General features: G+C 69.6%; 42 protein-coding genes, 1 pseudogene and 1 riboswitch (2 of these 44 cut by a window edge). Of the genes and pseudogenes, 29 read left to right on the top strand and 14 right to left on the bottom strand.

What is annotated here, in order from left to right; genetic code table 11:
• Positions 1-652: the 3' end of a glycerol-3-phosphate dehydrogenase/oxidase gene (locus IE325_RS26375; protein ID WP_190072538.1), read on the top strand. 1055 nt of this gene lie to the left of the window's left edge; only the last 652 of its 1707 coding nucleotides appear in the window; its start codon lies off the left edge, out of view; its stop codon occupies positions 650-652.
• 139 nt (positions 653-791) lie between these two features.
• Here IE325_RS26375 and IE325_RS26370 read toward each other — a convergent pair whose 3' ends face one another.
• A complete protein-coding gene (locus tag IE325_RS26370) occupies positions 792-1880 on the bottom strand; it encodes a serine hydrolase domain-containing protein (RefSeq protein WP_190072611.1) in 1089 nt (362 codons plus the stop codon).
• 208 nt (positions 1881-2088) lie between these two features.
• Between IE325_RS26370 and IE325_RS26365 the strand changes: the two genes are divergently transcribed.
• The 8 genes from IE325_RS26365 (at position 2089) to IE325_RS26330 (ending at position 17244) form a co-directional block, all read left to right on the top strand.
• Positions 2089-4212 (top strand): serine/threonine-protein kinase, encoded by a 2124-nt coding sequence (locus IE325_RS26365; RefSeq protein WP_190072537.1) that lies wholly within the window; start codon positions 2089-2091, stop codon positions 4210-4212.
• A gap of 184 nt (positions 4213-4396) precedes the next feature.
• Positions 4397-7060 (top strand): serine/threonine kinase C-terminal domain-containing protein, encoded by a 2664-nt coding sequence (locus tag IE325_RS26360; RefSeq protein ID WP_190072536.1) that lies wholly within the window; start codon positions 4397-4399, stop codon positions 7058-7060.
• Positions 7061-7212: 152 nt separating this feature from the next.
• Entirely contained in the window at positions 7213-8970 is a 1758-nt protein-coding gene (locus IE325_RS26355; protein WP_190072535.1) for a serine/threonine-protein kinase, read from the top strand.
• A gap of 120 nt (positions 8971-9090) precedes the next feature.
• Positions 9091-10254: a serine/threonine-protein kinase gene (locus IE325_RS26350; protein ID WP_229912043.1), complete on the top strand. Its 1164-nt coding sequence runs from the start codon at positions 9091-9093 to the stop codon at positions 10252-10254.
• A gap of 92 nt (positions 10255-10346) precedes the next feature.
• Positions 10347-12011 carry a serine/threonine-protein kinase gene (locus tag IE325_RS26345; RefSeq protein ID WP_190072534.1) on the top strand — a complete coding sequence of 555 codons (1665 nt, stop codon included), beginning with the start codon at positions 10347-10349 and terminating at the stop codon, positions 12009-12011.
• A gap of 38 nt (positions 12012-12049) precedes the next feature.
• Positions 12050-13681 carry a serine/threonine-protein kinase gene (locus IE325_RS26340; RefSeq protein ID WP_190072533.1) on the top strand — a complete coding sequence of 544 codons (1632 nt, stop codon included), beginning with the start codon at positions 12050-12052 and terminating at the stop codon, positions 13679-13681.
• Positions 13682-13812: 131 nt separating this feature from the next.
• On the top strand, positions 13813-15426 hold the full coding sequence (locus IE325_RS26335) for a succinic semialdehyde dehydrogenase (RefSeq protein WP_190072532.1): 1614 nt from the start codon (positions 13813-13815) through the stop codon (positions 15424-15426).
• A 39-nt stretch (positions 15427-15465) separates the two neighbouring features.
• On the top strand, positions 15466-17244 hold the full coding sequence (locus IE325_RS26330; protein WP_190072531.1) for a GMC family oxidoreductase N-terminal domain-containing protein: 1779 nt from the start codon (positions 15466-15468) through the stop codon (positions 17242-17244).
• Between the two features lie 102 nt (positions 17245-17346).
• On the opposite strand, the gene IE325_RS26325 is transcribed toward IE325_RS26330, so the two are convergent.
• On the bottom strand, positions 17347-18357 hold the full coding sequence (locus tag IE325_RS26325; RefSeq protein WP_190072530.1) for an LPXTG cell wall anchor domain-containing protein: 1011 nt from the start codon (positions 18355-18357) through the stop codon (positions 17347-17349).
• Positions 18358-18609: 252 nt separating this feature from the next.
• On the opposite strand from IE325_RS26325, the gene IE325_RS26320 reads away from it, so the two are divergent.
• Complete coding sequence (locus tag IE325_RS26320) at positions 18610-19752, top strand: hypothetical protein (protein WP_190072529.1); 1143 nt, start codon at positions 18610-18612, stop codon at positions 19750-19752.
• A gap of 461 nt (positions 19753-20213) precedes the next feature.
• Here the strand turns inward: IE325_RS26320 and IE325_RS26315 are convergent, their stop codons facing one another.
• Positions 20214-20495, bottom strand: coding sequence for a chorismate mutase (locus IE325_RS26315; protein ID WP_190072528.1), 282 nt, complete (start codon positions 20493-20495; stop codon positions 20214-20216).
• Positions 20496-20815: 320 nt separating this feature from the next.
• Here IE325_RS26315 and guaA point away from each other — a divergent pair, with 320 nt between their 5' ends.
• A complete protein-coding gene (gene guaA, locus IE325_RS26310; RefSeq protein WP_190072527.1) occupies positions 20816-22393 on the top strand; it encodes a glutamine-hydrolyzing GMP synthase in 1578 nt (525 codons plus the stop codon).
• Positions 22394-22396: 3 nt separating this feature from the next.
• Here guaA and IE325_RS26305 read toward each other — a convergent pair whose 3' ends face one another.
• The gene (locus IE325_RS26305) at positions 22397-22879 is read right to left on the bottom strand and encodes a pyridoxamine 5'-phosphate oxidase family protein (protein ID WP_190072526.1); all 483 of its coding nucleotides are present in this window, start codon (positions 22877-22879) and stop codon (positions 22397-22399) included.
• 154 nt (positions 22880-23033) lie between these two features.
• Between IE325_RS26305 and IE325_RS26300 the strand changes: the two genes are divergently transcribed.
• Positions 23034-23840 carry a class II aldolase/adducin family protein gene (locus IE325_RS26300; RefSeq protein WP_190072525.1) on the top strand — a complete coding sequence of 269 codons (807 nt, stop codon included), beginning with the start codon at positions 23034-23036 and terminating at the stop codon, positions 23838-23840.
• Between the two features lie 44 nt (positions 23841-23884).
• Here the strand turns inward: IE325_RS26300 and IE325_RS26295 are convergent, their stop codons facing one another.
• The gene (locus IE325_RS26295; protein WP_190072524.1) at positions 23885-24772 is read right to left on the bottom strand and encodes a DUF4429 domain-containing protein; all 888 of its coding nucleotides are present in this window, start codon (positions 24770-24772) and stop codon (positions 23885-23887) included.
• 329 nt (positions 24773-25101) lie between these two features.
• On the opposite strand from IE325_RS26295, the gene IE325_RS26290 reads away from it, so the two are divergent.
• Positions 25102-26382 (top strand): hypothetical protein, encoded by a 1281-nt coding sequence (locus IE325_RS26290; protein WP_190072523.1) that lies wholly within the window; start codon positions 25102-25104, stop codon positions 26380-26382.
• A gap of 25 nt (positions 26383-26407) precedes the next feature.
• Here the strand turns inward: IE325_RS26290 and IE325_RS26285 are convergent, their stop codons facing one another.
• Positions 26408-26788, bottom strand: coding sequence for a VOC family protein (locus tag IE325_RS26285; RefSeq protein ID WP_190072522.1), 381 nt, complete (start codon positions 26786-26788; stop codon positions 26408-26410).
• A gap of 213 nt (positions 26789-27001) precedes the next feature.
• Between IE325_RS26285 and IE325_RS26280 the strand changes: the two genes are divergently transcribed.
• Complete coding sequence (locus IE325_RS26280) at positions 27002-27532, top strand: DoxX family protein (protein ID WP_190072521.1); 531 nt, start codon at positions 27002-27004, stop codon at positions 27530-27532.
• 46 nt (positions 27533-27578) lie between these two features.
• Here IE325_RS26280 and IE325_RS26275 read toward each other — a convergent pair whose 3' ends face one another.
• Together IE325_RS26275 and IE325_RS26270 are read right to left on the bottom strand one after the other, a co-directional pair.
• Entirely contained in the window at positions 27579-27809 is a 231-nt protein-coding gene (locus IE325_RS26275) for a hypothetical protein (RefSeq protein ID WP_190072520.1), read from the bottom strand.
• Positions 27796-29289: a PspC domain-containing protein gene (locus tag IE325_RS26270; RefSeq protein ID WP_190072519.1), complete on the bottom strand. Its 1494-nt coding sequence runs from the start codon at positions 29287-29289 to the stop codon at positions 27796-27798. The genes IE325_RS26275 and IE325_RS26270 overlap by 14 nt, the downstream gene beginning before the upstream one ends.
• A 143-nt stretch (positions 29290-29432) precedes the next feature.
• Between IE325_RS26270 and IE325_RS26265 the strand changes: the two genes are divergently transcribed.
• The 7 genes and pseudogenes from IE325_RS26265 (at position 29433) to IE325_RS26235 (ending at position 40518) form a co-directional block, all read left to right on the top strand.
• A complete protein-coding gene (locus IE325_RS26265) occupies positions 29433-30758 on the top strand; it encodes an ATP-binding protein (protein WP_190072518.1) in 1326 nt (441 codons plus the stop codon).
• Positions 30755-31474, top strand: coding sequence for a LuxR C-terminal-related transcriptional regulator (locus IE325_RS26260; protein WP_190072517.1), 720 nt, complete (start codon positions 30755-30757; stop codon positions 31472-31474). The genes IE325_RS26265 and IE325_RS26260 overlap by 4 nt, the downstream gene beginning before the upstream one ends.
• A gap of 61 nt (positions 31475-31535) precedes the next feature.
• On the top strand, positions 31536-32789 hold the full coding sequence (locus IE325_RS26255; protein ID WP_190072516.1) for an AAA family ATPase: 1254 nt from the start codon (positions 31536-31538) through the stop codon (positions 32787-32789).
• Positions 32789-33505 carry an RloB family protein gene (locus tag IE325_RS26250; protein WP_190072515.1) on the top strand — a complete coding sequence of 239 codons (717 nt, stop codon included), beginning with the start codon at positions 32789-32791 and terminating at the stop codon, positions 33503-33505. The genes IE325_RS26255 and IE325_RS26250 overlap by 1 nt, the downstream gene beginning before the upstream one ends.
• 65 nt (positions 33506-33570) lie before the next feature.
• Positions 33571-36363, top strand: a complete 2793-nt coding sequence (locus IE325_RS26245) for an N-6 DNA methylase (protein WP_190072514.1) — start codon at positions 33571-33573, stop codon at positions 36361-36363.
• A 230-nt stretch (positions 36364-36593) separates the two neighbouring features.
• A pseudogene (locus IE325_RS46230) lies at positions 36594-39321 on the top strand (N-6 DNA methylase).
• Positions 39322-39603: 282 nt separating this feature from the next.
• The gene (locus IE325_RS26235) at positions 39604-40518 is read left to right on the top strand and encodes a restriction endonuclease subunit S (RefSeq protein ID WP_190072513.1); all 915 of its coding nucleotides are present in this window, start codon (positions 39604-39606) and stop codon (positions 40516-40518) included.
• A 59-nt stretch (positions 40519-40577) separates the two neighbouring features.
• Here the strand turns inward: IE325_RS26235 and IE325_RS26230 are convergent, their stop codons facing one another.
• Positions 40578-41048 (bottom strand): ATP-binding protein, encoded by a 471-nt coding sequence (locus IE325_RS26230; RefSeq protein WP_190072512.1) that lies wholly within the window; start codon positions 41046-41048, stop codon positions 40578-40580.
• A 136-nt stretch (positions 41049-41184) separates the two neighbouring features.
• Here IE325_RS26230 and IE325_RS46850 point away from each other — a divergent pair, with 136 nt between their 5' ends.
• The 6 genes from IE325_RS46850 to IE325_RS26205 all read left to right on the top strand — a co-directional run bounded on the left by IE325_RS46850 (position 41185) and on the right by IE325_RS26205 (position 48327).
• Positions 41185-41511 (top strand): helix-turn-helix domain-containing protein, encoded by a 327-nt coding sequence (locus IE325_RS46850; protein ID WP_308437680.1) that lies wholly within the window; start codon positions 41185-41187, stop codon positions 41509-41511.
• Positions 41487-42002: a DUF5753 domain-containing protein gene (locus IE325_RS46845; RefSeq protein ID WP_308437679.1), complete on the top strand. Its 516-nt coding sequence runs from the start codon at positions 41487-41489 to the stop codon at positions 42000-42002. The genes IE325_RS46850 and IE325_RS46845 overlap by 25 nt, the downstream gene beginning before the upstream one ends.
• Positions 41999-42247, top strand: coding sequence for a DUF397 domain-containing protein (locus IE325_RS26220; protein ID WP_190072511.1), 249 nt, complete (start codon positions 41999-42001; stop codon positions 42245-42247). The genes IE325_RS46845 and IE325_RS26220 overlap by 4 nt, the downstream gene beginning before the upstream one ends.
• 289 nt (positions 42248-42536) lie before the next feature.
• The gene (locus IE325_RS26215; protein WP_190072510.1) at positions 42537-43637 is read left to right on the top strand and encodes a hypothetical protein; all 1101 of its coding nucleotides are present in this window, start codon (positions 42537-42539) and stop codon (positions 43635-43637) included.
• 126 nt (positions 43638-43763) lie between these two features.
• Positions 43764-47489 (top strand): type I restriction endonuclease subunit R, encoded by a 3726-nt coding sequence (locus IE325_RS26210; protein WP_190072509.1) that lies wholly within the window; start codon positions 43764-43766, stop codon positions 47487-47489.
• A 28-nt stretch (positions 47490-47517) separates the two neighbouring features.
• Entirely contained in the window at positions 47518-48327 is an 810-nt protein-coding gene (locus tag IE325_RS26205; RefSeq protein WP_190072508.1) for a M48 family metallopeptidase, read from the top strand.
• A 2-nt stretch (positions 48328-48329) separates the two neighbouring features.
• Here the strand turns inward: IE325_RS26205 and IE325_RS26200 are convergent, their stop codons facing one another.
• Positions 48330-49382 carry a C40 family peptidase gene (locus IE325_RS26200; RefSeq protein WP_190072507.1) on the bottom strand — a complete coding sequence of 351 codons (1053 nt, stop codon included), beginning with the start codon at positions 49380-49382 and terminating at the stop codon, positions 48330-48332.
• A 531-nt stretch (positions 49383-49913) separates the two neighbouring features.
• Between IE325_RS26200 and IE325_RS26195 the strand changes: the two genes are divergently transcribed.
• Entirely contained in the window at positions 49914-50267 is a 354-nt protein-coding gene (locus IE325_RS26195; protein WP_190072506.1) for a hypothetical protein, read from the top strand.
• Here IE325_RS26195 and IE325_RS26190 read toward each other — a convergent pair.
• Positions 50245-51258, bottom strand: a complete 1014-nt coding sequence (locus IE325_RS26190) for a tellurite resistance/C4-dicarboxylate transporter family protein (protein ID WP_190072505.1) — start codon at positions 51256-51258, stop codon at positions 50245-50247. The two genes, IE325_RS26195 and IE325_RS26190, sit on opposite strands and share 23 nt — an antisense overlap.
• Before the next feature lie 204 nt (positions 51259-51462).
• Positions 51463-52632, bottom strand: a complete 1170-nt coding sequence (locus IE325_RS26185; RefSeq protein WP_190072504.1) for a C40 family peptidase — start codon at positions 52630-52632, stop codon at positions 51463-51465.
• A gap of 8 nt (positions 52633-52640) precedes the next feature.
• Positions 52641-52807: riboswitch (cyclic di-AMP (ydaO/yuaA leader) on the bottom strand.
• 363 nt (positions 52808-53170) lie between these two features.
• Between IE325_RS26185 and pcrA the strand changes: the two genes are divergently transcribed.
• Positions 53171-55672: a DNA helicase PcrA gene (pcrA, locus tag IE325_RS26180; RefSeq protein WP_190072503.1), complete on the top strand. Its 2502-nt coding sequence runs from the start codon at positions 53171-53173 to the stop codon at positions 55670-55672.
• 67 nt (positions 55673-55739) lie between these two features.
• On the opposite strand, the gene IE325_RS26175 is transcribed toward pcrA, so the two are convergent.
• Both IE325_RS26175 and IE325_RS26170 read right to left on the bottom strand, forming a co-directional pair.
• Positions 55740-57275, bottom strand: a complete 1536-nt coding sequence (locus IE325_RS26175; RefSeq protein ID WP_229912040.1) for a M23 family metallopeptidase — start codon at positions 57273-57275, stop codon at positions 55740-55742.
• A gap of 282 nt (positions 57276-57557) precedes the next feature.
• Positions 57558-57671: the 3' portion of a lipase family alpha/beta hydrolase gene (locus tag IE325_RS26170; RefSeq protein WP_190072501.1), read on the bottom strand. The gene runs 759 nt beyond the window's last position; 114 of the gene's 873 nt are visible here — the last part of the coding sequence; the start codon falls outside the window, past its right edge; it ends in the stop codon at positions 57558-57560.

Below are 57671 nucleotides of genomic sequence, written 5' to 3'. Positions count from 1 at the left end.
GGACGCCACCAGCAAGCTGTCCCGCGAGCACACCGTGGCGCATCCCGTGCCGGGGCTCGTCGTGGTCGCGGGCGGCAAGTACACGACGTACCGGGTGATGGCCAAGGACGCGGTGGACGCGGCGGTGCACGCGCTCGACATGCGGGTCGCCGAATGCGTGACGGAGGACATCCCGCTGGTGGGCGCGGAGGGATACCGGGCGCTGTGGAACGCGCGAGCGCGGATCGCGGCGCGGACCGGGCTTCATGTGGTCCGTGTCGAGCACCTGTTGAACCGGTTCGGCGCGCTCGCGGAGGAGGTGCTCGAACTCATCACCGCGGACCCCGCGCTGGGCGAGCCCCTGCAGTCCGCCGACGACTATCTGCGTGCCGAGATCGTGTACGCCGCCTCGCACGAGGGGGCACGGCATCTGGACGACGCGCTGACCCGGCGGACCCGCATCTCCATCGAGACGTTCGACCGCGGCACGGGGTGTGCGCGTGAGGCGGCCGAGCTGATGGCGCCGGTGCTGGGCTGGGACAAGGACCACATCGAGCGCGAGATCGAGCACTACCAGAAGCGGGTGGAGGCCGAACGGGAGTCGCAGCGCCAGCCGGACGACCTGACGGCGGACGCGGCGCGGTTGGGGGCGCCGGACATCGTGCCGTTGTAGGAGCCGGGGGGGCCGGGAGCCAGGGGCCAAGGACCAAGGACCAAGGGCCAGGGGTCAGGCGCGCCGGCCGCGTCACGGGCGGAGAACGTCACCCGAACGGGTGGTCGAGGTCGGGATCTCTGCTCGAACCCCGGCCGTTCTACCGGGTGCGAGGGCAGAACTCGGCGGCGAGCAGCCGGGGTTCGAGGCCGGGATCTGCGATCGCCGTCGTGTTCACCCGGAAGGTCAGGACACGACGACCGCCGACGGTGGCCGCGGAGCGCACGTAGCTGCCGGAGATGCGCCCGTTGTGCCCCCATACGACGGTGCCGCAGCGCAGTTTCACGGGGATGAGCCCCATGCCGTACGAGCCGTGTGCGGCACGGGTGTCGAGCATCTCGCGCAGCCAGTGCGAGGGCAGCAACCGGCCGCCCAGCAGCGCGGCGTAGAAGCGGTCGAGGTCGGCGAGCGTGGTCACCAGCTCGCCGGCCGCGCCCGCCACCCGGGGGTCGAGTTCGGTGACATCAGTCCCGTCGGTGGCGTAGGCGCGGCCGTGCGGGGTGGGCAGCGAGGTGCGGGATCCAGGGAAGGAGGTGCCGGTCAGACCCAGCGGAGCGATGATGCGCCGCTCGGCCTCCACGGCGTACGAGCGGCCGGTGACCCGCTCGATGACCAGGCCGAGCAGCACGTAGTTGGTGTTCGAGTAGGAGAAGCCGCCGATGTCGGCAGGAGGGTGGGTGAGCGCGATGCGTACGGCCTGAAGCGGGGTGACGGGGACGGTGCCCCCGGTCGTCGCGGTGAAGTCGTACAGGCCGCTGGTGTGGGTCAGCAGGGAACGAAGGGTCAGCGCGCGCCCGTCGTTGCCCGCCCCGCGCACCAGGCCCGGCAGGTGCCGCTCCACCGTGTCCGACAGGGACAGCCGTCGCTCGGCGGCCAGTTGGAGCACGACCGTCGCGATGAAGGTCTTCGTCATGCTGCCGGCGCGGAAGTGGTCGGCGCGGGCGATGCCCTGGCCGGCCCGGACGTAACGGGTGCCTGTTCTCTCGCGGGTCAGCAAGGCCGCTGCGGGGGCCTTGCCCCGGGTGACGAGCCGTGCGAGGAGGGCGTTTGTCGCGGGGGGCTGCCTGGAGGGCGACGAGGCGGTGAGGGCCGACCAGTCGGTGAGGGACACGCCGAGGACCGCCGGGGACACGAGGCCGAGAATCGTCAGGAGCACAGGAACGGCCAGTAGGGTCCGAAGCGGTGGCATCGACGGTCGGGCCATACGGGTTCCTCCCTTGTCGCGGCTCATCATGCCGGGTGGCGGAAGGCGCGATGCGACGGGCCCCGGGTGCTTCGGGAGCGAGATGCCCGGGTCGTGCGGTCGGGTGGCGGTGCCAGGGGCACCCTGGGCGCCGGGCACTTGTCGGGTGAGAGACAATGGAGGCTCTGTCAGGGCGGGTTGTATGAGGGGACGCATGTCGGAGGCGGAGCGGGCGGGGACATCCCGTCAGGACACTCGTCAGGACGACCGTGAGCGTCTCCTCGCGGGTCGGTACCGGCTCGGAGGAGTGCTCGGCCGGGGCGGCATGGGCACGGTCTGGCGTGCCATCGACGAGACGCTGGGGCGGACCGTCGCCGTCAAGGAGCTTCGATTCCCGTCGAACATCGACGAGGAGGAGAAGCGGCGGCTGATCACGCGCACCCTGCGTGAGGCCAAGGCGATCGCGCGGATCCGCAACAACAGCGCGGTGACCGTGTTCGACGTGGTCGACGAGGACGACCGGCCGTGGATCGTGATGGAACTCGTCGAGGGCAAGTCGCTCGCCGAGGTCATCCGGGAGGACGGCCTGCTGGAGCCCAAGCGGGCGGCGCAGGTGGGTCTGGCCGTGCTGGACGTGCTGCGTTCCGCGCACCGTGAGGGCATCCTGCACCGCGACGTGAAACCGTCGAACGTCCTGCTGGAGTCCGACACCGACCGGGTCGTGCTCACCGACTTCGGCATCGCCCAGGTCGAGGGCGACCCGTCCATCACCTCGACCGGCATGCTCGTCGGCGCGCCCTCCTACATCTCCCCGGAGCGGGCCCGCGGTCACAAGCCGGGTCGCGCGGCCGATCTGTGGTCGCTCGGCGGGTTGTTGTACGCGTCGGTCGAGGGTGTGCCGCCGTACGACAAGGGCTCCGCGATCGCCACGCTCACCGCGGTGATGACCGAGCCGCTGGAGGAGCCGAAGAACGCCGGACCGCTGAAGGACGTCATCTACGGCCTGCTCACCAAGGACCCCGAGAAGCGGCTGGACGACGCCGGTGCGCGGGCGATGCTCAACGCCGTCATCCATGCGCCCGAGCCGAAGGACGAGCCGGAGCCGGTGGACGCGACCAAGGTCGTGCCGTTGCCGCCGCAGCCGGACAGGACCAAGGGCAAGGGGCGTTCGGGCTCGGATGCCGGGTCCGGGGCTGGGTCCGGGGAAGCGGGGAAGCGGGGCGAGGAGGCCGGGGAGCGGTTGCGCGGGGCGTTGCGTTCCGTGCGGAAGGCCGCGGTGAGTGCGGGGGCGGCCGGGGCTGCCGTGCGTGGCAGGTCCGGGAGTGAGAAGGCGGTTTCCCAGTCCCAATCCCAGTCCGAGTCCGACGGTGGCGCGGCCGCTGGGGCGTCCACGGGGGCCGGGAGTTCGGAGCCGGGTTCCGGGGCTTCCGGTTCCGCCGTGGGTGCCGAGGCCGGTGCCGGAGCCGGTTCTGGTGAGCGGGAGGCGAAGGCGGGGAACGGGCAGAGCGGGGGGCGGAGTTCGGGATGGCCCGTGATGCCGCCACCGGATCTGCCGCCGCGGCCCGCGCCGAGAGCGCCGCTGACCGATGTGGTGCCCAGGCGGACCCTGGTGATCATCGCGGTGGTCGTGGCGCTCGCCGTGATCGGTGTGGTGCTGGCCATCGCGCTGCGCGACGGCGGTGACTCCACCGGGGCTTCCGGCGGGGGCGGGGCCAAGGCCTCCGCCAAGGCGAGCGCGAGTGCGGACACCAAGAAGGACCAGGACGACGGTACGCGTACGGACGGCGACAAGTCCGGTAGCGATGGCTCCGGGTCGGGTTCCGACGCGGACGCCGGGAAGACGCCGAGTGCCGAGGCCAGCGCGACCGGTGGCAGCGGCGCCGAGGCGGGGTCCGGTGGGGACAGCGGGGCCGCCTCGACGCACAAGGGCGGTCAGGGGTACTCGATCGGGCTGCCCGAGGCATGGAAGTTCCAGTCCTCGGGGTCGGCGGGCGACCGGTTCACCGGGCCCGACGGGCAGAAGCTGCTCATCGCCTGGACGTCCACGCCGCAGGACGACCCGGTGGCGGATTGGAAGAACCAGGAGCAGTACATGGGCCGCTCGCAGTACGACAGGATCCGTATAGAGGCGGTGGAGTACCGCGGCTGGAACACCGCCGACTGGGAGTTCACCTATGCCGAGGGCGGTACGAAGTACCGGACGATCGACCGTGGGTTCGTCGTGAACGACCATCAGGGCTATGCGCTGATGTACAGCGCGAAGGCCGCCGACTGGGACAGCGAGCTGCGCAAGGACACATGGAACACCCTGACCGGTTCGTTCAAGCCGAAATCGTGAGGTGAGCGGTAGGCGTTTCGGCTTGTGAAGTTGGGGTTTGAACGGTGAGATCCGGCAACCCCTCTTTGTGGGTTGCCTCCGGCACGTATCGTGAAAGCTTGCGGACCGTGCGCATTCAGTCGGGCGTCCGGAACGCGACGCAAGGCGAACGGAATTGACCAACCGGGCGGCCGGGGGAGGCAACGTGGAGGACTACGCGGGTCGCGTACTCGCCGACCGCTACCGCCTGCCGCTGCCGCCCTCCGACGAGTACGAACTCACCGAGACCCGGGCCTTCGACACCTACAGCGGGCAGGAAGTCCTGGTCCGGCAGGTGCCGTTGCCCGAAGTCGTCGAGGCTGAGGTGCTCGACGCCGAGGGGCTGCCCGACGGCTTCACCCCTCGGGACACCAGGGAGCGCGGGGCGGGGCGACGGCCCTCGGCGCCTTCGAGTCCGCGCCGGCCCAGCGACCCCGCCGTACGGCGGGCGGTCGAGGCCGCGCAGGCCACGGCGCGGATCCCCGACCATCCGCGGCTCGACCAGGTCTTCGACGTGTTCGCCGAGGGCGGCTCGTTGTGGATAGTGAGTGAGTTGGTGGCCGCCCGTCCGCTGGCCGCGCTGCTCGCCGAGAAGCCCCTGACTCCGTATCGGGCGGCCGAGGTCGCCTCCGATGTGCTCATGGCGCTGCGGGTACTGCATGCGCATGGCTGGGTCCACCGCAACATCACCGCCCGCACGGTGCTCGTCTGCGACGACGGCCGGGTCATGCTGACCGGGCTCGCGGTCGGGGCCGCGGAGGAGGCACTGTGCGGGTATGACCCGGTGCCGGCCGAGGACGGGGGCGGGGGCGAGACCGGGGGCGGTACCGCACCGGGTGCCGGGCCGGTTCCGGGCGGTGGACCGGCTACCGGCGGGGGCTTCGGTGCCCCTGGGCCTTCCGGTGCCACGGATCCCGAGGCCGCTCGGCGAGCTGCCATCGAGGCGCGGGCGGCCGGTGGGCTGCCGGTGCCCGGAGCCGACGCGAGCGCCGACGCGGATGGTTCGGCGGAGTCGCGCGGTGCGCTGGAGGCCGGTGGGGACATCAGGGCCGCGCGTGCCGGGGCGATCGCCGCGTATCGGGCCGGCGCCCGTGCCGCTGCCCGGGTGCAGGAGGGCGGGCAGAACGGACGCGTCGCGTTGCCCGGGGCCCGCACGATGCCCGAAGTGGGCCCGTCACCCCAGACCAACGGCGCGGCGCAGCAGCCGTACCCCTCCGGCAACGGCGCGACGACGCCCCCGGGGCAGATCGCCGACCCGTACGGTGTACAGGCCACGCCCTGGCACGGCGCCGCGCCGCGCATAGGCGCCGGTGGCACACCGACCGACGACAGCACCGGGCGGGTGGCCCTGCCCTCGGCGGGCCCGGACACCGGCGCTTTCCCGGCCCAGGGCCTCCCGACTCCCGCTAACCCCTCCGGGCCAGGTCTCCCGGCCCCCGGCACCCCCACCCCACTCACCAAGCCCGGCACCCCCGCGCCCACCCCCACCTCCACGCCCACTCCACCCCCCACCCGCTGGAACGACCTCGTCACCCCCACCCCCACCCCCCGCGGCACCCGAGGTCCCGCCACCGCGCTCGCCGCGGAGCGGGCGCGGCAGGCTCGGATGGCTGTCGTGGGGCCCGTGACCGAGCGATGGGCGCCGGAGCAGGCGGGGCCGGTGCATGAGAACTGGCAGTTGGCCGCGCCGATCGGGCCCGCGACGGATCTCTGGGCTTTGGGGGCGTTGCTGTTCCGGGCGGTGCAGGGGCATGCGCCGTATCCGGAGGAGTCGACGGCCGAGTTGGTGCAGATGGTGTGCGCGGAGCCGCCCGCGTACGCCGAGGAGTGCGGTTCGCTCAGGCCCGTCGTGGAGTCGCTGCTGCGTCAGGACCCCACCGAGCGCCTGGACTTCGAGGAGTTGCGGGGCTGGCTGCGTTCGCTGGTGCGGTCCGCGCCGGAGCCGGAGGCCGGTGCGCATGTCGTCGCCGCGCCGCCGGTCGATCCGAACCGGCTGCCCATCGTGCGGCGCCGCGGTGAGCTGGTGCGCAGGCGCCGGGCCGGGCTGCCCGCGCATCACGGGCGGCACAAGCGGGCCAAGCGGGAGGCGGAGCATTCGCCCCGCAGGCTCGGGCGGACGCTGCTGGTGCTGGTGCTGCTCGGCATGGCCGCGGCGATCGCGTACGCCATGATGTTCATGCCGAAGGCCGATCAGGGCGAAGGCGCCACGGCCGACGCCGGTCGCACCGGCGCCGCGGGCCAGGTCGGCGACGCGGAGCCCGACGGTTCGGCCGACGCCAGCAGCGAGCCGCGGCCCGACCAGACCACTCCGGAGTCCGGCAACGGCCCCTCGGAGTCGGCCGGTTCCGACGAGACGCAGAGCAACGACCCCGACGTCCCCGATGGCTTCACGCTGCGTAAGGACGACGCGGGATTCCAGGTCGCGGTGGCCAATGGATGGAACCGCGCGCCGAAGAACGGAAGCGGGCAGATCGTGTACTCGCACGGCGACTTCGACCTCGTCCTCGTGCCGGGGCGGGACACCGCGGAGCAGTACGGCAGCGACCCGATGGTCTACCAGCGGGAGCACGAGCGGGAGTTGCAGCCCTACCGTGACTCCAGCTGGGCCTCCTCCGGTGGGCTGAAGACCATTCAGGTCGGCGAGCGGATCATGGCCGAGGGGCAGTTCACCTGGACCGATGGCCAGGGGCGCGAGCTGTTCGTGCGCAATCTCGCGATACTGGTCGACGGGCGGTACCACGTGGTGCAGCTGCGTGGCCCGGACGCCGAGCGGGACGAAGTGACGCGGCTGTTCGAGCAGGCCTCGGCGACGTATCAGGTCACCGGATGACGTGGTGCGCGGACGCAGGGTGATGGTTGCTTCCAGATGTCGAAAGCGACAACCATCACAGTGCGGTCTCCTTGGCACCCCCGTGGTTCCGGTCGCGTCGGCCGGTCCTTAACCTGACCCTGTCAAGAGCAATGCGGGGCAACGTGAATCAGATGCAGGGCCAGCTCGTTTCGGGTCGCTACCGGCTCGCCGACGCGATCGGCAGCGGCGGTATGGGCCGGGTCTGGCGTGCGCACGATGAGGTGCTGCATCGGGCCGTCGCCATCAAGGAGCTGACCGCCGCGCTCTACGTCTCCGAGAGTGACCAGGAGCGCTTGCTGGCCCGTACCCGGGCCGAGGCGCGGGCCGCCGCGCGGATCAATCACTCGGCCGTCGTCACCGTGCACGATGTGCTGGAGCACGACGGTCGGCCGTGGATCGTGATGGAGCTGGTCGAGGGCCACTCGCTGGCCGACGCCGTCAAGGAGCAGGGACGCGTCGAGCCGGCCGAGGCCGCCCGGATCGGCCTGTGGGTGCTGCGGGCGCTGCGCGCCGCGCACTCCGCCGGGGTGCTGCACCGCGACGTCAAGCCCGGCAACGTACTGCTCTCCGCCGACGACGGCCGCGTCCTGCTGACCGACTTCGGTATCGCCCAGATCGAGGGCGACACCACCATCACCCGCACCGGAGAGGTGGTCGGCTCGGTCGACTACCTCGCCCCCGAGCGGGTCCGCGGCCATGACCCCGGCCCCTCCTCTGACCTGTGGGCGCTCGGCGCGACGCTGTACACGGCCGTCGAGGGCCGCTCGCCGTTCCGCCGTACCTCTCCGCTGGGCACCATGCAGGCGGTCGTCGAGGAGGAGGCGGCCGATCCGCAGTACGCGGGACCGCTCGCGCCCGTGATCACCGCCCTGCTGCGCAAGGATCCGGCCACCCGCCCCGACGCGGCAGAGGCCGAGCAGATGCTGGCCGAGGCGGCGGAGGGGCGCCGGCCGCATGCGGCGCAGGTGTATGTGCCGACCCAGCACAACCGGTACGAGCCGGAGGCGCACAGCGGCGGATACCACAGCGCGGGGTACCCGCCGGAGGCGCACACGGGCTCCCCGCACGCCGGGACGCCCTCGCACGCCGGGATGCCCCCGCACGCTCCCACCGGGCCCGCGACCCCGGCCACCAGCACGCCGTACCCCCCGATGGGCCGGCCGACGACGATCGGACGGCCGTACGACACCTCGGGCACCGGAGCCCCGCACGGTCCGTCCGCCCACCCGCCCCGCAAGCGCCGCCGGCTGCGCACGCTCGCCCTCGTCATCGCGCTCGCCGCGATCATCGGCGGCGGTACCGCGGTGGTGCTCCAGAAGTGGGGGCTGCCGGGCGGCGGCGGTACGCCGGCCTCGTCATCGTCCACTCAGGGTCCCACCGAGGGTGAGTCGGTGGGGCCGGAGGGCGGCGTTCCGTCGTCCTGGGTCCAGTACAAGGACCCCCTCGGCTTCAGCCTCTATCTGCCCAAGGGCTGGGAGCGGGAGGTCGTCGGCAAGGAGTACGAGGGCCTCCAGCAGGTCGACTACACGCCGGACGGCGGTGAGCACTTCGTGCGGATCGCCGTGGACACCTCGCCCGACTTCGCGAAGGCCTACGACCACATGGCCGACCTGGAGCAGCAGGTGAGCCGGCGGCTGGTCGGCTATCAGCGGGTGTCCCTGAAGGAGAACCTCTACCGCGACCGCGACGGCGCCCTGTGGGACTACACCTGGACCGCGCAGCCCAAGGACACGCCCTTCCCGGGGCCGCGCCGCGCCATCGACCAGGCGTACATCGACCGGGACGGCACGGAGTACGCGATCTACATCTCCTCGCCGGTGAAGGACTGGGAGCCGACTCGGAAGCAGTTCTCGGCGGTCCTCAAGGGCTGGCAGGCGAGCAGTTCCTGAGACCCCCGGCGGGGTGGCCGATCCGGGTCGCAGGGCGGCTTTTGAAGTCGTTTGCTCCTTTGCATAGTTGGCCGATCGGCACCCCGGAGTCGATCCGTCCGGTGCGGCATGATGGGGCGCATGGGGACCGAGTGGGCCAACTTCCGTGTGATCGCGGGGCGTTACCGCCTGGAGGCGAGGCTCGGTAGCGGCGGCATGGGCGTCGTATGGCGGGCCACCGACCAGTTGCTCGGGCGCAGGGTGGCCGTCAAGGAGCTGCCCCTCGACGAGACGCTCTCCGCGGCCGACGCCCGGCGGCAGCGTGAGCGCACCTTGCGCGAGGCCCAGGCGCTGGCCCAGCTGAGCCATCCGCATGTCATCGTCGTCCATGACGTGGTCCAGGATGTCGTGGAGGGCGACGAACGGCCGTACATCGTCATGGAGTTGATCGACGGCCGCACCCTCGCCGACCGGATCGCCGCCGCCGGGCCCGTCGACCCTCGGGAGGCCGCCCGGATCGGCGCCGATCTGCTGAGCGCGTTGCGCGCGGCGCACGAGGCCGGGGTGCTGCACCGGGACATCAAACCGGCCAACGTCCTCATCGAGAACGGTACCGACCGTGTCGTGCTGAGCGACTTCGGCATCGCCCAGGTGCCGGGCGCTTCGTCCACGCTCACCGAGTCCGGCTCGTTCGTCGGCTCGCCCGAGTACACCGCACCCGAGCGGATGTCCGGGGGCGGCACCGGTCCCGCCTCCGATCTGTGGTCGGTGGGTGCGCTGCTGTGCGCGGCGCTCAGCGGTGAGTCACCGTTCCGGCGGGACTCGCTGAGCGGCGTCGTGCTCGCCGTGGTGTCCGACGAGATACGTCCGCCCGCGCAGGCGGCGCCGATCCTGCCGGTCGTGCAAGGGCTGCTGGAGCGGGATCCGGGGCTGCGGCTGGACGCCGTGGGCGCGGAGCGGATGCTGCGGGAGTTCCTGGATACGGGGCTCACCGCTTTGCCGAAACGGTTCAGCAGTGTGGGGCGCCCGTACTCGCCGCGCAGCGTTCTGGCCACCGTCATGCTGGTCGCCGCGATGGCGGTGGCAGGGGTGTCGGCGGCGGCGCTGCTGGTGAACGGGGGTGGTGGGGACGGGGGCGTCGTGCCGAGCGGTTCGACGCCGGGTACGTCCGTGTCGACGGGGCACTCCAGCTCGCCCGGGAGGTCGCCTTCGCCGAGCCCGACCCCCTCGTCGAGTACGTCGACTCCCGTACCCACCAGATCCCCCGTCCCCACCAAGTCCCCCGTCCCCACCAAATCCGAATAAAGGCGAGATAAGTGACGCGCTGAGTCACGGCTCTGTGACTGGAAAGCATTCCAACTGGCTACCTGCGAGCCGGCCGCGATACGAATGGAGCCATGAGCAGCAACGGGGGAGCCCCTTACCGGTCCGACGAGCCGACGAGTTTTGAACTGCAACCGCCGAGGGCGCCGCAGTCGAACCCGTCCGCGCCCGTCCCGCACCCGGACAACCCGTACGCGGCGCCCGCTCAGGCCGCCGCCCCTGCCGCCCCCGCTGCCACCCCCGACCCCGACCCCGGCACCGGACGTCTGATAGCCGGTCGTTACCGGCTGCTCGCCAAGCTCGGGCACGGCGGCATGGGGACGGTCTGGCGGGCCAAGGACGAGACGGTGGACCGCGAGGTCGCCGTCAAGGAGCCCCGCGTACCGGATCACCTTCCCGAACGCGAACGCGCCAACGCGTATGAGCGGATGCGCCGCGAGGCACGCGCCGCGGCCAGGCTCGATCACCCCGCGGTCGTGAACGTGCATGACGTGGCCGTCGTGGACGGCAGGCCGTGGATCGTGATGGAGCTGGTGCAGGGCCGTTCGCTGGGCGCCGCGCTGCAGGAGGGCACGCTCGGCGCCCGGGACGCGGCGAGGATCGGCCTCGAAGTGCTCGGCGCGCTGGAGGCCGCGCACGCGGCGGGCATCCTGCACCGCGACGTCAAGCCGGACAATGTCCTCCTCGGCCGCCATGACCGCGTCGTGCTCACCGACTTCGGCATCGCCCAGATCGAGGGCGAGACCAACCTCACCGACACCGGCGGCTTCGTCGGCTCGCCCGAGTACATCGCGCCCGAGCGGGTGCTGGGCCAGCGGCCCGGACCGGCCAGCGACCTCTGGTCCCTCGGCGTCGTCCTCTACGCGGCGACGGAGGGCGTCTCGCCGTTCCGGCGCAGCAACACCCCCGCGACCCTCCAGTCCGTCCTCAACGCCGTGCCCGCGGCGCCCGCCTCCGCGCAGGGCCCGCTCGCCGAGGCCATCAACGGCCTCCTCCAGAAGGACGCGGCACGCCGCCCCAACGCCGCGCAGACGCGTGCGTTGCTGGAGCAGGCGGCCAATCCGCCGGTGCAGGCCGCCACCCAGGTCGTACGGATCCCGGAGAGCGTCAAGCGCGGCATCCGGCTCGGCCCCAAGGCGCTGCTCGGTATCGCCGCGGCGGTGGTCGCGGGCGCGGTGGCGGCGTATCTGGTGATCGCCGATCCGTTCGCGGGGCCGTTGCCGGACCACTGGAAGGTGCGTGAGGAGAAGGCCCTCGGCGCCTCCGTCGCGGTGCCCGACGGCTACAAGCGGACCGTGCCCGACAAGACGGAAGACGACCACTGGGTCACGTACACCGACGAGAGCGGCGCCATCTGGATCGGCCTGAGGCTCGACAAGAAGGCCGAGGACACCGGCAGCAGCATCGCCGACTCCGCCGCCGCCGAGATGTACGACGACAACAGCGACTTCAAGGACGGCAGCGCCTACGACCTCGGCATCTCCAGCGCGGGCGCGAAGACCAAGCCCGAGGGCGAGATCACGTACCAGGGCAAGAAGGCCGCCGAGAACACCGTCGTCTACACCACCAGCGACAGCCAGAACCCGCGCCCGCGCGAGATGAGGGTCTTCTACTACAAGACCTCCGCGGGAGACATGTACAAACTCACCGTCAACTACCCCGGCAGGGGCGACTTCACCGACCGCGGACGTGAAGTCGCGCGGACGACCATCGCGAACCTGGACATCGAGCAGCACTGAACTGGCGAACCGCCCACCCCGCAAGGTAGGCATGGGACATGAGCGATGACGGTGGCCGCACCGGACCCAACGGGCGTGTGATCGGCGGGCGTTACCGCCTCGTCGAGCGCATCGGCTCGGGCGGCATGGGCACCGTCTGGCGGGCGCTGGACGAACTGGTGGACCGTGAAGTCGCCGTCAAGCAGCCGAGGTTGCCCGGCGATCCGGAGGACGCCGCGCATCAGCGCGCCGCCAACCGGTTGTACCGCGAGGCCCGCGCCGCCGCCCGCGTCGACCATCCGGCCGCCGTCTCCATCCATGACGTGGTCGTGGACGAGGACGGACTGCCCTGGATCGTCATGGAGCTGGTCCGCGGCGAGTCCCTGCACGAGGTCCTCCAGCGCGGCCCCGTCGAGGCGACCGAGGCCGCCCGTATCGGCATCGCCGTCCTCGGCGCCCTGCGTGCCGCGCACACCGTCGGCATCGTCCACCGCGACGTCAAGCCCGCCAACGTGCTGCTGGGCGCGCACCGCCGCGTCGTCCTCACCGACTTCGGCATCGCGCACATCCAGGGCGAGGAATCCCTCACCGTCAGCGGCGAGTTCGTCGGCTCCCTGGAGTTCATCGCGCCCGAGCGGATGTCCGGCCGTGGCGCGGGACCCGCCTCCGACCTGTGGTCGCTCGGCGTCCTCCTCTACGCCGCCGTGGAGGGCTGGTCGCCCTTTCGCCGTACGACCCTGGAGTCCACGCTCGCCGCGATCCTCGCCGCCGATCCGCCCGAGCCGAAACAGGCGGGCCCGCTCGGGTCGCTGATCGTGCGGCTGCTGGTGAAGGACCCCGAGCAGCGGCCCGACGCGGACGAGGTCGGGGCGGCGCTGGAAGCGGTCGTCAAGGGCTGGCCGGTGCCGGGGCCCGCGGCCTCGGGACCTCAGGACGCCTCCGGTTTACGGGAGTTCGCGGAGGACGCCGGGACCGTACGGCTGGTGGGTGAGCCGGTGTCCGGGCCCGCACCCGAACCGGCGACGGCCCCCGCACCCGAGCCGGCGACCGCCACCGCCTCGAAACCCCCGCGCCGCCCGCGCCTGCTGCGCCCCCTCCCCGTGACCCTCCTCGCTCTGCTCCTCGTCGCCGGCACCTGGTTCACGGCCTCCGTCCTCGCCGACAAGGACAAGGGGAAGGGAAGGGACGACCAGGCCAAGGAGCTGACCCCCACCCACAGCTCGCCCCCGACGAACACCCCCGGTACGTGGACCGAGCACCGGGAGAAGGACATGGGCGCCGTCCTCTACCTCCCCGCCGAGTACAAGGAGATGGCGCGCGAGGGCAGTGCCAACGACCAGCCCCGCCTCGTCGTCTACGACATCGGCCTGGTCCAGGTCCGCCTCACCAAGTGGGACAAGTCGCCCCGCCCTCTCCTCGACCAGGCGCAGGAGGCGCACGACACCTGGGACAGCTACAACCACGACGCCAGCACCCAGTCCACCCGCACCACCTTCAAGGGCTACGACGCCGTCCTCTCCGACACCACCTACGACATGGAGGAGTCCCCTAGCCGCGTCATGCAGCTGATCGTCGTCACCGGCGACGACCGCATGTACGAGCTGCGCGTCGACATGCCCAAGGGCACGCCCACGGAGAAGAAGGGCACCGCGGTCTTCAAGGGCGCCCGTGACCGACTCGTCATCGAGTGATCCGGCACCGACTCGGCAACGCCCTGATCAGCGCGTTTGTTGCCAGTGGACACTGGCGTCATGTGAGCACTCGGTGAATCCCCGTTACCGACGGGTACACAAAGGCTCCGTGCCGGAATACCCTGCGCCTCATGACGGACGCGCAGGCCCCGGCCAAGACCGGCACCAACCCTCTCGCCCCCGCCCCGCAGGGCGCCCGTACCGCCGCCGACGTGGTGACGCCGGAGCTGGTGGCCCAGCTCACCAAGGGCGTGGTCGGCTCAGGACGTACCGCGAACCACACGCCGTTCACCGGCGAGAAGCTGGCCGACCTGCCGGAATCCACGCCGGAGGATGTGGAGAAGGCCTTCGAGGCGGCCCGCGCGGCGCAGGCCGTCTGGGCGCAGGTCCCGGTGCGGCAGCGTGCCGCCGTCCTGCTCCGCTTCCATGACCTGATGCTGGAGCGCCAGGCGGAGGTCCTCGACCTCGTCCAGCTGGAGACCGGCAAGGCCCGTCTGCACGCCCACGAGGAGGTGCAGGCCGTCGCCGTCGCGGCCCGCCATTACGGCCGTAAGGCACCCGCGTACCTCAAGCCCAAGCGGCACGCGGGCGCCATGCCGACGCTGACGAAGGTCACCGAACTGCGTCACCCGCGCGGTGTCGTAGGCCAGATCGCCCCCTGGAACTACCCCCTGGAGCTGTCCGTCGGCGACGCGCTCCCGGCGTTCGTGGCGGGCAACGCGGTCGTCATGAAGCCGGACACCGAGACCTGCCTCACCGCCCTCTGGGCCCGTGACCTGCTCATCGAGGCCGGTCTGCCCGCCGACGTCTTCCAGGTCGTCCTCGGCGAGGGCCCCGTCGTCGGCCCCGAGGTCGTCAAGCACGCCGACTATGTCTCCTTCACCGGCTCCACCCGCACCGGCCGCGAGGTCGCCCAGGGCGCCGCGGCCCGTCTGGTCGGCGTCTCCCTCGAACTCGGCGGCAAGAACGCGATGCTGGTCCTGGCGGACGCGGATGTGGAGAAGGCCGCCGCGGGCGCCGTCCGCGCCTGCTTCTCCTCCGCCGGGCAGCTGTGCATCTCCATCGAGCGGCTCTACGTCCACGAGTCCATCGCCGACGCCTTCGTCGAGCGCTTCGCCGCCCGCACCAAGGCGATGCGGCTCGGCACGTCCCTCGCCTACGGCGCCGACATGGGCTCCCTGGTCGGCGAACGCCAGCTGGAGACGGTCACCCGGCACGTCGAGGAGGCCGTGGCCAAGGGCGCGAAGCTGGTCGCGGGCGGCGTGGCCCGTCCCGACGTCGGCCCGTACTTCTTCGAGCCGACGATCCTCGACGGCGTCGTACCGGACATGACCGTCTGCTCCGAGGAGACCTTCGGCCCGGTCGTCTCCATCTACCGCTTCAAGACCGAGGACGAGGCGGTCGAGCACGCCAACTCCACCCCGTACGGCCTCAACTCGTCGGTCTGGACGAAGGACGGCGGCCGGGGCCGCGCCGTCGCCGCCCGCCTGCGCACCGGCACCGTCAACGTCAACGACGGCTACGCCCCCGCCTACGGCAGCGTCCAGTCGCCCATGGGCGGCATGAAGGACTCCGGCCTCGGCCGCCGCCACGGCTCCGAGGGCATCCTCAAGTACACGGAGGCCCAGACGGTGGCCCAGCAGAGGCTGCTGCCGATGGCGCCGTCGCTGGGGATGGACGACGAGAAGTACGCGCAGTTCATGAGCCGCAGCCTGCGCCTGATGAAGGCCCTGCGCTTCAAATAGCAACCCGTTCAAGAGCCCCGTTCTCAACGAGGAGAGCACGTGCCACAGGACACCTACGACTACGACGTGATCGTCGTCGGCTCCGGCTTCGGCGGCTCCGTCACCGCCCTTCGCCTCACCGAGAAGGGCTACCGCGTAGGAGTCCTGGAGGCCGGCCGCCGCTGGACCCGAGAGGCCCTGCCCAGGAACTCCTGGGACCTCAAGAACTACCTCTGGGCCCCGAAACTCGGCATGTACGGCATCCAGCGCATCCACCTGCTGGGCAACGTCATGGTCCTGGCCGGCGCGGGCGTCGGCGGCGGCTCCCTCAACTACGCCAACACCCTCTACGTACCGCCGAAGGCGTTCTTCGACGACCCCCAGTGGCGGGACATCACGGACTGGCAGGAGGAGCTGAAGCCGTACTACGACCAGGCGCAGCGCATGCTCGGCGTACGGCTCAACCCGACGATGACCCCCTCCGACGTCCATCTGAAGGCGGCCGCCGAGAAGATGGGCGTCGGCGACAGCTTCCACATGGCGCCGGTCGGCGTGTTCTTCGGGGACGGCGAGGACGCCGAGGGCGAGTCCCGGGTGAAGCCGGGGCAGGAGGCAGCCGACCCGTACTTCGGCGGGGCGGGCCCGGCGCGCAAGGCGTGCACCGAGTGCGGCGAGTGCATGACGGGCTGCCGGCACGGCGCGAAGAACACCCTCAACGAGAACTACCTCTACCTCGCCGAGAAGGCGGGCGCGGTCGTCCACCCCATGACGACGGTCGTCTCGATCACCGACGACTCACAGGGCGGCTACGCCGTGGCGACCCTGCCGACCGACGGCAAGAAGAAGGGCGAGGGCAGACTGTTCAAGGCCCGCCGCGTGGTGATCGCGGCCGGTACCTACGGCACCCAGACCCTCCTGCACCGTATGAAGGCGGGCGGCCAGCTCCCGTACCTCTCCCCGAAGCTGGGCGAGCTGACCCGCACCAACTCCGAGGCCCTCGTCGGCGCGCAGACCGACAACCGGCGCTACCGCAAGGCGACGGGCGAGCAGAAGGTCGACTTCACCCGAGGAGTCGCCATCACGTCCTCGATCCACCCGGACGACAACACCCACATCGAGCCGGTGCGCTACGGCAAGGGCTCCAACTCGATGGGCGGCCTGTCGATCCTCCAGGTCCCCTACGCGGAGGGCTCCTCGCGGGTGGCGGCCTGGCTGGCGAACGCGGCCCGCCATCCCCTCCTGGTCCTGCGTTCCCTCTCCAACCGCCGCTGGTCGGAGCGGACCATCATCGGCCTGGTCATGCAGTCGCTGGACAACTCCCTGACGACGTATCTGAAGCCGGACGGCGTCGGCAAGGGCCTGCTGACCGCACGCCAGGGCCATGGCGCCCCCAACCCCAAGCAGATCAAGGCCGCTTCCCAGGCCGCGTCCGCGATTGCCACCGACATCAACGGCTTCGCCGGCTCCAACGTCGGCGAGCTGATGGGCACCCCCCTCACCGCACACTTCCTCGGCGGCTGCCCGATCGGCGACTCGCCGGAGACCGGTGTCATCGACCCGTACCACCGCCTCTACGGCCACCCCGGCATCTCGGTCGTGGACGGGGCGGCGGTGTCCGCCAACCTCGGGGTGAACCCCTCCCTGACGATCACGGCACAGGCCGAGCGGGCGATGTCGTACTGGCCCAACAACGGCGAGGCCGACCCGCGTCCCGCGCAGGGAACCGCGTACGAACGCCTCAAGCCGGTCGAGCCGCAGTCCCCGGCGGTCCCGGCGGAGGCGTTCGGCGCGCTGAAGCTGCCGTTCCTGGGGATACCGGCGGTGCCACCGAAGAAGTAGAGACCTCTGAAGCAGAGACCTCTATAGAAAAACCGAGAAGGACCTGCACCCCCCTCCGAGCGCAGGTCCTTCTCTGTTTCTTGCGTGTAGCTCTGCCGAGGCTTACGCCTCCGCGCCCACCTTGCGGCGCTTCATCGCGAACACGACACCGGCACCGGCGACGATGGCGATACCACCGATGGTGCCGATGACCGGGAGGTTGGAGCTGGAGCCGGTCTCGGCGAGGTTGCCGGTGACCTCCGGCGTGTTGCTGCTCGGCTCCTTGTCCGTGACGGGGGCCTTGCCGCCTTCCTGCGGCTTGGTGCCGTCCGTGTCGGTGCCGGCGGCCACGATCTGGAACTTGTACGCGACATCGCCGAAGCCGACGCAGTCGCCGTCGGCGTCGCCGTAGATCGTCGCGCCGAGCGTGAAGCCGGCGCCGGCCGGGGCGCTGGACTTCACGTTGATCCGCATCGGGATGTTGACCTCGTAGTCGGGCTTGAGGTCATCGGTGTAACCGACGTAGCCGACCGCGTAACCGTCCTCGCTGAGGGCCACCCAGACCTTGTTCTGCGGGTCCCAGGCCTGGAGCTCGACCTGCTTGCTCCGGAACAGCTCCATGCCGTCCGCGTCGGAGGAGGCCCCGGCGAAGAAGTCGAGGCGCTGGAGGTCCGAGTCGGAGGTGTTGAGCACGTTCAGCGAGAACTTGTGCCAACCGCTGCCCGCGGCGATCTTGCCGGGCAGACCGCTGTAGCTGACGTCGACCTTGGAGTCCTCGCAGGCCGCCGGGTCCTCGGGGTCCTCGGGGTCCGAGGTCTCCGACTCCTCCGGCGCGGGGGTGCTCTCCTCGGGCGCGGGAGTGCTCTCCTCCGGGGCGGGGGTGCTCTCCTCGGGGGCGGGGGTCGACTCCTCCGGAGCGGGGGTGCTCTCCTCGGGGGCGGGGGTCGACTCCTCCGGCGCGGGGGTGCTCTCCTCGGGCGCGGGAGTGCTCTCCTCCGCGGCCGGAGTGCTCTCCGACGCCGTCGGCGCCGGGGTGGTCTCGTCCGTGGCGAACGCGGCCGGTGCCGACAGCAGCGCGATCGGCGCTATGACGGCCGTCGCCGCCGCGGCGGCCATTGCACGGCGAAGCTTCATGAAGACCTCGGAAAGTCCGGCGTGCCGCGACATCGCGGCACGCGCAAATAGGGAGGCCTCCGCGTGTGGGGCGCGGGAGTGGCCCTTGATACGCAGAGTTTGATCAGTGACGGCTGTGGATGGTTGTGCTTGAACTAACAGATTTTTTATGTGACCTGGGTCACGAACAAAGTCCTCGTCTCGGCGGCCCGGAGCTGACGTACGCTCAGCCGGCTGGCATGCACAGCCCATCGAGAGGAAGCGCACACCGCCGTGACCGACAAGCCGTCCGAAGGCTCGTCCATATCGGACGAGGACTGGGAGAAGTTCATCCAGGACGCCGAGCGCGACCGGGATTCTGCTCCGAAGGAACCCTCCGCCCGGGCCCGCATGGTCACCGAGCGGCTTCGGCAGCAGGAGGCCCGTGGGGAGTTGCCCGAAGGGTGGCGCACCGGTCCCGCCTGGCAGGAGATGAACGGCCGGGCCGCCCGGCGCCGTCGGTGGTGGGCGATCGTTGGCGTACCGCTAGCCGTCGCGGTGGCCGTCGTGGCGATACGGCCCTCGCTGATACCCGGCGATCCCTTCGGCACCGGCGACTCGTCACCGCAGGGCGTGGCCGCCTCGCCCCTCCCCGCGGAGACCGCCGCCCCGACGGCCGCGCCGAGCGCCGCCGATCCCGCGGTACCCACCCTGGCCAGGCCGTTCGCCGGTTCGCCGGCCGAGCGCTGGGCCGACGGCGAGGCCGGCATCGTAGTGCCGAAGGCCACCGCGGTCGGCTCGCTGTCCAAGGCGCAGGTGGAGCAGGCGCTGCAGCGGACCAGGAAGCTCCTCATCGACGCCAACCTCGACCCGGCCACCCTGCGCGGCGAACGCCCGGAGACCGCCCTCGGCGTCCTCGATCCCCTCCAGCCGAAGCTGCTCGATCAGCTGACCACCTCGCTGCGCAAGCCGGACAAGGACAACGACCCCTTGCGCATGTTCAGCCGCTTCGACCCCGACGAGGTGCGGCCCGCCGGTGACGTCGTCAAGACGCGCGGGCGCATGACGTTCAAGGCGGGCGAGCACGCCTCCGTCGTCGTGCACGCCGACTACACCTTCGTCTACCCGCTCGTCCCCGAGGGCGCGGCCGGGGACTCCGCCGAGGTGGCCCGCACGATCATCCGCCGCGTCATCGACGTCGAACTCTCCGACCCGGCCCGGTACCAGGTCACCCCGGGGAAGATCGCCGTCGTGCGCTACGACCAGGAGATCGGCAACTCGGCCTGCGACGTCTACGACGGCTATCTGCACCCGCACTTCGACTCGTCGGCACCCACCGGCGCCCCTCCCACCGGCCCCACCACGGACCCGTACGACCGCAGCAAGGACATCGACGCCGACCCGGCGGAAGGGTGCGGTGTCGTCTCCCGCACCTGACACAGGAGATGGCACCGGAGATGACACATGAGAAGGGCCCCGCAGGGCTGAGCCGCGGGGCCCTTCTTTGGTCAGCACCGACGTCAGGGCAGCGTCGGTGCCTGGGAGCGGCGCCGGGGGGTTGCGCCGCTGGCTTCGGGGGTTGTGCTGTGCATCGTGCTGGAAGGGCGAGGCCTCCGCAACCGTTCGGCCCGGCCTTGTACTCCGTCTCGCCGATCCCGCCGGTCGGCCCCGGGCGTCCCCGGAGCCGACCTTCACTGGGTGACCGGGCTGCTGTCCCCTGCCGTCCGGTCACTTGTCTGGAGCGAGGTCCCACGGCGTACGGAGTGATCCGTACGCCTCATCGCTCCAGCGAGCCACGCGTGGTTCTCTCGGGCCCGCCCCTGGCTGGCACGGACACCGGTACCAACGAAGCGGTGCGGGAGGCGTCACGCGCCGTACGGGTGAGGAGCGGGCCGAACTCAGATGCGACCCCGGCACAGTTCGAGGAGCGTCATCGCCAGGGACGTGCCCGGCTTGCCCAGCGCCTCGCTGTAGTGGCTGAGGATCTCCATCTCGCGCGAGAGGTTCACCCGCCGGCCGCCGGAGGTGATCCGCGCCTCCTGGACGACGGCCGAGACGGCCATCCGTTCCTGGATCAGGCCGATGATCCGGTCGTCGAGCGCGTCGATGCGCTCACGGGCACCGGTGATCACGTCGGCGGCCTCGGGGGTGCGGGCGCCGGTCACGTCGATGGCGGTCATTTCGGGGCTCCTCGTGGAAGGGGGTCGGTGCCCCGGAGCGACAGGACCCGGAAACGCCAGACGCCCCGGGCCTTGTCGGCCCGGGGCGCCTGGGAAGTCGCTTGTCAGTTGCTCAAGCAGCACGACCATGGCAGCCGGCGGGCCGGTTGCCATAGGTAAAGAGGAAGGTCGGGTGCGTGAGCATGAGGTCAGTATGCCGCGCCTCGCGCAGCCGTCCAAGACGGTTCGCATCCTGAGACGGGCCTTGCCCCGGAGGGGGCCCCGACGATCCCGGTAGACTCGGCCCCACACACACCTCGCTCACCGCCGGAAGGCAACCCGTGTCATCAGCGAACCCCGCCGCCGCCCCCGACACCGTCCTGGTCGTCGACTTCGGTGCGCAGTACGCCCAGCTCATCGCCCGTCGCGTCCGCGAGGCCCGGGTCTACAGCGAGATCGTGCCGAGCACCATGCCGGTCCAGGAGATGCTCGCCAAGAACCCGGCGGCGATCATCCTCTCCGGCGGCCCCTCGTCCGTGTACGAGGAGGGCGCACCCGGCCTCGACCGCGAGATCTTCGAGGCCGGCGTCCCCGTGTTCGGCATGTGCTACGGCTTCCAGCTGATGGCGCGCTCCCTCGGCGGCACGGTCGACAACACCGGGGCGCGCGAGTACGGCCGTACGGATCTCCATGTCTCCCGGTCGTCCTCCACCCTCTTCGAGGGCACCCCGGACGAGCAGCATGTGTGGATGTCGCACGGCGACGCCTGCTCCGCCGCCCCCGCGGGCTTCACCGTCACCGCGTCCACGGATGTCGTCCCGGTCGCCGCCTTCGAGAACGACGAGAAGAAGCTCTACGGCGTCCAGTACCACCCCGAGGTCATGCACTCCACGCACGGGCAGCAGGTGCTGGAGCACTTCCTGTACCGGGGCGCGGGGCTGGCCCCGAACTGGACCACGGGCAATGTGATCGAGGAGCAGGTCGAGGCGATCCGCTCGCTCGTCGGCGACAGGCGGGCCATCTGCGGTCTGTCCGGCGGCGTCGACTCGGCCGTCGCGGCCGCACTCGTCGCCCGCGCCATCGGCGACCAGCTGACCTGCGTCTATGTCGACCACGGTCTGATGCGCAAGGGCGAGACCGAGCAGGTCGAGAAGGACTTCGTCGCCGCGACCGGCGTCAAGCTGGTCGTCGTGGACGCGGAGGAGCGCTTCCTCACCGCACTCAAGGGCGTCTCCGACCCCGAGGAGAAGCGGAAGATCATCGGCCGCGAGTTCATCCGGGTCTTCGAGCAGGCCCAGGCCGAGATCATCGCGGACGAGGGCCCGGCGGTGGAGTTCCTGGTGCAGGGCACTCTCTACCCGGATGTCGTCGAGTCCGGCGGCGGCACCGGCACCGCGAACATCAAGTCCCACCACAACGTCGGCGGGCTGCCGGAAGACCTCGAATTCAAGCTGATCGAGCCGCTGCGCAAGCTGTTCAAGGACGAGGTGCGGATGGTCGGCCAGGAGCTCGGGCTCCCCGACGAGATCGTCCAGCGCCAGCCCTTCCCCGGCCCCGGCCTCGGCATCCGGATCGTCGGCGAGGTGACCAAGGACCGGCTCGACCTGCTGCGCGAGGCCGACGCCATCGCCCGCGAGGAGCTCACCGCGGCCGGCCTCGACCGGGACATCTGGCAGTGCCCGGTGGTCCTGCTCGCGGACGTCCGCAGCGTGGGCGTGCAGGGCGACGGCCGGACCTACGGCCACCCGATCGTCCTGCGGCCCGTCTCGTCCGAGGACGCGATGACCGCCGACTGGTCGCGACTGCCGTACGACGTCCTGGCGAAGATCTCGACGCGGATCACGAACGAGGTGAGGGACGTCAACCGGGTCGTCCTCGACGTGACCAGCAAGCCGCCGGGCACCATCGAGTGGGAGTAGGCCCTAGGTACGTTTGATCGTGCGTACGGGCTCGCCGGGCTTCCAGATCTGGACGACGAGGTACTTCTCGTCCTCGACGTAGGTCCGCACGACCTCCGTCAGCTCGGTGCGGAAGAGGTGGAACGGCTCGGGTGACTCCGGGGGTTCCACCTCTTCGGTGTATACGGCCCTCAGTGCCGGGTCCTCGACCTCGATTGCCCGCCCCGAGATCCGTACGTCACCGCCGCCCAACGACTGCCCCTCCCCGGGGTTCGCCTGGAGCGCGAAGCGCGGGTCGCGGCGCAGGTCGAGGGCCTTGAGCGAGTTCGGCATCATGCCGAGCCACAGCTCGCCGCGCAGGAAACGGACCTCCAGGCCGGTCGTGCGCGGGGAGCCGTCCTTGCGGAGGGTGGCCAGGGTGTGGTGGGTGAAGGCGCCGAAGCGTTCCTCGGTGGTGCGGGCGAGGTCGGGTTCGGCCTCGGCGAAGGAGGCCCAGTTCACTGTCATACGGCGAGTGTCGCGCCGATACCCGACATCCGCTGTCCGGATTCCCTCCCGCTTCCGGGTGCGGTGGGCGTCGGATCTTTACAGAACATGTCTGTTCTCCTGCGCTGACCGAGGGTAACTTCCGCCACGTAAGCCACCCAGTGCTGGAGGACACATGCACGGGACGCCCCTCGGGCCCACACCGCCCTCACCGCTGCCGACCGATCAGCTGCGGTTCGCGATGCCGCCGATGCACGAGTCCCTCGACGACGAGCGCCGGCACCGCAAGGAGCGGCTCGCGGGCGCGCTGCGGATCTTCGGGCGGCTCGGGTTCGAGGACGGGGTCTCGGGGCACATCACCGCGCGCGATCCCGAGTTCAGCGACTGCTTCTGGGTCAACCCGTTCGGGATGCCGTTCAAGCACGTCACCGTCAGTGACCTGGTCCTCGCCAACTCCGAAGGACAGGTGATCGAGGGCCGCTACCACGTCAACCAGGCGGCGTTCACCGTGCACTCCCAGGTCCACGCCGCCCGCCCCGACGTCGTCGCCGTCGCCCACTGCCACTCGGTGCACGGACGCGCCCTCGCGGCCCTCGGCGAACTGCTCGACCCGATCACCCAGGAGAGCTGCGCCTTCTACGAGGACCACGCGCTCTACGACGCCTACTCCGGCGTCGCCGTCGACGCCCTGGAAGGCCGCCGGATCGCGAACGCCCTCGACTCCCACAAGGCGCTCGTCCTGCGCAACCACGGCCTGCTCACCGTCGGCGACTCCGTCGACGCGGCGGCCTGGTGGTTCCTGTCCATGGAACGCTCCTGCCAGGTGCAGCTGACCGCCAGGGCGGCGGGGCGGCCGGTGCTGATCGAGCACCGGCAGGCCGTGGCCACGCGGGAGCAGCTCGGCGGGGATCTGGTGGCGTGGATCAACTATCAGCCGCTGTGGCAGGACGTGAGCCGCAGCGAGCCGGATCTGTTGAGTTGAGCCGAGGGTGCTTCTTGAGGGGGCTGGAAGCCCCATAGAGCGGGCTAGAAGCCCCGTAGAACGACCGCCTTCGTCCTCGCGAACTCCTCGTCCGTGAGGACGCCGTCGCGATGCAGCTCGCCCAGCTCGCGGAGTCTGCGTAGCAGTACGTCATGGTGGTCAGCCGGGGGCGGGAGGGCCGCGGTCGTTGGTCCGGGGCCGTGGGTCCGGTCGATTTCGGTACGGGTGGACGGGTGCGGCAGACGGGCGGTGACCGCGGTGGCGACCAGCGCGGTGAGCAGGTCGCGGCGGACGCTGCCCCAAAGGTCCAGGGCGTACGGGTCCTTCTCCGGCGGCAGTTTCGAGAACACCGTCTCCCGGGTCACGAAGCGCAGGAAACCGTCCTCCTGGCCCGAGTTGGGCAGCCACTCCACCTGGGCGAGGTCGCCCACGTGGATGATCCGCGGGCCGGTCGCCCGTTTGACCCGGTCGGAGGTATCGGACCAGTCGATCCGCACCTGGGTGCCGTCGAAGGAGACCACGCCGTCGGAGGAGCGGACGGAGACCGGGACCGGTGGGCCGGGCAGGAGGTACGTCTTCGTCGGCTCCTTGGGGATCTGGTCGAGCAGCAGCGCGTGGCGGATCTCCTCGGCGACGTACTCGGCGACCCCGGCCCGGTCGACGTCCACCGTCAGCCGGTACGGATCCGCCGCCTCCGGCAGCCTGCCGCCGGTCGCCTGGAGCAGCGGGTCGGCGCCCTCACGCAGCCGCATCCGCAGTCTGCCGCGCCTGCGCTCGGGTTCGAAGACGACGCTCGCGACGGCTTCGAGGGGTACCGCGATCTCTCCGTACGTCTGCCGGAACAGCGGCACGGAGCGGTGGAGTCCCGGCGTGATCCGGACCGTTGTGCCGTCGAAGGCCCAGGTCCCGTCGCGCTGGATGATCTCGGCCATGGAGAAATTCTCGCAGCCGGGTCAACACGGGGGGACTCTCCTCACCCGCGCCGCACGGACCTGCCGGACGCGGGTCGCGGCTACTGCGGCACAATTCGCTTGCGCCGCAGGGGAGTTGTGCGTCGCGCCGCGCGTGCTCGGGCGATGGCCGGAATCCGTGGTGGCCGGTATGTGAGATACGGCTGCCGGGAGTGGGGCTGTGGGCTATAAGGCCATGAGGTCACTTGGCCGTCTTGTCATGGGCGGCGGCGTGGGGTCGCGAGGGTTGTCGAGGCCTGAGGGTGTGGAGCCCTGGAGGTCGTGAGTTCTGAGGAAGGCGGGCGTCGGGCGTGGCGGTGCAGGAGGCTGGGCGGGGCGGCGCGGTGATGGGCGCGCATGAGGGCGGCTGCACCTGTGGGGACTGTCCGCACGGGGCACGTGCGGGGCATCGGCGGGCGGTCGCCGAATTCCTGCTGAAGCGGGACGAGTTCGCGGCCGGGCAGGGGCTGCCGGCGGCGGTGGCGCACTCGGCGTCGGCCTCGCGGCAGTGGGTCTCCGAGGAGCTGACGCAGTCGGCGGAGGCCGTCGCCGAACGCGGGCGGGCCGAGGGCGACGCGTGGCTCGGCCGGCTGTGGTGGCGTACGACCTGCGTGGTCTGGGGTCTGGTGGTCGCGCTGCTGCTGGTGCAGGCGCTCACGGCGATCGGCGCGGGGTGGACGGCGGCGCGTACGGCAGGGCTGCTGGCGGCTGTCGTGACGGCCGGGGCGCTCACCGCGGCGTCGTACTTCCACCGGGCGCGCGGCGGTGCGCTGGCGCCGGTCATCGGTGAGGACAACCGGCTCTCCACGTCACGTGCGGTCGCCGGGGCGTGGGTGCTGTTCGTGGCGTATGCCGTGCTTGTGCTGGTGGGGCGGCTGGCGGCGGCCTCCGGGCACGCCGAGCGGGATGCGCTGATCGCCGGGCTCGAACTCGGGCGGGGCGCGGGTGTGGTGACCGTGCTCGCCGTGGTGTGCGCGATCGCGGTCCTGGTGCGGCGGGTCGTGGGAGTACGGGTGCTCGGGCAGCGGCTGCAGAAGGTACGGGCGCATCGGCCCCGGGCCGCCGATCTGCTGACGGACGACGCGGGGCGGGGGACCTTCGCCGACATCCAGTACGTCGTGATCGGCGGGGTCGCGCTGCTGTTCGCCGCGGTGCGGCTGGGGCGGCGGCCGGATCAGCTGCCGGATCTGCCGTGGGGGCTGGCGGTGGTGGTGCTGGTGTCGGCGGCCACGTATCTGGCCGGGAAGTACGCGGAGGGGGGCCGGCCGGTCATCCTTTCCGTGGTGCGGGCGCGGGAGGCCGGTGCCCTGGACGCGCCGATCCGGACCGGGGACGACATCGAGATCCGCGGCGCCGGGTTCGTGCCGCCGGGGGCACAGGGGGCCGACCGGCTGTCACGGATGGTGGTGCGGATCGGGGCGGTGCATGTGCATGTGCCGCTCGTGCCGGTGGCCGGTGGGTTCAGCAATCCGACGGACGCGGTGCTGACGGTGCCTGTGCCCGCGGATGTGGAGCCGGGGCGGGTGGAGGTGCAGGTGGTCACCGCGGTGGGGGTGGAGACGAATCGGTACATGATCGACGTGACCGAGTGAGGCGGGGAGGGGGTGGGGGAGCGTCTCAGGCCATCGCGGCGCGGTCGGACTCGCTGCGCAGCACGCAGAACTCATTGCCCTCGGGGTCGGCGAGGACGGCCCACCCCGCGCCATCGGGCTCCCTGAGGTCGGTGACCAGGGTGGCTCCGAGCTTCAGCAGCCGGTCGACCTCCTCCTCGCGCGTGGTCGTCGGGCGGAGGCACAGATGGATCCGGTTCTTGATCGTCTTCGGTTCCGGCACCTGGTTGAAGTACAGCAGTGGGCCCTCCGCGAGCATCACCTGAGTCTCCCGGTCGCCCGGTTCGACCTCCGGGTGCAGCGGGCAACCGGTCACCTCACTCCAGAAACGCGCCAGCGCATAGGCATCCGCGCAGTCGATCGCCACGTTCTGCACCACTGAGACCATGCAGGTCAGCCTGCCTGAGCGTGATCGGGCCCGCCACCGAAATCCGTGAACTGAGGGGGCGTGAGACTTTGGTGAGGTTGGTGGGGGACGCGGGGTTTCCAGCGGGGCGGGGGCGGCGGAGAATACGGGCGGCATGATTGAGCGGCGCGGCGATTGCGTACGTATCGTCGTTCGAGGGGTCACGGCACGGCGGGCGAGAGGCGGCTACGGGCGATGACTCACGGTATGCACACGGACACGCACCCCCCTTATCTCGACGGCGACCGGAGCTGGCGGGACACCGCCACCCGTTACGCCCTGCTTCCGCTCCGCGTCTTCCTCGGTGTCACCTTTATCTACGCCGGGCTGGACAAGCTCACGGACAGCGCCTTCATGAAGGACTCCGGGGCGGGCTCGATCGGCGACATGATGCGGGCCGTCAAGGACTCGGCGGCCATCCCGGCCTTGGTGGACATGGCCTTGAACAACCCGGTGGCCTTCGGCTACGCCATCGCCTTCGGCGAACTCGCCGTCGGGATCGGCACCCTCATCGGGCTGTTCGCCCGTCTGGCGGCGCTCGGCGGGGCGCTCATCTCGCTGAGCCTGTGGTTGACGGTGAGCTGGGCCTCCGATCCTTACTACTACGGCAATGACCTGGCCTATCTGATGGCCTGGCTGCCGCTGGTGCTCGCGGGCGCCCCTCTGCTGTCGTTGGACGCGGCCCTTCGGGCACGGCGACGGCAGCGGGTGGGGGGTTATCGGTAGGTCTTGCCGCAACCCGGTTACGGGCGTTGGCGGCTGTCGGGCTCGGTCAGGGGTGCGGTGGGGTGTGGGGTGACGTCGGTGTGCGTCGGCGTCTGCGTATCGCCCGGGTCAGGAGCCCTGCCGTGCCCGCCAGGAACAGGCCGCCGACGACCAGGGGGATCACCGCGAACCACGGTGTCTCCCAGGCGTCGTTCGCGTCACCGATGTAGATGATGCCCGCGACGGTCAGGAAGGCTCCGGCGACCAGCCTCCCGGGCTGGAACTCATGACGTAGCACGGCTCACCTCCGCCTGTCCGACGCCGACGCTCAGATCGAGGTCCAGCGTGCCCGCACTCTTCGTGCCCGTCGGCGGGTTCAGGGTCAGCTCCTTGTGTTTGCCCGGTGCCACGTCCACGTCCTGCTCGTCGTCACCCGGCAACTGGATGTCTCCCACCCCCACGTCGATGCTCACCTTCACGGTCGCGTCCTTCGGGACGATCACCTTGAGCCGGCCTACGCCCACATCGGCCCTCGTCGTCACCGCCCGGTCCTTCGAGAGGTCGAGGCGGGTCAGATCGAGGGTGCCGACGCCGGTTCCCAGGTCGTACTGGTTCTGTACGTCCGTCACCGCCGCCGGGCGCCAGTCCTTCTCGATCCAGTGGGTGCTGATGTCCTTGGGCAGGGCGGCCGACGCGGCCAGCAGGCCCGCGGTGATGATCGCCAGGAAGACCGAGCCCGCTCCAGTACGGCCCAGGAACGCGCTGACCGCCATGCCCAGGCCTATGACCAGCAGCGCGCAGGCCAGGCCCGTCTGGAGGCTGGTGCCGAGGGCGTGGTCCTCCCAGGTGCCGCCCGTGCCGAGGGCGCCCGCGAGAAGGGCCAGCAGGAACACCCAGCCGCCTATCCAGCGGGGGCCGCGCGGCTTGGGCTGCGGGGAGCGCCGCGTCTGTATGTCCCGGCGGCTGGTCCAGGTACCGCCGAGGCCGATGCTGACCGCCGCCGCGATGTCACGGTCGCGGGAGTCGCGCGGGCCCCAGAGATAGCCCGTGCCGCCCTCGTGGGTGCCGTCCTTGACGATGGGGTCGCGCCACCAGGAGGAGTAGGCGGCGGGGACCGGCGGCGCCTGGGCCTCCGGTGGGGCGTCGGCGACGGCCTGGGCGGCGAGCGGGTCCGGGTCGGGGGTGCTGCGGTGCCGTGACCAGTAGCCCGCGCCGGCGAGGAGGAGGGAGAGGACGACGGCGAAGGCCAGCACGCCGCCGTTGCTCAGCAGCGTCAGGAACACACCGCAGCCGACCAGCGCGAACAGCACCGCCGTCAGTGCCTGTCCGTCGACGCGGCCGGTCAGCAGCTTGCGCACCTCGTTCTCGTCCTCGTCGTCGTACGGGACGAAGAGCCAGGCGAAGCCGTAGAAGATGAGGCCTATTCCGCCGGTCGCGGAGAGTACGGCGAGGGTGATCCGGAAGATCACCGGGTCCATGTCGCACTGCCGCCCGAGCCCGGCACACACGCCGGCCAGCATCTTGCCGCGGCGGTCGCGGCGGAAGCGGTGGGGTGGGGCGAGGGCGGGTGCCGGTGTTTCCGGCGGTTGCCCTGGGCCCGCTGTGCCCGCCGTGCTTGCCGTATCCGCCCCATCAGTCGTGTCCGTTGTTTCCGCGCCCGCGGGTGCGCGCGGTTCCTCACCCGCGGCGCTCGCGGGTGCCGGGCCGGACGGGGTGCCCGCGGTGGGCACGTCGTCCGGCCCGGGCACGGAGTCCGCGGCGTGCTGGTGATCAGTCATGTGTCCATGGTGACGGGCGGGTCGGTCGGATGGGAGTCGGAATGACCCTGGTCGGACCCTGATATCGGCCCTGAGGCGGGGGAGGGGGAAGCGTTCGAGGCAGCGGCCCTCGAAGATCAGGGGAGTCTAGGGGGTCGACCCTGATGCCCCGCTGGGCCGGGCGTGTGAACATCGATGGCATGCCGGAAGCCGCAGCAGCGCCACTCGCCGAACCGCGGCCGCCGCGCAAGCTCTACCGCAGCAGTGACGGTCGCTGGCTCGGGGGCGTGGCGCGGGGGCTCGCCGGGCATCTCGGCCTGCCCGTCATCTGGGTGCGGCTCGTCTTCGTCGGCCTGTTCATGGCGGACGGCCTCGGCGCTCTGCTGTATGCCGCGTTCTGGTTCTTCGTGCCGCTCGGCGTCGGCGGGGTCGACGCGCAGCGCCCGTCCCCCTTCTCCACCGAGACAGCGCCCGACGGCCGCCGCAGACTCGTCGCCCGCAAGCCCGACAAGGGACAGATCGTCGCGCTGCTGCTCATGGTGGCCGTGGCGATGGTCTTCGTCGGCAGCGTCGATCTGGGGAACGGCGCCAAGGCCTATCTCCTGCCCGCCGTCCTCGTCGGCGCCGGCGTCGCCCTGGTCTGGCGCCAGGCCGACAATGCCCGGCGGGCCCGCTGGATGGAGGTCGGACGGCGCCGGCGGACCCTCAGCCTGCTGCGCGCCGCGGGCGGCGTCGTCCTCGTCACGACCGGCGTCTCCGGCATCTTCGTCCTCCAGGGCTCGGCGGCCCACCTCGGCTCCGTCCTCCAGGCTGCGCTCGCGGTCCTCGTCGGCATAACGCTCCTCGCGGGGCCCTACCTCGTCCGGATGACCCAGGATCTCTCCGAGGAACGCCTGATGCGCATCCGCGCCCAGGAGCGCGCCGAGGTCGCCGCGCACGTCCATGACTCGGTGCTGCACACCCTGACCCTGATACAGCGCAACGCGGAGAACGCGAACGAGGTCCGGCGCCTCGCCCGAGCCCAGGAGCGCGATCTGCGCACCTGGCTGTACAAGCCCGAGGGCACCGGCAAGGACGAGGCCGACGAACCCGCCAACCTCGCCGACGCGGTGCGGCGCAATGCCGCGGAGGTGGAGGACAAGCACGGCGTCCCGATAGAGGTCGTGGTCGTCGGCGACTGCCCCCTCGACGAGAGGATCGCCGCACAGATGCAGGCCGCGCGCGAGGCGATGGTGAACGCCGCGAAGTACGGTGGCGAGGGCGGCGCCGTGCAGGTCTACGCCGAGGTGGAGGGAAAGACCGTCTTCGTGTCGGTCCGGGACCGCGGTCCCGGCTTCGACCTCGATTCGATACCCGCCGACCGCATGGGTGTCAGAGAATCGATCATCGGCCGCATGGAGCGCAACGGCGGTACGGCCCGGCTGCGGGCGGTGCCCGACGGCGGCACGGAGGTCGAGCTGGAGATGGAGAGGGCGGAGAAGACGTCATGAGCGACCCGACCGAGGCGAACGAGCCGGCGGAACCGACCGGCGGAAGCGCGGACGAGCGGCGTGTACGCGTGGTGCTCGTCGACGACCACCGCATGTTCCGTACGGGAGTCCAGGCCGAGATCGGCCGGACCGAGCAGACCGGCGTCGAGGTCGTCGGAGAGGCCGCGGACGTCGACCAGGCGGTCACGGTGATCACCGCGACCCGGCCCGAGGTCGTCCTCCTCGACGTGCACCTCCCGGGCGGCGGCGGGGTCGAAGTGCTGCGCCGCTGCGCCCCGTTGATGGCGGACGCCGAGCAGCCCGTCCGCTTCCTCGCGCTGTCCGTGTCGGACGCGGCGGAGGACGTCATCGGTGTGATCCGGGGCGGTGCGCGCGGCTATGTGACGAAGACGATCACCGGCACGGACCTGGTCGACTCCATCTTCCGGGTCCAGGACGGCGACGCGGTGTTCTCGCCGCGCCTCGCCGGCTTCGTCCTGGACGCCTTCGCCTCGACGGACGCGCCGCCGGTCGACGAGGACCTCGACCGGCTCACCCAGCGCGAGCGGGAGGTGCTGCGGCTGATCGCGCGGGGCTATGCGTACAAGGAGATCGCCAAGCAGCTGTTCATCTCCGTCAAGACGGTCGAGTCGCATGTGTCGGCGGTGTTGAGGAAGCTCCAGTTGTCGAACCGGCATGAGCTGACGCGGTGGGCGACGGCGCGGCGACTGGTGTGACCGTCCGGTAGGTGCGTGCGCGATCACCCGGTTACGCTGTGCGCGACGAGAGGAGGGCAGCATGCTGCTGAGATTTCGCGCGGCGAACGTGCGATCGCTGCGGGACGAGCAAGAGCTGTCCTTCGTGGTCCCGCAGGGCGATGAATCGGACGCGGCGCGCACGCTGACGCTCTCCGACGGGAAGTCGCTCCAGGTCTACCCGGTGCTCGGCATCTTCGGCGCCAACGCATCGGGCAAGTCGAACGTCATCACCGCCCTCATGAAGATGAAGGAAGCGGTCCTCGGATCGTATGGGGGGTGGACTTCTTACCAGGGGATTCCCAGGGAGGAGTTCGCGCTCGATCCCAAGTCGACCGCTGAAAGCACCTTCTATGAAGCCGACTTCGTCCTCGAAGACGGGGTTCGGTGGACTTACGGGTTCGAACTCGGTTCGACGAGGGTGGAATCCGAGTGGCTTCACTCGTATCCCAAGGGGCGACGTCAGGTGTGGCTGGATCGCGACGCCACGCGCGGCAGCGTCTTCGAGTTCCCGGGTGACCGCATTCAGGACCGTGCCCTCCTGGCCCGTAGCACCCGCCCCAACGCTCTCTTGCTCAGTAGAGCCGCCAACGACAACCACCCTCAACTCACCAGGATCTACCAGTGGTTCAACCAGAACCTCTGGGATATCACCCCGGAGACCGAGCGCAGCCAGCGCGAAGCCTTTACTGCTCGTGAGCTCCTGAACGAGACGTCCCGCGACCGTATCGAGGAACTGCTCCGTGTAGCCGACCTCGGCATCAAAGGCGCTGAAGTCGAGCATCAGCCGGGACAGAGCCCACGGGTTCGTCTTCTCCACGGAAGTGACGCAGGTGAGCCTGTGGCCTTCGACTGGCAGCGGGAGTCGTTCGGCACACGCTCGTGGTTCGCGCTGATCGGGCCTCTGCTGCTGGCTCTGGACCGAGGTGCTGTCCTGCTCATCGATGAACTGGATGCGAGCCTCCATCCCCGTTTCGCGGCCGAAGTCGTTCGGCTCTTCCAGGCTCCCTGGGTCAACACCAAGGGCGCACAGCTCGTCTTCACCTCACACGACCCCTCGCTGCTCAAGAGCCCACGAGGCGGTCGCCCATTGGAACCGGGGCAGATCTGGCTGACGGAGAAGGACGATAGCGGAGCCACGGAGCTGTATCCGCTCAGCGATGTCGATCCCGGGCCTGAAGAAGACCTGAGCGACTCCTACCTCGCGGGCGCCTTCGGCGCGGTACCGCGTGTGACTCAAGGACAGATCGGCCGGAGGGTGCTGACAGCACTGGCAGGGGAGGCAGAGCGTTCCTGATGGCGAGGGTCAAGGGGCGGGACGGCGTAAGCCGCGGCAAGAAGCCACGAGCCGGTGACCGGCCTCGTGAGGTGTACGTCTTCACGGAGGGCGAGGTCACCGAGCCGGAGTTCGTCGAGTACGTGATGGAGCACGGGACCCGCGCGCAGCAGGGTCGCAGGATCAATCACTACATCGAGAACGCCGCAGCTTCGTCGAGCCGCCGCAAGCCCCTGCCCCTCGTGGAAGACGCCATCGACAAGCTGACCGAAGTGCGGAGGGCTGCCAAGAGGGCAGGCCTGAAACCTGAGGACTGGAACTGGCCCCAGGTCTGGTGCCTTTTCGACCGGGATCAGCACAAGGACATCCCAACGGCCTTCTCACGGGCGAAGAAGGCAGGGGTCCACATCGCTTACTCCCACCCCTGCTTCGAGCTGTGGCGCCTGCTCCACTACCAGAACTACACGAGCACCTTCGGCGGCGTCTGCGACGACGTCGCCGGCCGCCTCAAGCGGCAGCCTGGCCTTCTTCAGACATACGGCGCCAACAGCCAGACTGTGTCACCGGAGGACGCCAAACGGATCAAGCCGGGGCAGCTGGCGCGCAACTACAAGAAGGCTCGCCAGTACGCGCAGCAGATCAACGCCGTGCACACAGGCCCTGACCAGAATCACTGGGACCCCTACACCGACGTGTGGCGCTTCGTCGAAGAAGGCCTGGGCGTGGTCGACTACTGAGCCAACTGTCTCCGTGTGTGGTGGGGGGCGCCGCGCAGTGGGAGATGCGAGATTGGGGGGAAGGCGTGGCTTTGAACTTCACCGTGCCGAATGACGTGGAGCGTGTTCTTCGTAACGCGATGGAAGCGGTGCCCCGCGTTGTCAGTGACCCGCGGGAGCGGCGGGATCTGGCCCTCGCGATGCTCTTTTTGCAGCACGCGCTCGACGAGTTCGACGAGGCGCTATCACCTGAGTTCCGGGCCTTCGTGGCCGCAGCGCAGGAGGGGCGGGCCGCCGGTGTGCTGCCCAGCATCCTCGAAGGCCAGGCACTCGCTGTGCAAGACGCGAACAGGGCAGACGGGGATCCGCGAACGCTGATCGCTGCGCTCCTGCGCCGGGCGGCCTCTGTCACGATGCGCTTGGACCGTGCTGCTCAAGAGGGGTTGATCGAGGCGTTCCGAGGGATCCGAGGGAGACGCTTCGGCTTCGAAGCCCTGGCTTACCCGGAGATGCTCGGAGATGCCGTGGAGGCCTTTCTGAAGGCGACCGAGGCGTCCATGCGATATTCGGGAGAACACTACACGCCGCGCGAGTTGGTCCACCTGCTGACCGAAATCGCTCAGCCCCAGGTGGGCACGCGGATCTATGACCCTTTCTGCGGGACCGGGGGCATGCTCCTGCGCGCCAAACAGTACGTGGATGAGCAAGGGGGAAATCCTCAACCGTTGGCGCTCGCCGGTCAGGACCTCAACTCCGCGACAGCTGAACTGGCAGGGCTCAACCTGTACTTTCACGGGATCAAGGACGCTGCCCTTGAATGCGGTGATTCTCTGTCGCCGGCACCCGAGGCGGTAGATGAGTTCGACCTTGTTCTCAGCGTTCCACCGTTTGGTTTGACCCTCGGGGCGGACCAGGCACAGGCACTGGGACAGCACGCACTGTACGGACCGGTCTCCGAAAGGGGTCCGGCGGACTGGGCCTTGCTCCAGTACATGCTCGGCCTGGTGAGCCGGCGCGGCGGATCGGTCTGCACTGTGGTGACGCATAGCCCGCTGTTCCGTGGTGGGCGAGACCAGGCCACGCGCTCGGCGCTGCTGGACGCCGACGTGGTCGAGGCTGTCATCGGTCTCGCGCCGAACCTCTTCTCGTCGACCGCAGTCGCGCCCTGCGTGCTGCTGCTGCGGGCTCCCGGACAGAAGAGGCCGGAGCGGCGCGGCAAGGTGCTGTTCATCGATGCCTCTCGTGAATACGAACGTGGGCTCGCGCAGAACCTGATGCGATCGGAACACGTCGAGAAGATCGCTTCCGCAGTTCGAGGTTTTGAAGACGTCCATCGGTTCGCTCGAGTCGTGGACCGGTCGTATCTCTCCGAGAACGAGGACAGTCTCAACATCCGCAGGTACGTGGACAGCACCCCGCTACCGGAACCGCAGGACATTCAGGCCCACATGAGCGGTGGCATGCCTGTATCCGAGATCAATGACAAGAATGCGTTGCTGGGAGCCTACGGGATCACGCCACGGCAACTCTTCACCGCGCGGTACGGAGATCCGGCCTACATGGATTTCCTGCCTCCTCCCGAGCGGCCGGATGCTCGAGTACTGGCTGAACTGGCCCAGGACCGTGAGCAGCGCCTGCTCGCTGCCTTCGGTGAGTGGTGGAAGGTGGCGGAGAGGGACATTGCAGGGCTTGTACCGGCACCGAGTGGTCATGAGACGCCCAACAACCGGATGGATGACTTGAGGCTCGAACTGCTCAAGGTGTGCCGAGAGTTGATGGGAGCGCCGAGCATCCTGGCTACTCATGCCCTCTCCGGAGCATTCGCGGACTGGTGGCGTGAGATCGGACCCCATGTCAGGACGCTGGCTCGGCGCGGCCGTCTGCTGCCGCCGGTCGAGGACCTGTCCGCACTTCGGGAAGGTCTGACGACCAGGATCGACGCCCTCGTCGCGTCGAGGCGAAGCGAGCTGGTCGAGACGTACGAGAAGTGGCAGGAGAAGTACGGGCTGTCGTTCCGTGAGATCGAGTCCCAGCTGACCGGCCCGAGCGCCGGATTCCTCCAGAACAACCCGTGGTCTCAGCAGAGCGCGTGGGACCTCTCCTCGCTGACCGGCGGGGATGTGGCGGACAGACGGCGCCAGACGGCACAGCGAATCCATGCCCTGACAGACACGGAGAAGACCGTCGAAGGGGCCCTGGACAAGTTGGACGTGGACGAGCTGATGATTCTGCTACCGGTACTCGACGCCGCGTCCGAGGTTGAAGGCCGAGTCGATCGCTGCACTCTCGGAGACGTCATCAAGACCGCCAGGACCGGAACGTCCGGTCGCCTGGGTGAGGAGACGAATGGTATTCCCGCAGTGGAGGCTCGTCACCTCACTGAGCGGGGATTCGTGGCGGCTGGGCTCCGTTACCGGCGTGCAGACTCCCCTCCCAGACTGTCTGAGATGCTGGTCGCGGGCGACGTCTTGCTCACGGCTCGTGTCATGGCAGGCCGGGGGTACCGTGCGATCGTGTGGAGGGAGCAACTTCCCAGCGCCACGTACGGCGGAAGCGTCGTCAGGCTCTCGCCGGACACCACACGCATCCTGCCGGGATATCTGGCGGCCTGGCTCTCACACCGCTCGGTGCACCCCCGTCTCTACGCGCAGGCGCGTGAAAGCCGCGACGCGCTGTATGACCTGCCTGCCGGCCGACTGCTGAATGTGGAGATCGAATTGCCGAGTCTCCAGGAACAGCAGCGCATCGTCGATGCGGTGACCGCACTGGCCGAGCAGCGTGAACTGCGGCACGCCCAGCTGGCCAAGATCGACCTGATCAAGCGGACCCTGATGAAAGACCTCGAGTCCGACCAGACCTCGATCGGTTTCGCGAGCTGACCCGGTGCCCGTTGACGAACGTGAGCAAGCATCTCGTGATTACGGAAAGGCATATCCGGTCACAATGTGTGCTTGACGGCACGTGGTGATCCCTGGAGCGCGCGAAGCCGTAGGCTTCCCGATGCAACCGGACAAGCCAGTCACCTCAGGGAGTGCCGTACGTGGCCAAGCTCACGCTCGCGCAACTGGAACGCCATCTCTTCGCGGCGGCGGACATCCTGCGCGGCACGATGGACGCCGCCGAGTACCGCGACTTCATCTTCGTACTCCTCTTCCTCAAGAGGGTGAACGACGAGTTCGAGGCCGCCCGAGAAGCGGTCATCAAGGAGCGGCTGGCGGCCGGTGACAGCCCAGAGGACGCCAAGGACGAGGCCGAGCAGTACGAGTGGTACGTCCCGCGCGGAGTCATCTTCGTGCCCGAGGAGGCCCGCTGGGAGAAGCTCGCCGGGGCCGTGGACAATGTGGCCACGGAGTACCTCCAGCCCGCCCTCGACGCGCTGGAGCGGCAGAAGGGCAACAGCGAGCTGCGCGGCCTGTTCGCGCACGTCAACTTCAACCGCATCGGCGGTGGAGGCAGCGGCAAGGGTTCAGCCGCCGCCCTGGCCGACAACCGGCTTCGGTCACTCATCGAGCATTTCGGCAGCATCCGGCTGCGTGGTGAGGACTTCGAGTTCCCCGACATGATCGGTGCCGCGTACGAGTACCTGATCAAGGACTTCGCGGACTCGGCCGGCAGCAAGGGCGGCGAGTTCTACACTCCGCGTGCGGTCGTCCGCATGATGGTCGAGCTGGCGCGCCCGCACGGTGGCATGCGGATCTACGACCCGTGCGTGGGGTCCGGCGGCATGCTCATCCACGCCATGGAGTACGTCGACGAGCACGGTGAGGACTCCAAGGACCTGAGGCTGGCCGGGCAGGACGCCAACAGCGGCTCCTGGGTCATGGCGACGATGAACATGCTCTTCCACGGGGCCAAGCACTTCTCCCTCAAGACGGGAGACACGCTCACCAACCCACTCCACCCCGAGCGCGACTTCGACCTGGTCCAGCAACCCGCCCTTCTCCATGGACTACAAGCAGTCCGAGGTGCCGAACCTGCTGAGCCGGATGCCGCACGGCCAGACCTCTGAGCGCGGCAAAGCCGACCTGATGTTCCTCCAGCACATGCTGGACATGGTGAAGCAGCGAGGCGGCTCGGTCTTCACCGTCATGCCGCACGGCGTCCTCTTCCGCGGCGGCGAGGAACAGAAAATCCGTGCCAAGCTCCTGAAAGCCGACCTGATCGAAGCGGTCATCGGACTCGCGCCGAACCTCTTCTACGGGACCGGCATCCCGGCCTGCGTGATCGCACTGCGCCCGCCGGCCCAGAAGCGCCCGGACCGCCGCAACAAGGTGCTCTTCATCAACGCGGACCGTGAGTTCCACGCGGAGCGCGCCCAGAACGTGCTGCTCCCCGAGCACATCGAGAAGATCGTCTCCACCTTCCGCGCGTTCCAGGACGACGAGACGTTCGAGGACGTCGAGGGCTTCGCGCGCGCTGTGCGCCGCGAGGAGCTGGCGGACAACGACTACAACCTCAACATCCGCCGCTACGTCGACAACACCCCGCCGCCCGAGCCGCAGGACGTGCGGGCACACCTGGTGGGTGGCGTCCCGGTCGCCGAGATCGAGGCGAAGAAGGAACTCCTGGACGCCTACGAGATCAAGATGTCGGACCTGTTCGCCGTACGGGACGACGATCCCGAATACGTCGACTTCCTGCCCGAGAGTGAACGACCGGACGCGTCCCGCCTGGCCGAGCTGGCGAGTGGGCGGGAGCAGAAGCTGTGGGCCGGGTTCGAGGAGTGGTGGAAGGCCGAGGCGGACCAGATCGCGAACCTGGAGCCGGTCGAGGGCGACGAACGCACGGAGCACGAACGCAAGGCCCAACTCGCTGGTCTGCGCGCTGACTTGATCGATTCTTTCCGCGAACGGCTTCTCGCGGTCGGCTTGCTGGACCGGTACGCGCTCGCAGGCGCGGTCGCCGGTTGGTGGCACGACGGTAAGAACGACCTCAAGGCGCTGTCGGTCAACGGCTTCGGTGGCGTCGTGGACGGCTGGGTCGAGAACGTTCTGACGATGCTCGCTCCCGAGCCGGATCCGCGCACGGGCGGCGCACGCGAGCGTACGGCGGCGGAGCGGCGGCAGGCCTACGACCACAAGGTCGTCGCGGCCATCGCCCCTGACTTCCTGGAGGATCTGGCCTCCAAGGAGCGCACGCACGCGGACTTGGACGCCAAGGTGAAGGCAGCGCAGGAGGCGGAGGCCGCGCTGGCGGAGGCGCGGGCCGCGGCGGAGTCGCCGGACGCCGACGAGGAGGGGCCTGCCGAGATCGATCCCGCGTTGGCCGACGCCGTGCTCAGCAAAGCCGAGATGCGGGAGCTGACGAAGAAGCGGGCCGAGGCGAAGAAGGCCATCGAGGAGTTGGAGGACGACTTCTGGCCGGTGGCGGCGGTTCAGCGGAAGAAGGCTGAGCAGCGGGAGAAGGCCAAGAAGAAGGTGGGGGATGGTCGTTCGGGGGGTGCCGCGAAGGGGCGGCGGGCTCTGGCTGCGGAGGAGGCTGGGCAGGGGGCGTTGTTGGAGATTCCGGTACCAGTTCCGGTTGAGGGTACGGATGCGGGGGGCGGCGACGGGGACGGCCCTGATGAGGGTGGTGCCGTGAAGGAGGCGCGCCTCATGCGGGCCAGGAAGAAGCTGGCCAAGGCCGCGGGGGAGCGGGACGTGGTCCTCGGGATTCTGCGGGATGACCTGGCGGGGAAGCTGGGTGGGCATGTGGTGCGTCGGCAGCGGGAGTTGGGGGAGGCATATCGGGTTTGGGAGGGGAAGTACGCGGTTTCTTTGCAGGATATTGAGGGGCGGCGGGAGAAGGCTACGAAGGCATTGGATGGATTCCTGAAGGAGCTCGGCTATGTCGCGTGACGCGTGGGAAGAGGACTGTCTGGGAAGTCGACTTCTCCGAGTCGAGACCGGGCGCAGTCCGAGCCTCACAGACTCCCCGGCATCGCCTGGGCAGTGGGGGGTGCTGAAAGTGAGCGCCGTCCACTCGTTGGGCTACCGTCCCTCGGAGAACAAAGCCGTCGACGACCCAGGGCTCATCAATGAGCGCTTTGAGGTAAAGCCAGGCGATCTGTTGTTCTCTCGGGCGAACACCCCGGAACTTGTTGCTCCGCTTGTATCGCGACGCCCAGCCAGGAACGACTGATGCTGTCCGACAAGACGCTGAGGCTTGTCGTGGATCAGCGCACAGCGGACACGCAGTTCGTCAATCTGAGCCTTGCGAGTCCTGCTGTCCGGAAGCAGATCGCTGTCGCGGCATCAGGCAGCAGCCTCAGTATGCAGAACATCTCGCAGGCTGCGGTTGAGGGCCTCAGGGTTGTATGGCCCCCGCTGGCCGATCAGCGGCGTATCGTTGAACTGCTCGCCGCGCTCGCTGAGGAAGAGCGAGCCATCGAGGCGTCGATCGCCAAGGGACGTCTCATCCGCGGTGAAATCATGCGGAAGAGGTTGCATGATCGAGAGGGAGACTGGGTTGCAGTAGGCGACGTAGCTGTCGTCTCGTCGGGCAGTACGCCATCGCGTTCGCGCAAGGAGTATTGGTCTGGCGGCACCGTTCCATGGGTGAGGACCGCAGAGATCAACTTCTCAGTGATCAACGAAAGCGGAGAATACGTGACTCGCAAGGCTGTTGCTGATACGGGTCTGCGTGTATACCCGCCAGGGACGGTTCTTCTGGCGATGTACGGCGAAGGCGTCACGCGTGGCAGGACTGCGATCTTGGGAGTTGAAGCCACGGTTAACCAGGCTGCAGCGGCTATCGTCTGTGACCCCTTGCGCCTCAACTATAGGTATCTTTATTACTGGCTAGAGAACAGCTACGACGAGATTCGCAAGATCGGCCAGGGATCTAACCAGACTAACCTCAATGGTGCATTGGTCGGCTCCATTCGTTTGCCGCTTCCAACGGTCGAGGTGCAGCAGGACCTGGTTGCACCGATCCAGGCGTTCGACAGGAAGCTGGCGGCAGACGCAGAGGAGTTGGTCAAGCTCAGGATGTTCAAGCAGGCCCTGACCGGCGACCTGTTGTCCGGGCGGGTGCGTATGCCAGCCGCAGCGTAGGACTTGCGCTTGGCGGCGGGGCGTTCCTTCCGATATGCCCTACGCCTTCCTGCGCCTCGTCATCGCCGGCCCTCCGAGGCGTCAGCGGGCTTGTGCGAGAGCTCGAACCAGACAGTCTTGCCGATCCCGTGCGGTCTGGGGTCCGCGCCCCAGGCGTCCGCCAGCGCGGTCACCAATGTGAGGCCGCGGCCGGCTTCGTCATCCGGCCGTGCTTCCCGTGGCATCGGCAGCGTGTCGTTCGCATCCGTCACGGCGACGCGGAGGCGGTCGCCCGCCACGAGGCAGCGGGCCCAGATCTCGCGCCCCGGGGAGACCTTCGCATGGCGGTACGCGTTCGTCATCAGCTCGCTGAGTAGAAGTACCGCCGTCTCCGTCACCTCGTCCGGCAGCTTCCATGAAGTGGCCTGCTCTCGGAGGAGGTTTCGGGCTCTGCCCATGCTGCGGGCGTGGCGGGGCAGGCGCCACTCGATGTCCTGGGGGACGGCATTGGGGGAGTGGTGGGGAGCGGGGCCTGTGGGCGGCGTTGGCATGCGTGCTTCGTTCCTTGGGGGTGAGTCTTCGCCATTTGCAGTGATCAGGCTGCTGATTGGCGCGTAGCCTCGGGAGTAGCGGAACGGGTACACAGCGTGCTTGTACACGGTGTGTCTACGGGAGGCGGGTGGGTCCGTGGCTTCGGGGGAGTCCCAGCAGGCGCAGCAGAACTGGCGGTATTGCGGAGGGCAGATCAAGCTCTGGCGGGAGGAAACCGGGGTCAGTCGCCAGGCGCTGGCGGACGAAGCCGGCTACGACTACGAGTACGTCAAGTCGATGGAGTGCGGGAGGCGGAGGCCGACGCTCCGGCTGTTGCAGGTCGCGGATCAGATGTGCGGGGCGCGAGGGAAGTTGTTGGTTGGGCAGGAGTTCCTGAAGCCCGACCCCTTCCCGGCGCGGTCCCAGGAATACATGGCGATCGAGGCCGAGGCAATCACATGCAGTGGTACGAGCCGATGCTGATTCCAGGGCTGCTGCAGACGGGGGAGTACGCGCAGGAGTTGATCGGCAACGACTGCCCGCCGCTTGACGCGGAGACAGTGGCTGAGCGAGTTGCTGCCAGGCTCAGACGGCAGGAGAAGCTGACCAGTAAGCCGCTCGCGCTGTTCAGCTTCGTGCTTCACGAGGCCGCGCTGCGTGCTGTGGTCGGTAGCGAAGGCGTGATGAGGGGACAGCTTGAGCGACTTCTGGAGGCGGGGCAGCAGCGCAATGTCTCGATCCAGGTGTTGCCATTCCAGGGCGCTCCAGCGGCAGCGCTCAGTGGTCCTATCGTGTTGGTGGAGACGGCCGATCACGAGCAGTATGCATTCGCCGACGGTCAGGAGACGGGTGCGCTGTACGGCAGCGGGAACAAACTCAGCACCCTCATGCAACGGCATGGCCTGATCCGCATGCAGGCGCTTAGCGTTGAGGAGTCTGCCCGGTTCATCAGGAAGTTGGCGGAGGAGCTATGAGCGCCGAACTGGCGTGGTTCAAGTCGAGCTACAGCGATTCCTCGGGCAGCGCCTGCCTCGAAGTCGCCTACACCTGGCGCAAGTCCAGCCACAGCGGCGACTTCGACAACGCCTGCGTAGAAATCGCCGCCTGCCCCCACACCATCCACGTCCGCGACTCGAAGCTCGGCGCTCGAAGCCCCCGCTTCTCCGTCCCGGCCGATGCCTGGGTCACGTTCATCGCGTACGCCACCACCGGCGCCTGAGCCCCGGGCTTCGGACCCCGAGATCCGAGCCCTGTTTGTATGGAATGGGCGGTTGTTTCAACCCACCCTCCCGCCCTCCCTGCGCTTCAACCCCCGTGGTCGCCAGCCGACATGACTATTCGTGGTCGGCTTGCGACGCCGCGTCGTCACCCTCTAGCGTTCGCGACAACAAACAACCCCGGTCGGGTGCTACCAACACCCGCCGGGGTCTCACCCCAAGATCGAAACGAGCGATCTCGTGGCTTACGAAAACTCTAGCGTTGCCCTGCCCACACCCGCAGCGCATCCCATGGCCAAGCCCGGTTACGGCAAGCGTTCCGCCCCGGACCAGGAACCCCCGCGGCGAGGCGACTTCGACCATCTCCCCGCCCGCGAGGCCTACCTCGCCGCACTCCTCGACCGGCTCTGTGAGAACGCTGCCATGGACGCCAAGACCATCGCCAAGACGCAGCCCCTCTACGGTCAGCAGAGTGTCCGCAGCGCGCTCAACGAGCTGTCGCGGGCCGGACACCTGCGCCGCGTGCGACGCCGGGCCGAGACCGAACCCGACGGCGACACCGGAACGCGATGGGTGTTCCACACCTACTGGTCCCGCACCGCACGTGACAGCGAATGGTGGGCCCGGTACCTCGACGGTGACGTACCGATCGTGCCCGAGACGCCGACTCTCACCCCGTCCGCCTCCGGCCCCCAGGGCGCCGCCAGCGACGTACAGCCTCCCGCACCAGACCACGATGCATCACCGCAGCTCAAGCCCAAGCCGCAGCGTCACGCCAACCTCCGCCTCCACCCCGACTCTCACCCGCCCCGCCCCTCCACCGCCTACGACGCCCTCGCCCGCCTCGGCCTCCACGACCCCCGCCTCGCCCTCTCCTCCGCCGACTGCGCCGCCCTGGAGGAGCTGGCCGCCGACTGGCTCGTGCGCGGCGTGACCGTCGACCACCTCGTACGCACCCTGACGGCCGGGCTTCCCGAGCAGGTCCACTCGCCCAGGGCCTTCGTCCGCCGCAGGCTTGTCGACAAGCTGCCGCCCGAGCGACCTGCCGCCGCCGATGTCCAGCCTCCCCGCCCGGCGCCCCGCACGCTGATGGAGTGCACCGACTGCGGCGTACCCGGACGCCCGGAAGCCCTGCCCGGCGGCCTTTGCCGGGCCTGCCGCACCGGAACGGCCGCCGGGACTCCTGACCCGCCCGCGATCCCCACCCCCTCCACCACCCAACCGCCCGCGCCGCTCTCCCTCACCGACGTCCATCGAAACGCCGCACACCTGCGCCGTACCCTCGCTGCCCGGCACGATCCGCCACAGTCACGCCCCCAGCCGCAGACTCGGCTCCAGCCTCCCTGCTTGGCCGGAACTCGCCTGAACTGTCCAACTCCGCCCTCCCCTTAGCCCCACCTGCCGCAAAATAGAACAACGGCCAGCACAACCAGCCGGACGGTCAGTAGAGCCAGGGCCCGACCGAGGCCATGGCCTCGCGGAGCGCGCGGCACGCGGAACGGGGAAAGGCGCGAGCACATGGCACGGAGCAGGGTCGAGCTGGACGAGGTCGAGCAGCCGATCATCGACCAGCTGACGTCGATGGGGTGGCAGCACGTTCACGGGCCTGATCTCGCCGATCCGGACGGCGACGGCCGTGACTACGGCGACGTACTGCTCGTCAAACGCCTCAGCTCTGCCGTCCGACGGCTCAATCGCGTCACGGGCAGCGGCGAGACCTGGATGGACACGGCGGATGCCGACAGTGCCGTGGCCGCCTTGCGCCGGGCGGCTCGCAACGTCGCCACGGAGAAGCTGAAGGACGTCAACAGCGATGTGACCAGCCTGCTCCTGAGCGGAACTCCCTCCACCGGACACGAAGTTCACCACCAGGGCAAGACCGTTCATGTCCAATACATCGACTGGGAGTTGGAAGGGCTCAGCGACGACGAGATTCTGCGGAGGAACGAGTACCTCGTCGTCGACCAGCTGCGGGTGCGGACGGTCGACGGTGTGGACGTCGTCCTCGACCTCGTCCTGTTCGTCAACGGGATTCCCGTTGCCGTCATCGAATGCAAGAACCCGGACCGACTGGACCCCGTCGGTTCCGCGATCCGGGATCTGCGCGCCTACGCGGGCGTTCCATTGGACGACGACACCCGTGAGCTCCATGAACGACCGGGCGGCGTGCCGGAGCTCTTCGCGTCCGTGCAGCTTCTTGTCGCGGCGAGCGGAAGCGACGCCGCTCTCGGCACGATCACGTCGAGCGAGGAGCACTTTGCCGCCTGGCGCAGTGTGACGCCGGATTACACGGACGACGAGGCGCTGGCCCGCGCTCTGCAGAGGGCCAGGAGGGCGGATGGGAAACGGCGGCTGCTGGAGGAGGGGCAGGAGCCGACCGACCAGCACAAGCTCGTCGCCATCGTGCTCAAGCCGCGGAATCTGCTCAACATCATGCGGCACTACGTCTTCGAGCTTCCCGTCAAGACGAAGGAAGGCGAGCCGCCGATCACTGTCAAGGCAGTCTGTCGGCACCAGCAGTACCGGGCCGTCGAGAAGATCGTGCACAAGCTGCGGACCGGACGCACGCCTGAGGACCCCGCCGCCGAGGTCGACGAGCGTGGCGGCGTCATCTGGCACACCCAGGGGTCCGGGAAGAGCCTCACGATGGCCTTTCTCGCCCGCAGACTCCACACGAGCCGGGATCCGCGGCTGAATCGGTTCACCATCCTCGTCGTGACCGACCGCAAGCAACTGGAGCGGCAGCTCTCGGCGGCGGTGCGGATCAGCGGCAGCCCCGTACGGATCGCGAAGTCCCAGGCGGACGCGGAAGGGATGCTGTCGCGGGCCGGGAAACCGGGCGGGCGCGCGGTCATCTTCACGATGATTCAGAAGTTTCTCGGGCGGATCCCCGGTGTCGTGGGGGAGACGGCCGCCGACGACGACCGGGACCCGGCAGCCGAGTTCGCGGCGGCCCAGGTGCGCATGGATGAGGGCGGTGACGCGGAAGCGGCAGCCGACCCGGCCCCGGACGTGGAGGCCGTCGAGGGCGTGCGGCGCCGGTTCACCGAGTGCAGCGCGTCGAGGCATGTGCTGGTGCTCGTCGATGAGGCACACCGGTCGCACACGTCCGTGCTGCACGCGTGCCTGCGGGATGCCGTTCCGAATGCCGCGCGGATCGGGTTCACGGGAACGCCGATCATGAAGGGCCGGCTGACCGACACCGGACGGATCTTCGGGCTTGAACCGGATGACAGATTCCTCGATTCCTACCTGATGGACGAGGCGGAGAGGGACAAGGTCGTCGTGCCCGTCCGGTACGAGGGGCGCACGGGATCGGCCGAGGTGAGGGAGAAGGACGACCTCAACGCCAAGTTCGACGACCTCGTCGCGGGGCTGAGGGAAGAGGACAAGGGCAGGTTCCGCAACGGGCTGAAGCCCACCAGCCGCGATGTGGCCGAGTCCCTGCCGCTGATCCGCCGCAAGGCCATGGACATGCTGGAGCACTACGTCACCGGACCGCTGACCGGTGGGTTCAAGGCACAGGTGGCGGCAGTCAGCCGGCATGCCGTTGTCCTCTACCGGCACATGCTGAACGACGCGCGGGCCGAACTCCTCGCCAAGGTCAGGGAGTTCGATCCGGCGAGCTTGCGGCACAAGGATCTGAAGGACTACTCGTGGGACGAACTGGTGCTGCTGCGCGCGTGGCAGTACCAGGAGTTGCTGCGGCGTATCGACTTCATCCCGGTCATCTCGGCGGGCAGTGAGCAGAAGCAGGGACTGTGGCGGGAGTGGACCGACCCACAGCGGCAGCAGGAGCACATCGAACGGTTCCTGGAGCCCTTCCCGGAGCTGCCCCCGGACAATCCGTGGGTGATCGAGCACGTGCCCGAGCCCGACCCCATGCCCGGTGGCGGGATCAGGATGAACCCCTGGAGTGAGCCCGAGCCGTCCGCCGCATCCGGCACAAATCCCTGGAGCAGCACACGACCACGGCGGGCCGCATCCGCGTCGGACACGAACCCGTGGAGTGGGACGGAACAGCCGCCGATCGCCTTCCTTATCGTGAAGTCCATGCTCCTGACAGGGTTCGACGCCCCGATCGAGCAGGCCTTGTACCTTGACCGGCCGATCCAGGATGCCGAACTGCTGCAGGCCATCGCCCGCGTGAACCGGCCCCGCCAGGGCAAGCACGAGGGGCGAGTCGTGGACTACTACGGCGTGCTGAACGACCTCGCGGTCACCCTGCCCGCCTACAAGGGCGACGGATCCACCCTCCGTACTGTGCGGAGCCTCGCGAGTGAAGTCCCCGACCTGCGGAAGGCCGCTGGGGAGGTCGAGCGATTCCTGTCGGGCATGGGAATCAGCGACCTCGACTCGCCCGGAGGCATCACAGGCGGGATGCGCGCTCTGGGTAACGAGGACGTACGCGCCGTGTTCGACGAGAAGCTCGCCGATTTCTTCGACGCGCTGGAGCGTGTACTGCCCCATCAGGGGGCCCTGGAGCAGGTGCCGAACGCCCGGCGCTGGGCGCTTCTGCAGAAGCGTGTGCGCAGGCACTACCGGGATGCGCCGGGTGGTGAGTTCTCGATGAGGGCGTACGGCCGGAAGGTGCGGGCCATGGTCGCCGATCACCTTGAGCTGCCGGAGATCCAGCAGGTGATCGCGCCCGTGTCCATCCTCGCTCCGGACTTCGACGAGGCCGTGGGGCGGATCTCCGACGTGGAGGAGTCAGCGGCGGAGCAGGTTCAGGCACTCCGCTATCACCTCGAGGAACGCCGCGAGACGGAGGACCGGCCCGTCTACCGCACGCTGGCCGAGGAGCTCGAGAAGATCCTTGAGGAGTTCGACGGACGGTGGGACGAGATCAAGGTACGCATCGGTCCGATGATCGAGCGGGCCAGGAAAGCGGAGGAAGCCGATCCCGCCGTTGCCGATCTCAGCTCGGTCGAGCAGCAGCTGTACACGAAACTGTCGGAGAGGCTGGCCGAGGACCAGGCCTTCGACCAGCCCGGACAGGACTTCCTGCGGCAGCTGACGATCGATCTCACCTCGCTCATCTCCCGGCACGTCGCCAGCGCCGCATGGTCGGGTACCGAGTCGAGCCTGGACGAGCTGCAGAGCGCGATCTGGCGACAGTTGCGAGACGCCGGTTTGAAGCCGAGGGAGCGTGACAGGAAGCCGTTGCGAGACCTGTCCGAATCACTGACGGGGCACGCACAGAGGCACGCCGCCGCGTTCCGTGCGTTGAGGCGGGAGCGGTAAACGGAGGGACTGGCGGAAGCGGTGGACAATGGGCGGCGTGTCAGCCTCCGATCCACCCTCCAGTGACAACGGCAGTGACCGTTCGCCGCTCGTCGACGGCCAGACGCTCGTGACGGACGGCCGGGAATTCGCGGTGAGCGTGAGCGCCCGGCGTAAGCGACTGGGCCTGACGGTCGAACGGGACGGCTCGCTGACCATGCGTGTGCCCCAAGACTGTGAGATCCGGAGGGCCGAGGCTTTCGCCCGGAAGAGTCGGTCCTGGATCGAGGCCAAGCTGCGGCTGCGTGAGCAGCATCGCCCGGCGCACCCGGTGCGTGCGTTCCGAGAAGGTGAGACATTCCGCTACCTCGGGCGGGAGTACCGGCTTCTTCTCGTGGACGAGGGAGGCGCGCCGGTTCGACTGGTTTCCGGGCGCCTCGTTCTGGACAAGGCCGTTGCGGTGGAGCCGCGCCTGGCTCGGCGGGAACTTGTCGCCTGGTATCGCAAGTCCGGGCTGCGGTGGGCACAGGGGCGGCTCCAGCCGTGGGCGGCACGTATGGAGGTGCCTGAGCCCGCTGTGACCGTCCGGGACGTGGGTAACCGATGGGGGACCTACCGGCAGGGTGAAGGGGAGAACGGCAGGGTGGCACTCCACTGGGCCGTCTTCCAGCTGCCCTCGCATCTCGTCGACTACGTGATCGCTCACGAGCTCGCCCACATCAAGATCGCCGGACACGGTCCGGACTACTGGATGCTGCTCAGGCGCGCCATCCCCGACTGCGAGTCACGCAAAGAGGAGCTCGACGACCTGGGACGGCGGCTGTGGCTCGGCAAGATCGTGAGCGCGGGCGACGGCTGAACTCACGCAACCCGCGTCGCCCCCGCGAACGGCATCTCGTCCAGCGGGGCCACCCGGACCGGTGCCGAGGGGTTCGGGGCGTGGATCATCTGGCCGTCGCCGATGTACAGGCCCACGTGGCTGATGCCGGAGTAGAAGAACACCAGGTCGCCGGGGAGCAGTTCGGAGCGGGAGACACGGCGGCCGGCGTCGATCTGGGAGTAGGTCGTGCGGGGCAGGGAGATGCCCGCGGAGCGGTAGGCGGCCTGGGTGAGGCCGGAGCAGTCGAAGGCGTCGGGGCCGGTCGCGCCCCAGACGTAGGGGCTGCCGATTTTGGTGCGGGCGTAGGAAATGGCGGCTGCCGCACGGGAGTTGGGGGCCTGGGCGCCGAGAGGGACTCGGGCGTCTGCTGACGATCGGGTGGCGCGGTCCGTGAGGCGGGCCTGTTCTTCGGCGGTGAGTCGGCTGAGCAGGGTGCGGGCGGTGTCCAGCTTGCCGGTGATCGTCTTCGTGTGGCGTTTCAGTTCGGCCTGGCGGGACTTCAGCGAGGTCAGTTCGACGTGGGCGGCGCCGCGTAGCTGCTCGATCTCGCGCAGCTGCCTGCGGACGCTCGCGACGGACGAGGCCTGTCGGTTGCCGGCGCGTTCGGCGAACTCCGCGCCGTCGAGATAGCGGTCGGGGTCCTCGGAGAGGGCGAGCCGCAGGGCCGGGTCGACGCCGCCGTCGCGGTACTGTGCCGCAGCCATCGAACCGAGGGCGTCCCGCGCCGAGTTGAGCTTGTCCGTCTTGCGTGCTGCCTCGTCCTGAAGCGTCCTGATCCGCCGCTCGGCCGTGTCCGCCTCCTCCTTGGCGCCGTTGTACTTCTCGGTGGCGACCTCCGCTTCCTGGTACAGCTTGTCCACCTTCGCCTTGACCTGCGCCGGTGTCAGCTGGGGCTCGGCCTGCGCGGTCCCGTCGAAGCCGGTCGCTGTCGCCGCGCCCGCCAGCGCAATCGTCCATGCCGTGCGGGCCGTACTGCCGCCGATGCCTCCGATGCCGCCGGCCGAGCGCCGACGGGGCTTTCGGTGCGCTGCCACGTGGACTGCACGTCCTTTCGTACGACCGCCTCGCGCCCCGTATGCCCGCCGAGGCGGCGGGCGGTGGGCGTACCCCCGCCCCGGAGGAACGGCGGGCCCACGACCGCCTGGGGGGAGCGGACGTACGACCGCGCGGGGCGGGTTACGCGTCCGGCGGCGGCCCGCACAGGGGGAGCGGGCCGCCGCCGGACCTTTCTCGGCGGTGGTGTCCGACTGCCGCCCCTGGCCCGGGCGGCGGTGGGGAGCCGGTCACCTGGTGAAGGACGCTAAACCTCGCTGTGCCGGGTCGGTGACGGGTTGTGCGGAAGTGCTGGGAGCGGACCATGGGTGACCGTAAGTGAGCGTGATCCCGGGATGGGGGCGTCGAGTTCACGCTGTGTGCTGACCGATGTGGCGGTTCGGTGGGTGCGTGGGGGTGGCCGGGTGCTATGGCGCGCATATATGCGCTCCAGGGCCGGGCAGAGGGATAGCCCAGGGATCCGCGCGGGGCGGTGTCGGGTGGGTTTTCCGTGGTGGTTAGGCTCCGGCTCCATGGACGTACTCATCCATCTGTTCGTCGGACTGCACATCATCGGTATCGCCGCGCTGCTCGGTGGTTTCTTCACCCAGATGAAGGCGATGGGGCAGGGCACCGCCCGTTTCGTCCCCGCGATGCTGCACGGCGCGCTGACCATGCTGGTCACCGGGGTGATCCTCGTCGGCCTCAATCAGGCGGACGACCAGTCCGTCGACAACATCAAGATCGGCGTGAAGCTGGCGCTGCTGATCGTGATCCTCGGGCTCGTCTATGTGAAGCGGGACGAGGAGACGGTGGACAAGCGGCTCTTCGGGCTGGTGGGGCTGCTGACCATGGTGAACGTCTTCATCGCCGTGTTGTGGACGTGACGTCGGACCCGGGCCCGCTCCTGGACGCGGCGCCCCGGTAACTCTCCAGGGCGGCCGCCGCGACCGCCAGCCATGCCGCCAGCGAGACCCACATCAGTGCCTCGCCGGGAGTGTCGAGCCACGGGACGTCCACGGCGGTCGCGACGGAGAGGGTCGCCGCGGCCGTCATGCCCATCGGGAACACGGTCGCCCAGCGGCGCTCGTCGTAGCGCGGACGCGGCCAGACGAACTCTGCGACGAGCAGCACGGCGTACCAGATCAGGTCGAGGACGAGCACGGCGACGGTCACCGTGCGCAGGACACCGGCGTCGTCGTTGTTCCAGAGGTACAGGTCGGGGCCGTCGGCGTCGAGCAGTTTCGAGCCGGCCAGGGCGGAGATGGCCAGGGCGCCGCCCGCGATCCAGTGGTCGCCCGCGCCCCGGGCGATCTGGCGCAGGTCGAAGCGGAACAGGGCGACGGTGTACAGCACCAGGCCGAGCCAGAACAGCGCGAGTGCCGTGTGCGCCAGCCAGGCCGTCCTCTGAGTCGCGGCGAGGGTCGCGCCCAGGACGACCAGACCCTGTGTGGCCACACAGCCGAGGAAGACCGCGCCGGGCATGTGATGCCGCCAGTGGCGTACGACGGTGAGCAGCAGGCCGGGCCAGAGCAGCGCCGCGAGAGCCAGGAGGGCCTCGGCGAGGACCTCCCAGCCGAGGGCGGTGAAGCGGGCGCCGAGGACGGTCGTCGCGGCGACGGCGGTCAGCGCGGCCGGGGTGGCCGCCTCCTTCCGCCATCGAGGGCGGTCCCACAGCAGCCGCGCGGCGAAGTCACCGGCCAGGGCGAGCCAGGCCGCGCAGGCAAGGGCCAGGAAGACTCCGGACAGGGTTTCGTAGCCCGTCTGATGCTGGGCCACCGAGAGGATGCCGGTGGCCATGACGGCGGCGCCGGCTGTGGGGGGTCGCTGCGACCACCAGGTGCGGAGGGGGGAGGCCTGGGTGGTGGTGGCGGGCATGAGGCCGATGCTATGGCCGGGGTGGCCGTATGCGGGGGCGTGCCGTCGGCGTGCCGTACGCGGCTGCGGCGCCGTGGGGGTGCGTCGCAGCCGCGTACGCGTGTGCGTGCCCGGCTGTGGTGCGCCACGCGTGCGCGTGCCGGGCTGTGGTGCCGTGTGTCACGCGCGCGTGTCCCGGTGAAGGCCACGCGCGCGTGGCGGGCGTCAGGCCGGGCGGACCACGCTGTGGATCGCCGACTCCCCGTCGTAGTAGATCGACTCCTCGCGGACGTACGCGCCGGGCTTCGGGGCGTGGATCATCATGCCGTTGCCGATGTAGATGCCCACATGGGTGACGTCGTCGTAGAAGAAGACCAGGTCGCCGGGCTTGGCGTTGGCCAGGGAGACCGTGGTGCCCGCGTTGACCTGGTCGTAGGTGACGCGCGGGATGTCCACCCCGGCGGCCTTCCAGGCGGCCTGGGTGAGGCCTGAGCAGTCGTAGGAGTCGGGGCCGGTGGCGCCCCAGACGTACGGCTTGCCGATCTGGGAGCGGGCGAACGCCAGGGTCTTCTCGGCCTTCGTGGCGTACGAGGAGTCCGACGACGAGTCCGAGCTGCCGGAGTCGGCCGGGGGCTGGGTGCTCTCCTGCTGCTGGGCGGCCTCGGCCTCCTGGCGCTGACGCTCCGCCTCCGCCTGCTGGCGGGCCAGCTCGGCCGCCTTGCGGGCCGCCTCCTCCTGCTTGCGCTTCTCGATCGCGGCGAGGCGGGCCTTTTCCTGCGCCGTCAGCTTGGAGAGAAGTTCGCGTGCGTCGGACAGTTTCGTCTGGACGGTCGCCTTTGCGGTCCGCAGGTCGTTCTGCGAGTCCGTGAGCGTCTCGAGGCTGTCGGTGGCCTCCTGGCGCTTCTTCATCGTCGCGGACTGCTGGGTGAAGTACTCGTCGACCGATTCCTTCTGACGGTCCGTCATGCGGCCCATCAGCTGGCTCTGGTCGAAGTAGTCCTGGGGGGTATCCGCCAGCAGGAAGGTCGCCGTGTCGGGGGCGGAGGCCCCGGTGCGGTACTGGGCGGCCGCGGAGCGCCCGAGCTCCTCGCGCGCCTCGTTGAGCTCCTGGGTGCGCTTGGCGACGTCGTCAAGGAGGGTGTCGACGCGCTTGCGCTGCTTGGTGGTCTTCTCTTTGGCCGAGTTGTACTTCTCGGTCGCCGTCTCCGCCTGGCGGTAGAGGTCGTCGACCTTCTTCTCGACCTCTTCCAGGCTCGGCTTGTCGTCCGTGGACGGGCTCGCGTTGGCCGTCTGGGACAGCAGGGCCACGGATGTGAGGGCAGCCGTGGCGAGGGCGGGGGTGCGTATGCCGGCTACGCGCGTGCCCGCGGGGCGGGACTTGCGGTGCGACGCCAAGGGAGGCGACTCCTTCCATGCTCCGCCTACCGAGTTAGCTGTCGGGTTCGGGCGGGTGGTTCGGAAGGGTTGCCCTACGGCCGTTCCCGGGAGGGGAGTTCGGCCGATTCACCCCAAGTTCGGTGGGTCCCCGGCTCCGGTCGCCATGGCGTACCGGACTCAGCGGAGGCCGTGCGGCCCGGCGTCGTTCGCCGGAGGGGGTCGTACGGCCTGTCCGGCACCGTAGCCAACTCGTGTGGCCCCTGTGAAGGTTGATGTTCGATATGCCCGATACATTTCCGTGACCTTGTGGTTGAGGGGTGTCGAATGCGGGCGGTCCGGGACTGTGTGCGGCGGTGCGGGCGATTCGTGACGGGTGTTCGGTTCCGCCGCGTATGACGGCTGTATGGATGGGCCGGTATGGATCGTGATGTCGTGGTCACGGAGGGTGGGGAGGTTTCACGGCGGGCCCGGAGTGGAAGATCATCCGGTTCCGGACCGGGTGATGTTCTCGGGGTGGCCGCGGGCTGTCAGTGGGGCGGCCTAGACTCGGAGAGCGATGAGCAGCCTCTTTGACGACAGCTTCCTGGCGGACCTCCAGGCCCCTCGGGCCCATGGGGAAGAGCCCCCGCCACCGCCCGAGGACGATCACGCTCCGGAACCGGTTCCGGACGATCTGTTCGGCGGGAAGTTCGACGTGCCACCGGACCGGGACGGCCCCGGCGGGGACGGCTACTACCGCGACGGCGCCCCACGCCCCGCCATCGACGCCGCTGCGCTCCTGGAGGGGCTGAACGACAACCAGCGCGCGGCCGTCGTCCACTCCGGCACCCCGCTGCTCATCGTGGCCGGGGCGGGCTCCGGCAAGACCCGGGTGCTCACCCACCGCATCGCCCACCTCCTCGCCGAGCGGAGCGTGCACCCGGGGCAGATCCTCGCGATCACCTTCACCAACAAGGCCGCGGGCGAGATGAAGGAGCGCGTCGAGCAGCTCGTCGGCCCGCGCGCGAACGCGATGTGGGTGATGACCTTCCACAGCGCCTGTGTGCGCATCCTGCGCCGGGAGAGCAAGAAGCTCGGGTTCACCTCGTCCTTCTCGATCTACGATGCCGCCGACAGCAAGCGGCTCATGGCGCTCGTCTGCCGTGATCTGGATCTCGATCCCAAGCGTTTCCCGCCCAAGTCCTTCAGCGCCAAGATCAGCAACCTGAAGAACGAGCTGATCGACGAGGAGGACTTCGCCGCCCAGGCCACGGACGGCTTCGAGAAGACCCTCGCGCAGGCGTACGCCATGTACCAGTCGCGGCTGCGGGAGGCCAACGCCCTCGACTTCGACGACCTGATCATGACGACGGTCAATCTGCTGCGCGCCTTCCCGGACGTCGCCGAGCACTACCGCCGCCGCTTCCGCCATGTGCTGGTGGACGAGTACCAGGACACCAACCACGCCCAGTACGCCCTGGTGCGCGAGCTCGTCGGGACCGGCGAGCACCCTGTCGACGTGCCGCCCAGCGAGCATGACGTCCCGCCCGCCGAGCTGTGCGTGGTGGGTGACGCCGACCAGTCGATCTACGCCTTCCGCGGCGCCACCATCCGCAACATCCTCCAGTTCGAGGAGGACTACCCGGACGCGACGACGATCCTGCTGGAGCAGAACTACCGCTCCACCCAGACGATCCTGACCGCCGCCAACGCCGTCATCGAGCGCAATGAGTCCCGCCGCCCCAAGAACCTGTGGACCAACGCGGGCGCGGGCGCGCGCATCACCGGCTATGTCGCGGACACCGAGCACGACGAGGCGCAGTTCGTCGCCGACGAGATAGACCGACTGACGGACTCGGGCGACGCGAAGGCCGGCGATGTCGCCGTCTTCTACCGGACGAACGCCCAGTCCCGAGTCTTCGAGGAAGTCTTCATCCGCGTCGGCCTGCCCTACAAGGTCGTCGGCGGGGTCCGCTTCTACGAGCGCAAGGAGGTCCGGGACGTCCTGGCCTACCTGCGGGTGCTGGCCAACCCCGAGGACTCCGTGCCGCTCAGGCGCATCCTGAACGTGCCCAAGCGCGGCATCGGTGACCGCGCCGAGGCGATGATCGACGCCCTGTCGCAGCGCGAGAAGATCAGCTTCCCGCAGGCCCTGAAGCGCGTCGACGAGGCGTACGGCATGGCCGCGCGGTCCACCAACGCGGTCAAGCGGTTCAACACGCTGATGGAGGAGCTCCGTACGGTCGTCGAGTCGGGGGTCGGACCGGCGACCGTCCTGGAGGCGGTCCTCAACCAGACCGGGTATCTCGCCGAGTTGCAGAACTCCACCGATCCGCAGGACGAGACCCGCGTCGAGAACCTCCAGGAACTGGCCTCCGTCGCCCTGGAGTTCGAGCAGGAGTCGGGCGAGGGCGAGGCCCCCGGCGGGCTCTCGGACTTCCTGGAGCGGGTCGCCCTGGTCGCCGACTCCGACCAGATCCCGGACGAGGAGGAGGACGGCTCCGGTGTCATCACCCTGATGACCCTCCACACCGCCAAGGGCCTGGAGTTCCCGGTCGTCTTCCTCACCGGCATGGAGGACGGCGTCTTCCCGCACATGCGCGCCCTCGGCCAGACCAAGGAGCTGGAGGAGGAGCGACGGCTCGCGTACGTCGGCATCACGCGCGCGCGTGAGCGGCTGTATCTGACCCGCTCGTCCCTGCGCAGCGCGTGGGGGCAGCCGTCGTACAACCCGCCGTCCCGCTTCCTGGAGGAGATCCCGGCGGCGCACGTCGACTGGAAGCGCACCGGGGCGACCGCGCCGGTTCCCTCCGGGCCCGCGTCCGGAGTCGCCGCCTCGCTGTCCTCGTCCCGCTCACGCTCCTCCGCCTCCGGCGCCTCCGGCTTCGCCACGCGCCGCACCTCCGAGAAGCCGGTCGTCCAGCTCGCCGTCGGCGACCGTGTCACGCACGACCAGTTCGGACTCGGCACCGTGACCGGGGTGAAGGGCACCGGCGCGAACGCCGAGGCGACGATCGACTTCGGGGACACCAAGCCGAAGCGGCTGCTGCTGCGGTACGCGCCGGTGGAGAAGCTGTAGCACCGACAAGTGCGCCCCCGCTGCCGCTTTCGGCGGGCGGGGGCGCGTAGCAGGCGAGCGGTGTCGCTTACGAGGGGTCGAGGCCGTGGCTGCGCAGCCAGGACAGCGGGTCTATCGCCGAGCCGCCGCCCGGGCGGACCTCGAAGTGCAGGTGCGGGCCGGTCGAGTTGCCCGAGTTGCCGGAGTACGCGATCGGGTCGCCGGCCTTGACCGTCGTACCGGAGGCGACGCGGTAGCTGGAGAGGTGGCAGTACCACGTCTCCGTGCCGTCCTTCGCGGTCACGATCATCATGTTGCCGTAGGCGCTGTTCCACTGTGTGCGGACGGTGCCGTCGGTCGCGGACATCACCGTGGTGCCGTACGAGACCGGGAAGTCGATACCGGTGTGCACGGACATCCAGTTGATGCCGGACTGACCGAAGTAGGCGCTGAGCCCGTGCTGGGCGACGGGGACCGCGAACTTCGGGCGCAGCCGCTCCTTGCGGGCAGCCTCCTCGGCGGCCTTGCGCTTCTCGGCCGCCTGCTGCGCCTTGAGGTCGATGCGCTCCTGCGTACGGCTGGCCCGGTCGGCGAAGTCGTCGGCGCCGGCGGAGAGGCTCTCCAGCTGGGTGTCCAGCTTGTTGTTCGCCGTGGACGGCTTCACGGCCTCGCCCTCGGAGGCCAGCGTGGACGCGTCCTTGTCGTCGGTCAGACCGCCGACGGAGGCGGCGGCGATCCCGGCGACGCCCATCACACACGCCGAGGGCACGGCGATCGTCAGCAGCGCGGAGCGCTTGGGGGGCGTACGGCGGCGGGAGCGCGACCCGCTGCGGGAGGCGGCGCGCGGGGAGGGAGCCGGGGCGGACTCCTCCTGGCCGTCGAGGAGCGGGGCGGGCGTCTCGGCGGGGTAGTCGCCGGTGCCGGTCAACTCGGCTTCGTGCTGGCCCGGGTTGTCGTAGTCGGCGGGACCGGCGTAGGCCGTCGGGTCGTCGTAGCCCGCCGGGTCGTCGTAGGCCGCGGGGTTGCCGTGCTCGATCTGCTCGAAGTGCGCGGTCGCCTGCTGGTCGAAGGATTCTGCTGACTGCTCGTAGTCGCCGGTCGTGTGCGCGGTGCCGCCGTCGGAGTTCCACTGCGTGGCGTCGTAGGCCCCGGTGTCGAAGGCCTGCGTGCCCCATTCCCAGTGCTGGGTCTGGTCAGTCGGCACCCCGGACTGGTCCGGCTGGAGCCAGGCGTTCGCGTCCCACTGCCCGGAGGCGTCATGGCCGTTGGCCTGCTGCGGGACGAAGGCGAGTCGCTCGTGGTCACCGGTCCAGGCCGTGGTGTCGTACGCGCCGCTGTCGTACCCGGCGTGGTGCTGGGCCGCGTACGCGTCGTAGTTCACGGTCTGGTGACTGCCCGTCGACCACTGCGTGGAGTCGTACGCGCCGGTGCTCTGCCCGGGGAGGCTCCCGAAGAGGGGGTCCGCGTCGAAGGTCGGCGCGGCGTGGTCGACATGCCCGGCGGTGGCAAAACCGTTGGCGTCGTAGGCGGCGTACGTGGTGGAGTCACCGTAGTGGGCTTCCTGAGTGCCGTACGACGCGTAGTGCGCCGAGGCGGCGTCGGAAGCCGGGGTCGGAGACGTCATGGTCCCCGACGGGTGACGATCGTTCACCAACTTCTCTCTCGCCTCGACAACAGGGGCTGCCAGAGCAGTGCGGTGACTGTACCCGGCGGTACGCGGGCACGACAATCTTCGGCAGGTTTCGCGCCCGAAGGAAACGGGCATTCGGCCGTGTTTTGGCGGACTGCGGGCGCGACTTTGGCCTTGTGTTCGAAGATTGTTCGATGCTGAACGACGTCGGGCGACGTCGTCCGGCTGTCCGGGCGCTGTGTGTCGAGTGTGCGCGGTCGAGTGCGGGCGGGGGTGTTACGCCACTGTCAGGCCGTCGGCCTTGGCGGCGGTCCCGGCCGCGGGCTCGGCTCCCGTGCCGGTGGCGTCGAGGGCCTGCCGTATTCCGGTGGCCACGGCGGGGTGGACCGG

This window comes from Streptomyces lanatus (assembly GCF_014655715.1).
Taxonomy (GTDB): domain Bacteria; phylum Actinomycetota; class Actinomycetes; order Streptomycetales; family Streptomycetaceae; genus Streptomyces; species Streptomyces lanatus.
The sequence above is the reverse complement of the archived record's forward strand: the minus strand, read 5'-3'. Positions and strand labels throughout refer to the sequence as shown.

Excerpts from the sequence above, each read along its gene's own strand:
- IE325_RS26370 (WP_190072611.1), bottom strand. The coding sequence starts at position 1,880 with ATGCCACCGCTTCGGACCCTACTGGCCGTTCCTGTGCTCCTGACGATT.
- IE325_RS26365 (WP_190072537.1), top strand. The coding sequence starts at position 2,089 with ATGTCGGAGGCGGAGCGGGCGGGGACATCCCGTCAGGACACTCGTCAG.
- IE325_RS26355 (WP_190072535.1), top strand. The coding sequence starts at position 7,213 with ATGCAGGGCCAGCTCGTTTCGGGTCGCTACCGGCTCGCCGACGCGATC.
- IE325_RS26350 (WP_229912043.1), top strand. The coding sequence starts at position 9,091 with ATGGGGACCGAGTGGGCCAACTTCCGTGTGATCGCGGGGCGTTACCGC.
- IE325_RS26345 (WP_190072534.1), top strand. The coding sequence starts at position 10,347 with ATGAGCAGCAACGGGGGAGCCCCTTACCGGTCCGACGAGCCGACGAGT.
- IE325_RS26340 (WP_190072533.1), top strand. The coding sequence starts at position 12,050 with ATGAGCGATGACGGTGGCCGCACCGGACCCAACGGGCGTGTGATCGGC.
- IE325_RS26335 (WP_190072532.1), top strand. The coding sequence starts at position 13,813 with ATGACGGACGCGCAGGCCCCGGCCAAGACCGGCACCAACCCTCTCGCC.
- IE325_RS26325 (WP_190072530.1), bottom strand. The coding sequence starts at position 18,357 with ATGAAGCTTCGCCGTGCAATGGCCGCCGCGGCGGCGACGGCCGTCATA.
- IE325_RS26315 (WP_190072528.1), bottom strand. The coding sequence starts at position 20,495 with ATGACCGCCATCGACGTGACCGGCGCCCGCACCCCCGAGGCCGCCGAC.
- IE325_RS26305 (WP_190072526.1), bottom strand. The coding sequence starts at position 22,879 with ATGACAGTGAACTGGGCCTCCTTCGCCGAGGCCGAACCCGACCTCGCC.
- IE325_RS26300 (WP_190072525.1), top strand. The coding sequence starts at position 23,034 with ATGCACGGGACGCCCCTCGGGCCCACACCGCCCTCACCGCTGCCGACC.
- IE325_RS26295 (WP_190072524.1), bottom strand. The coding sequence starts at position 24,772 with ATGGCCGAGATCATCCAGCGCGACGGGACCTGGGCCTTCGACGGCACA.
- IE325_RS26285 (WP_190072522.1), bottom strand. The coding sequence starts at position 26,788 with ATGGTCTCAGTGGTGCAGAACGTGGCGATCGACTGCGCGGATGCCTAT.
- IE325_RS26280 (WP_190072521.1), top strand. The coding sequence starts at position 27,002 with ATGACTCACGGTATGCACACGGACACGCACCCCCCTTATCTCGACGGC.
- IE325_RS26270 (WP_190072519.1), bottom strand. The coding sequence starts at position 29,289 with ATGACTGATCACCAGCACGCCGCGGACTCCGTGCCCGGGCCGGACGAC.
- IE325_RS26265 (WP_190072518.1), top strand. The coding sequence starts at position 29,433 with ATGCCCCGCTGGGCCGGGCGTGTGAACATCGATGGCATGCCGGAAGCC.
- IE325_RS26260 (WP_190072517.1), top strand. The coding sequence starts at position 30,755 with ATGAGCGACCCGACCGAGGCGAACGAGCCGGCGGAACCGACCGGCGGA.
- IE325_RS26255 (WP_190072516.1), top strand. The coding sequence starts at position 31,536 with ATGCTGCTGAGATTTCGCGCGGCGAACGTGCGATCGCTGCGGGACGAG.
- IE325_RS26250 (WP_190072515.1), top strand. The coding sequence starts at position 32,789 with ATGGCGAGGGTCAAGGGGCGGGACGGCGTAAGCCGCGGCAAGAAGCCA.
- IE325_RS26235 (WP_190072513.1), top strand. The coding sequence starts at position 39,604 with ATGCTGTCCGACAAGACGCTGAGGCTTGTCGTGGATCAGCGCACAGCG.
- IE325_RS26230 (WP_190072512.1), bottom strand. The coding sequence starts at position 41,048 with ATGCCAACGCCGCCCACAGGCCCCGCTCCCCACCACTCCCCCAATGCC.
- IE325_RS46845 (WP_308437679.1), top strand. The coding sequence starts at position 41,487 with ATGCAGTGGTACGAGCCGATGCTGATTCCAGGGCTGCTGCAGACGGGG.
- IE325_RS26220 (WP_190072511.1), top strand. The coding sequence starts at position 41,999 with ATGAGCGCCGAACTGGCGTGGTTCAAGTCGAGCTACAGCGATTCCTCG.
- IE325_RS26215 (WP_190072510.1), top strand. The coding sequence starts at position 42,537 with ATGGCCAAGCCCGGTTACGGCAAGCGTTCCGCCCCGGACCAGGAACCC.
- IE325_RS26210 (WP_190072509.1), top strand. The coding sequence starts at position 43,764 with ATGGCACGGAGCAGGGTCGAGCTGGACGAGGTCGAGCAGCCGATCATC.
- IE325_RS26205 (WP_190072508.1), top strand. The coding sequence starts at position 47,518 with ATGGGCGGCGTGTCAGCCTCCGATCCACCCTCCAGTGACAACGGCAGT.
- IE325_RS26195 (WP_190072506.1), top strand. The coding sequence starts at position 49,914 with ATGGACGTACTCATCCATCTGTTCGTCGGACTGCACATCATCGGTATC.
- IE325_RS26190 (WP_190072505.1), bottom strand. The coding sequence starts at position 51,258 with ATGCCCGCCACCACCACCCAGGCCTCCCCCCTCCGCACCTGGTGGTCG.
- pcrA (WP_190072503.1), top strand. The coding sequence starts at position 53,171 with ATGAGCAGCCTCTTTGACGACAGCTTCCTGGCGGACCTCCAGGCCCCT.
- IE325_RS26175 (WP_229912040.1), bottom strand. The coding sequence starts at position 57,275 with ATGACGTCTCCGACCCCGGCTTCCGACGCCGCCTCGGCGCACTACGCG.